We start from the raw sequence: 54922 nt of genomic DNA, 5'->3' as shown, positions 1-54922 counted from the left end.
TCTTCACGCGTCGTGTCCTCGGCCTCGATCTTGGCAAGGGCGAGCGTCACCGCCTCGCGGAACAGGCGCTTGGGAACGACGACGACGCCATCGGCATCGCCAAAAATGAAGTCGCCGGGCTCGACCCGCGCCCCAGCGACCTCGATCGGCTCGTCCTTGGCCATCATCTCGGCCCTGCCCTTGGTGTCGAGCGGGCCGATTCCGCCATGGAACAGCGGGAACTTGAGCTCCTTGATGCGCCGAATGTCACGGACCAGTCCATCGGTCAGGCAGCCCGCCGCGCCGCGCACCATCGAGGCCGTGGTCAAAAGCTCGCCCCAGGGCGCGATGCGGTCGGTCGGCCCGTCGCAGCCCAGCACGGCGACCTCGCCCGGCTGCAGACTGTCGATCAGGTCCATTTCCAGCGAGTAGGGGTTGTGGCCCTCCGGCAGGTGATAGCGCTTCATGTAGAGGCCGGTTCGGGCGAAACCGCACAGGATCGAGGCCTCGTCGAGAGGTCGCACGAAGGGCTTCAGGGCCTGGTTCGGAGAGCCAAGCTCGTCCAGCACATCCGAGAGCACGGCCGAATAGAGCTTGGTCCTCAACATCTCCAGATCAAGAGATCCTGCGCGTTCCGACATCCCGTTCCCTCCTGAGCCAGACGGCTTTCGATCGCGCCACTTCTCGGGCGCGTACCGTTCGCAGAGTGCGGCAAGGACCTGAGGCGGGTCCAGTCCCCGCCCGCGCATGCCGGGGGCAGGCCTGCCGCAGGTTCACGGACCGGGGCTCACCAGGGGATCGTCTCGCCCTGCCAGGTGCGGAAGCTGTTGGTTTCAGCCATGCCGGAGGCATCGATCGTGGCGATCAGGCCCGCCGCGCTCTCGGACGGCGCGATGTCGGCCCCCCCGCCGCCCATGTCGGTCCGCACCCAGCCGGGATGGAACAGCAACTGCGTGATGCCGCGCTCGCGCACAGCGTTCCCGAACAGCACCATGGTCATGTTCACGGCGGTCTTGGACGAACGATAGGCGATGTTGCCGGACGGGTTATTGCCGATCGAGCCCATGCGGCTGGAGATCGTCGCGATCTTGCGGCTCGCTCCCGCCTCGAGATTCGGCAGGAAGGCCTGAGCGATCCGCAAAGGCGCATAGACATTGACCTCGAAGACTTCGCGCCAGGCATCGAAGTCCATATCGAACGCGCTCTGCCGGTCGCGCGGACCGTAGATCCCGGCATTGTTCAGGAGCACGTCGATGGGCCGGCCCTCGAGCGAGGCCTTTGCCGCCGCGACGCTGTCATCGGAGGTGACGTCGAGTTCCACCAGGGTCAGTGCAGCGACATGTTCGGCCGCCAGTTCCGCCAAGGCTCCGCCCCAGGGATCGCGCGCGGCGGCGATGACATGGTCGCCCCTGCGTACCAGCTCCATCGTCAGCGCAAGCCCGATGCCGCGATTGGCGCCGGTGATCATCCAGGTCTGGGGCATGGTGGCAATCCTCTCAGCTCGGCCCCTGCGATGGGACCATGGCAGTCCCGCCCGCGGAAGGGTTCAGGCCGCGTGGCCGATATGATCTTAAGGCGCGCTGCTCCGACAGAGGGGCAGGGCTAAAATGATGGGAGAAACCAAGGAATGGATCGGCGCCAGTTTATCGGTTCGGCAGCGGCAGCAGCCACGGGCCTCGGCCTGTCTGTGTCCGCGTCGGCGCAGGACCTGCCCCCAGGGCCGATTCGCATGATCGTCGGCTTCGCCGCGGGCGGCTCGACGGATGCGATGGCGCGGCTGATCGGCGAGCGCCTCTCGCAGCGCCTGAACCGCAGCGTGATCATCGAGAACAATGCCGGTGCATCGGGCCGGCTCGCCGCCGAGCAGGTCAAGAAGGCCGCTCCGGACGGCTCCACCGTGCTCATCGGCAACATCGGGCTGGTCGTGCTCGCGCCGGTGACCTTCAAGAGCCTGAGCTATGACGTCTTTGCCGATTTCGAGCCGGTCGTTCGTGCCGCCGACTTCCAGCTTGCCGTTGCAGCATCCCAGCAGGCGGGAGCTGTCGACCTGGCGGGTTTCATCGACTGGCTGAAGAAGAATTCCGACAAGGCCAATCTCGCCGTGCCGCTCCAGGCAAGCCTGTCCCATCTGACCGGCCTGCGCTTCGTCGAGGCGGTCGGCGCCAAGGTCGAGATGGTCGTCTTCCGCGGCATGGCGCTGGCGATGCAGGACGTGCTCGCCGGCCGTCTGTCGGGAGCGGTCGCGACCGTCGCCGACTTCAGCGAGCAGCACCGCGCAGGCACGTTGAAAGTCATGGCCGTGTCGGGGGCAGGACGCTCACCAGCGCTCCCGGACGTGCCGACCTTCACGCAAGCCGGCATCAAGGGCTTCGAGAGCAATGGGTGGAACGGCTATCTACTGCCGAAGGGCACGCCCCAGGCGATCGTCGAGCTCTACAACCGCGAGATCTCCGCGATCGTCGCCTCGCCCGAGATCGCCCAGCGCTATGAGCAGCTCGGTTTCGTCGCGCCCGAACCCAATACCCCGGCGCAATTCGCCGCGACGATCAAGGCCGGCATGGACGCCTGGCGGCCGCTGGTCGCGGCCGCGGGGCTGCAGCAGTAAGGCAATTGCGGGGAGGCGTTCAGCCTTCCCGCTTCCCGTAGCCCCCGGCCGTCGGCGTGATCACCGTCACCGCCTCGCCGGCCTCCAGCCAGGTCTGGTCCGAGGGCTTGAGCTCCTCGACCTCGCCCGACAGCCGCCGCACCAGCGTCTTGCCCAACTGGCCGGGCTCGCCGCCCTTCACGCCGAAGGGCCGGACCTTGCGATGGGAGGCGAGGATCGCGCAGTCCATGCCGGTCCGGAAGCGGATGGTGCGGCTGGTGCCGTCGCCCGCGTTCCACTTTCCGCGCCCGCCGGAGCCGGCGCGAATGTGGAAATCCTCGAGCACGACCGGAAAGCGCGTCTCCAGGATTTCCGGGTCGGTCAGGCGCGAATTCGTCATGTGGACGTGGACGCCCGACGTGCCGTTGAAGCCCGGCCCCGCCGGCGAGCCCGAGCAGATCGTCTCGTAATACTGGTACTGCTCGTTGCCGAAGGTGAGGTTGTTCATCGTGCCCTGCGAGGCCGACATCGCCTCTAGCGCCCCGAACAGCGTGTTCGTCACGGCCTGCGACACCTCGACATTGCCGGCGACGACAGCCGCAGGATAGCGCGGCGCCAGCATCGAGCCCTCCGGCACGATAATCCTGATCGGCCGCAGGCAGCCGGCGTTCATCGGGATCGCGTCGTCCACCATCACGCGGAAGACGTAGAGCACGGCGGCGCGGGTCACCGGCGCCGGCGCGTTGAAATTGTCCGGGCGCTGCTCGGAGGTGCCGGTGAAGTCGACGGTAGCCTCGCGCTTCTCACGGTCGATGGTGATCTTGACCTTGATCGCGCAGCCCTGATCCATCGGATAGGTGAACTCGGCGTCGTGCAGCTTGGTCAGCAGACGCGCCACGCTCTCGGCCGCATTGTCCTGGACATGGCCCATATAGGCCTGCACCACCTCGAGCCCGAACGAAGCGATCATCTTGCTCAGCTCGGCGACGCCCTTGGCATTGGCCGCGATCTGCGCCTTCAGATCATTGACGTTCTGGACGACGTTGCGCACGGGCCAGCGCGCGCCGGTCAGGATCGCGACAAGCTCGTCCTCGCAGAAGCGGCCCTGATCGACGATCTTGAAATTGTCGATATAGACGCCCTCCTCCTCGATCACGGTCGCCAGCGGCGACATCGATCCCGGAGCGGTGCCGCCGACATCGGCATGGTGGCCGCGGCTGGCCACCCAGAACAGGATCTCCTGTTCCGCCTCGTCGAAGACCGGGGTGCAGACCGTGATGTCCGGCAGATGCGTGCCGCCATTGTAAGGTGCGTTCAGGCAGTAGACGTCGCCGGGCCGGATCACCGGATTGTTCCTGATGACGGTCTCGACCGACTTGTCCATCGAACCGAGATGCACCGGCATGTGCGGGGCATTGGCGACCAGCGCGCCGGTCTGGTCGAACACCGCGCAGGAGAAGTCGAGCCGCTCCTTGATGTTCACGGAATAGGCGGTGTTCTGCAGCGTCACGCCCATCTGCTCGGCGATCGACATGAACAGGTTGTTGAAGATCTCGAGCATCACCGGATCGGCCTTGGTGCCGATGGCCGCCTGCTGCACGAGCGCCTTGGTGCGCTCGAGGACGAGATGGTCTTTGGCCGTCAGCTTCGCCGACCAGCCCTCCTCGACCACGACGGTCTGGTTGGCCTCGATGATGATCGCAGGGCCGGCGACGCTCTGGCCGGGCTTCATCGCCTCGCGCCGCACGATCGCCGCCTCGTGCCACTGCCCCTTCGAGAAGACGCGCGTCGTCTCGGCTGCGACGGGCGCGCCCCCAGTCTCGGGCGCGGACGCCTCCTCGAACTTGGCGCCGCCGCCGACCGCCTCGACCTCGACGGCCTCGATCACCAGCGGCTTGGCTTCGTCCATGAAGCCGAAGCGCGCCTTGTGGGCGGTCTGGAAGGCCGACTTCATCGCCTCGGCCCCGCCTGCGGGGACAGCGATCGCGGTGTCCGTGCCGGCATAGCGGACATGGGCACGGGTCAGGATTTCGATATCGCCCTCCGGGACGCCCTGCCCGGAGACCTCCGCCCGGGTCTCGGCGGCAAGGCCTGCAGCCACGGCCTCGACAGCGGCCTGGGCCTTACGATCCAAGGCGACGTCAAGCGCCGCCGTCCGCGTCGAGCGGATCTCGGCGAGCCCCATACCATAGGCCGAAAGCAGGCCGGAGAACGGATGCAGCAGCACCGTCTTGATGCCGAGCGCATCGGCCACGAGGCAGGCATGCTGCCCGCCGGCGCCTCCGAAGGAGTTCAGCGCATAGCGCGTGATGTCGTAGCCGCGCTGGACCGAGATCTTCTTGATCGCCTCAGCCATATTGGCGACGGCGATCTGGATGAAGCCATCGGCGACCTCCTCCGCGCTGCGGCCGTCCCCGACCTCGGCAGCAAGCGTCGCGAATTTCGCCCTCACCGCTTCGACATCGAGAGGCTCGTCGCGCCTCTCACCGAAGATCGACGGGAAATAGGCCGGAATCAGCTTGCCGACCATGACGTTCGCGTCGGTCACCGCGAGCGGCCCACCGCGGCGATAAGCGGCCGGGCCGGGATTGGCACCGGCCGAGTCCGGACCGACCCGGAAGCGCGCGCCGTCATAGTGAAGGATCGAGCCGCCGCCTGCCGCAACCGTATGGATCAGCATCATCGGCGCGCGCATCCGCACGCCCGCGACCTCCGTCTCGAAGGCGCGCTCATACTCGCCGTCGAAATGGGCGACGTCGGTCGAGGTGCCACCCATGTCGAAGCCGATCACCCGGTCGAAGCCGGCCGAGCGGCCGGTTTCGGCGAGGCCGACGACGCCGCCGGCCGGGCCGGACAGGATCGCGTCCTTGCCCTGGAACAGCTCCGCTGCCGTCAGCCCGCCCGAGGACATCATGAACATCAGCCGCGCACCGGTGCGGGCGATGTCGAGCTCTTCCGAGACCTGCGCGACATAGCGGCCGAGGATCGGCGAGAGATAGGCGTCGACCACGGTGGTGTCGCCGCGCCCGACCAGCTTGATCAGCGGCGAGACCTCGTGGCTGACGGAAACCTGCGGGAAGCCGATTTCGCGGGCGATGCGCGCCGCCATTTGCTCATGGGCAGGATAGCGATAGGCATGCATGAAGGCGATGGCGACGGCACGGAAGCCGGCATCGAATTGGGCCTGCAGGGCTGAGCGGATCGCAGTCTCGTCGGGCGCCTGCTCGACCACACCGTCCGCAAGTACGCGCTCCTCGACCTCGACGACCGCGTCGTACAGCTGGTCAGGCTTGATGATTTCCTTGGCGAAGATGTCGGGGCGCGCCTGGTAGCCGATGCGCAGCGCATCGCGAAAACCCTTCGTCGTCACAAGCAGCGTGCGGTCGCCCTTGCGCTCGAGCAGCGCATTGGTCGCGACCGTCGTGCCCATCCGGACCTCGCCGACCGCCCCGGCAGGGATGAGCTCGCCTGCTTTCAACCCGAGATGGTCGCGAATGCCCTGCACGGCTGCATCGCGATAGGCCCCCGGATTCTCCGAGAGCAGTTTTCTGGCATGGAGTTTGCCAGATGGACCGCGACCGATCACATCGGTGAAGGTCCCGCCCCGGTCGATCCAGAAGCCCCAACGCGACGACGACATCCCCACATCCTTCTCGTTCAGGGTCAGCAAGAGCGTTGCTGACGTTTCATCGATAAATTGTCGATGTGTTGTTGACAAGCAGGATTCGGCGGGTACGATCGCAATTGTGACCGGAACATGGCTGAGGGGCCGGACTGTGTCGCGACGGAGGATGCAATGACAGGACGAACCCTGGCAACCGAAGGCGCGTGGCGCGCCATTCCACAGGGGCCGCGCCGATGATCCGCCGCGCCCTTGATGGCCTTTATCTCGCCGCCGGCTACATCGCGGGCCTATTCCTCGTTGTCATCTTCGCGTTGATGATGCTGCTTTCCGCAGGTCGCGAGATCAATCTCAACGTGCCCTCCGGGGACGATTTTGCCGGCTGGGCCTTCGCCGCCATGGCGTTTTTCGGCCTCGCGCACACCTTCAAGCGCGGCGAGATGATCCGTGTCGGGCTCCTGCTCGAACGGCTCGATGGTGCTCCGAAGAGATGGACAGAGCTCTTCACACTGACCGTCGCGGCAGGCTTCATCGGCTACTTCACCTGGCAGACTGGCAAGCTCGCCTATGACTCCTGGCAGTTCTTCGACATGTCGACCGGCGTGATCTCGGTTCCACTGTGGATTCCGCAGCTTTCACTCGTACTCGGCCTCGGCACGCTGCTGATCGCGATCGTCGACGAGTTCGTCATCGTCCTGAGAACGGGCAGGCCAACTTACGAACCCGAACCGCCCAAGACCGTCGAAGAACTGGTCGAACGCGTCGCCCAGGGTGGAGGCGTCTGAGATGAGTCTGCCTGTTCTATCCTTGGTTCTTCTCGGTTTTCTCGTCCTCGTGCTCGCCAGCGGCGTCTGGATCGCCGTCGGCCTCGGCCTGGTTGGGCTGCTCGCCATGTGGCTCGTCACCGACGTGCCGATCGGCCAGGTGCTCGCGACAACAGTCTGGAGCGCAGCCAGCGGCTGGACGCTGGCCGCGCTGCCACTCTTCATCTGGATGGGAGAGATCCTTTTCCGGACCCGCCTTTCCGAACAGATGTTCCAGGGCCTGTCGCCTTGGCTGCAATGGCTGCCCGGCCGGCTGATCCACACCAACATCATCGGCTGCGGCATCTTCGCCGCCGTGTCGGGCTCGTCCGCCGCGACCGTTGCGACAATTGGCAAGATCTCGCTGCCGGAGTTGGCAAAGCGCGGCTATGACGAAAAGCTGAGCCTCGGCACGCTTGCCGGCTCTGGCACGCTCGGCCTGCTGATTCCACCGTCGATACCGATGGTCGTCTACGCGGTCACCGCGAACGTCTCGGTGCTGCAGGTCTTCCTCGGCGGCTTCCTGCCCGGCGTGCTCGTGATGGCGCTCTACATGGGCTACGTCATAATCTGGTCGCTGCTCAACCCGGACAAGACGCCGCCGCGCGATCCTTCGATCCCCTTTATGGAGAAGCTGAAGCAGTCGGCCAAGCTGATGCCCTGCCTTGTGCTGATCGCTGCCGTATTCCTCTCGCTCATTCTCGGCTTCGCCACCGCGACCGAATGTGCCGCCTGGGGCGTCAGCGGTGCCTTGTTCCTGGCCTGGTGGACCGGCACGCTGAGTTGGCGCACGCTGTTCGAGAGCATCATGAGCGCCACCCGCCTGACCTGCATGATCATGCTGATCTTGGCGGGCGCAGCCTTCTGCACGGCGGCGATGGCCTATACCGGCATCCCCGCTGCGCTGGCCGAATGGGTAAAGGGACAGCAGCTCTCGACACACATGCTCGTGCTGGCGCTGACCTGCATGTACATCATCCTCGGCTGTCTGATCGACGGCATCTCGATGATCGTGCTGACGGCCGTGATCGTCCTGCCCATGGTCAAGGAGGCTGGCTTCGATCTGGTCTGGTTCGGCGTGTATCTGGTGATCCATGTCGAGATGGCGCAGATCACACCGCCGGTCGGCTTCAACCTTTTCGTGCTCCAGAACATGAGCAGGAAAGACACCTGGACGATTGCGAAAGCGGCGTTTCCGTTCTTCATTCTCTTGAACGTCGCCGTCGTCATCATCACCAGCTTTCCGCAGATCGTGCTCTTCCTGCCGAAGCTCGCTTTCCCGGACTGATATCTTCAACAATCAACAAAGAGGGAATGACACCATGATCAATCGTAGAAGCATCAACCGGAGCCTGGCCGGCGCCGCTTTCGCATTCGGCGTCAGCGCGCTCGCTTTCTCGGCTCCGGCCTTCGCGCAGACCAAGTGGAATCTGCCCGGCGCATATCCGGCCGATAACCCCCACAGCGAGAACCTCGTGCTCTTCGCCAAGGACGTCGAGGCGGCGACCGGCGGCAAGCTCGTCATCACCGTCCATCCCAACGCCTCGCTGTTCAAGGCGCCCGAGATCAAGCGCGCAGTCGCCTCCGGCCAGGCCCAGATGGGCGAGGTGCTGATGTCGATCCACGAAAACGAGGACCCGATCTTCGGTATCGACGTCGTTCCATTCCTTGCGACGTCGTTTGCCGACTCCCTGAAGCTCTACAAGGCATCCAAGGCCGCGGTGGAGAAGAAGCTCGACAGCCAGGGCATCAAGCTGCTGTTCATGGTCCCCTGGGCGCCGCAGGGCGTCTACGCCAAGAAGGACATCAACTCGGTCGAGGACATGAAGGGCCTGAAGTGGCGCTCCTACAATGTCGGCACGGCCCGCCTCGGCGAACTGCTCGGCATGCAGTCGGTCACGATCCAGGCGGCGGAACTGCCGCAGGCGCTGGCGACCGGCGTCGTCAACTCCTTCATGTCGTCCGGCGGCACGGGCTATGATTCCAAGGTCTGGGAGTCGCTGACCCACTTCTACGACACGCAGGCCTGGATCCCGAAGGACGCGACCTTCGTCAACAAGGCCGCCTTCAACGCCCTCGACAAGGCGACGCAGGATGCGATCCTGAAAGCCGCCGCCGTTGCCGAGGAGCGCGGCTGGAAGATGTGGCAGGAGAAGGCCGGCTGGTATCTCGACCAGCTCAAAGCCAAGGGCATGAAGGTCCAGGCCCCGAGCGCCGAACTCGCCGCCGGCTTCAAGAAGGCTGGCGACACGCTGACCTCGGACTGGCTGAAGAAGGCCGGCGCCGACGGCCAGGCGATCGTCGACGCCTACAAGAAGATGTGAGGTCTGGCGAGGCCCTCGGCCCGCTGACCTCCGCGGCCACCGTGCGATCGCCTTCGAGCGTCCGGCGGCCATCCAATCACCGGCCCCCTCCTCCTGAGAGGGGGCTCCCCGAGCCCCTTCTGACAAGCGACGGAATGCCCGATCCAGCACTGCCCACCGACGATCTCGGTCCCATCGTTTCCTCCGGCCATCTCGCCGCGGGAGCGATGCCGGCCCTCTCGGAGTTCGAGTTCGCGATGAACATGACGGTGCATGCCTTCCAGCGCTGGATGCTGCGCTGCATGACCGCCTCCGGCGTGCCCGATCTCTCGCCGCTCGACGTTCTGGTGCTGCACAACGTCAACCATCGCGGCAAGCCGAAGCGTCTCGCCGATATCTGCCTCGTCCTCAACATCGAGGACACGCATCTGGTAAACTACGCGCTCAAGAAGCTGGAGCGGCTCAAGCTCCTCAAATCCGGGCGCAAGGGCAAGGAAAAGACCGTCACGGTGACGCCCGCGGGCGAGGATGCCTGCCGGCGCTATGCCCAGATCCGGGAGCAGCTGCTGGTCAAGTCGGTGCTCGCCACGGGCCTCGACCCGAAGCGCCTGTCCGAGATCGCGGCGGCGATGCGCTCGCTCTCGGGCCAGTACGACCAGGCCGCGCGGGCCGCGGCGAGCCTGTGATGCCACGAGCCGGACGGCAAGGCGTGCGCTTCAGCTCGCAGCCACCCCCGCTTCGCTCTCAGGCCCGATCCTGACCACGGCGCGCGTTCCGCGGGGCTGCTGCGCATATTCGATGCTCGTCGCCAGGCTTTTCGCCATGGCGCCGATGATCTTTCCGCCGAGCCCCGTGCCCGTGGCCGGCCCCTGCCCCGACCAGCCCACGCCATCATCCGCGACGACGAGCACCGTCGCGCCTTCACCGTCCCGCGACAGTGAAACCTGGATCTCGCCTTCCCCGTCGGGATAGGCGTATTTGATCGCGTTGGTGACGAGTTCGGTGACGATCATCCCGATCGAGACCGCCTTGTCGGTCTTGGTCAGGATCGGCACCGCCTCGAAGCGGATCGTCGGCGTCTGCCCCGTCGCGGACATCGACCGCCCGAGTTCGCCGACGAGGGTTTCCAGATAGGCGGACATGTCGACCGTCCGGACGTCGTCGGAGGTGTAAAGGCTGCGGTGCAGGTTGCCGATCGCGGTGATGCGGGCCTGGGTTTCCGCCAACGCGGCGCGCGCACCGGCATCCTGAACGGCCGACGCCTGCATTCGCACCAGTGAACTCACCAGCGCGAGGCTGTTGCCGACACGGTGATTGACCTCCGCCAGCAGCACCATGGCGCGGTCGCGCGCCTCCCGCACCTCGCGTTCGGCCGCTTCCTTCGCCCGTCTCAACCGCGTCTGCTCGACCGAATGCTCCAGCCCAGACACCAGCAGGACCTCGAAATCCTCGCCGATCGTCTTGACGACATAGTCGACCGCGCCAGCCTTCAGTGCCTGTACGGCGATCGCGAGATCCTGTGACGCCGTGACGTAGACGACCGGCGGAGCACCTTCGGTCGCACGCAGCTGCGCCAGCATGTCGAGCCCGGAACTCGTGCCGAGATCATGGTCGAGAATGACCACGTCGACGCCCCCCTGTTCGATGCGGGAAAGACCGGAGGCCGCGTCGAGTACGTGCTCGACGGCATAGCCGCGCCGGCCGAGAATCTTCTGCACGAGACGGCCGAGCGCGGCGTCGTCGTCGATATAGAGGACGGTGATGGTGCGATGGGGCATCTGAAACGTCGAGTGCCGGCGTCAGGGCGTCTCGGGCACTTGCATGACCGAGAAGAACAGCCCGAGCTGGCGGATTGCATTGGCGAAGCCGTCATAATTGACCGGCTTGGTGATGTAGACATTGGCGCCGAGATCGTAGCAGCGCTGGATCTCGCGGCTGTCGTCGGTCGTGGTCAGCACCACGACTGGAGAACGCTTCGTATGCGCGTTCGCCTTGATCTTCTCGAGGATGTCGACGCCGCCCATGTCCGGCAGGTTGAGGTCGAGCAGGATCAGGAGATGGCGCCCGGAGCTGACCGCTCCCGAACCGTCGGCTCCGAACAGATAGGCCAGCGCGTCCGTGCCGTTGGTGAAGGGAATGATCTCGTTGTTCACGCCGGCGCGGCGGATGTTCTTCTCGATCAGCCGGGCATGGCCCTCGTCGTCCTCGATCATCACGATCAAGACGGGCTTGGCGTTGGTCATGACTGGTTGCTCCGCTTCACTGTCCTGAGATCGGCCGGCAGCAGGATCGTGAAGGTCGTCCCCACTCCGAATTCCGACTTCACGGTGATGTCCCCGCCGAGATTGCGCACCAGCGTGCGCACATGCGCCAGACCGATACCCTCGCCCGGTGTATTTTGCGTTCCCGAGCGGCGGAACAGTTCGAAGATTCGCTCATGGTCGCCGGCGGCGATGCCGCGGCCATTGTCCTCGATCTCGATCTTCACCCAGCCGGTCCGGCCGTTGCGCGTGCGCGCGATCACGTCGAGGGGCCGGTCCGGCGCGCGATACTTGATCGCGTTGTCGAGCAGATTGCCGAAGATCTGGTCGAGCGAAAGGCGGTCGCTGACGATGCTGTCGACCTTCGCATCGACGGTGATGCCTCCGCCGGTCTCGCTCGCCTGGTGATGCACCGCAGCCGCGGCCGCTTCGAGCTGCGCGCCGAGCTGGAGCCGTTCCGGCTTCAGGCTCCGGCTGCCCTCGCGTGAAATCTTCAGGATCGCGTTGATCAGCCCGTCCATCTTGCGCGTCGATGACCGGATGAACTCGAGCGCCTCCGGCACATCCGTCTTCAGGGCCTGCTCCGCATCGGCCTTCAGCTCGGCGGCCTGGGGGCCTTCGGCATCGAAATAGGCCCCGATCGGCTGGAATGTGGCTTCGAGCTCGCTGGTGAAGCCCATGATGTTGACCAGCGGCGCACGCAGGTCATGGGTCACGATATAGGCGAAGCGCTGGATTTCCTCGTTCGCCTTGACCAGCGCATCCGTGCGCTCGCGCACCCGCTCTTCGAGGCCGACGTTCAGCCCCTCCAGTTCGCGGCGGGCAGCCTGGATTTCTCCTGTATACCCGATGATTGTCCAGGCAGCCGCGCCAGCGAGGCCCAGAATGACGATAGCGCCGATGATCGTGACCCAGCGCAGCCGCGTCACCGTCGTTTCCTGCGCCGCGATCGCAGTCGCCAGCGCGGCCTCGGAGCGTTCGAGAATGCGTGTGAAGCCGGCACGCGCCGCGTCCATCAGAACTTTGCCATTGCCCTCGCGAACCATTGCGGCGGCACGGGGGAAGTCCCCGGTTTCAGTCATCGCGACATTGGCAGCGAGCTCCGCCAGTTTGGCGTCGAGGGTCGCCCGCAGCTGCGCGACCTGTGGCTCGACATCAGGCAGTTCGCGTACGGACGCCGCGACGCGCCTGAACCGGTCCTCGTAGTTGGCGAGCGCCTCCGTATAGGGGGCCAGATAGGCGCGATCGCCACGCGAGAGCAGAAAGCCGCGCTGGCCGGTTTCCGCATCCTGGATCAGCGACATCAGATCGGCCGAAGCGCTACGCACCGCGCGGGCGTCGACGACATCCTCGAAGTTGCGCTCGGTCGCCAGAGTCAGCCAGAGCGAACTGACGACGATCACGACGAGCGCGAAGATCCCCGCCGCCATCAGCAGCAGGTTCGTTCGGCGGAATAGCGCTTGGGAGATCGGCATGAACGGTCCGAAGGAAAGGAATCCCTCGATGACCGTTCCCGCGGCGGCCCGCAAGGTCAAATGACATTGCGGCTCTCACCATAAGATGAATGTGCGCGCGGCCGACGACGCCAAAGCGGCGCGCGAGGCTCCCGGAGCAAGGCCGGAGCGAGCGCATGATGCAACCGCGCTCCAGCAGCAGGAGCAGCGGCGCGGCCTCAGAAGCGTGCGGTCAGCCCGATGATCGGCCCATGCTGGATCATGTCGTAGCTGAAGCGCGCGCTCTGGTAATCGACGCCGATGGCGCGATAGCCCGCGGACACCGACCAGCGCGTGTCGATCTGATAGCCGATCGCCGCGAGCGCGTCCCAGTGGAAATCGGAGCCACCCGCGCCGCCCATCAGCCACCCTGTCGCGAACCAGCTCGGGCTCAGGTTCAGGTGCACCTTGAAACCGGCGGTCGCATCGACCCAGGTGGCGCTGTCGTCGCCCCTGAGATCAGGCAGCGGAAATGGCGCGAACAGCGCGACCCGGTTCGACATGTTGAAGAACTTGGCGCCAGCAATCAGGTCGAGATTGCCCCATCCGCCCTCGGCGACGCGATAGGTTCCGGCCGCGAGCCCGAACAGCGACGACGAGTCGAGCTTGACGGTCAAGAAGCCCGCCGGTCCGGTTTGCCGGGTCGAAAGCTTGACGTAGTTCAACTCGCCGAGAAAACCCCAGCTCCCCTTCCTGATCTCGACGACGCCCGCAGCGGCAAAGTTGAGCGAAGGAAGAATGTCACTAAACTTCAGATCGACATTGACCGGAGGAAGGCCGAACAGCGCTTGATCGCCGTTCAGACCCGCCATCCAGCCATATCCGGTGACGGCGATGCTCCAGTCGGACGGCGCAGCCTGCACCATCCTCGGCGGCGCAGCCATGTCGGCAGCAAGTGCCGGCGCCTGCCAGCACGCGACCGCAGACAATCCCAGCAGGCAAGCCTTGATATTCATCACCCCACCTCCCCCGAGAGAAAGCGCCCGACGGCATGCCTCCCGGCCATCGGTGACCGCAGACTCAGCTTTCACCAGAGAATGAACGTCCACGGCGATCGGTCAAGCCTGCCTGGTCACCGGCGGGATTACCCAGGACCCGTCGATGATCGATGGCTTCTTCTCGTCAGGCCAGTAGAGGCGCATCATCAGCAGGAACTTGCCCTTCGGCGCTGGCAGCCAGTTGGCTTCCTTGCCTGCTCCCGGGGATTCGTTCTGGATGTAGATCACCAGCGACCCGTCCTTCTCGAGAACGGGGTTCGTCCGCATGCTCATCGAGTAGCGGTTGATCTTGTTGTCGACGAAGAAATAGTTCTCGTCATACATGGTCAGCGACCAGAAGCCTTTCGCCGGCGGCTGCTGCCCAGGCGCGAAGCGCATCACGTATTTGTTCGCACCGTCATAGGAATGAAACGTCGAGGGCCTCAATGAGGTCGGATAGACGGCGTCCTGCGGCCTGTTGGCCCCGAGGCCGATAGCCGTCACCAGCGCCCGCTGGACATAGTTGGTGCCGTAGTTGCCGGCCTTGACCGTGTAGCCCCAGCCATTGACGTCCTTGATGTCGCCGTCGCTGAACTTGAAATGCAGCATGATGCGATCGACGGACAGTTTGGGCAGCCTCGTCTCCCAGCGGCTGTCGATGGCACTGGCATCGAAGGGCTTGCCCGGCACCAGCCCGATTTTGGCGAACTTCGCCAGAGCCGGCGCATCCTTCGGCGTGGGCGGGTTGCGCTTCAGCAGATCGGCCAGCAGCGTGAAGTATTGCGTGGCCGTCAACTCATTGACCTGATCGCGCACGGACTTCTTCATGTCGATCGACGCGTCGACCTTCCCGGCCGGCGGCGTCCAGGGCTTGCCCTGAGCGCTCAGCGGGTAGAGCTTGAACTTGTCCTGCAGCGCATGGACCGCCGCATAGTCCTGGGGCGTGCCGGTGCAGTAGATGCGCCCGAGCATCCAGACGATGCTCGTCTGCGACTTGAGCTGCTTCATGCCAGCTGGAACGGCGCCTTTCCAGCCCGGGCCGGTAATGAGATAGGTTTGCGCGTTGGTTCCGCTGGTCCGCTTGCCGGGAACCTCGAAGACCTCGGTCCAGCCATCCAGCATCGGAAGCAGGAAGTAGCGCCCCTGCATGTCCGGCGCCTCGATAACCCAGGGTTCATCGCCCACATCGAAGAACGCCGTGGTGTAGAGCGTGTCCGCATTGGGCGCGGTGACATCGCGGAATGATGCGTCGGGGTAGGAGCGAAGCTTGATCAGCTGCCCCATCGGCGCTCGCGTGCCCTGCGGGGCAGCGACATTGGTTATGACTCGGCGCGTCATCTCCATCGTGACGAGCGGATAGCCATAGACATAGGCGTCTGATGCGATCTTGAATGCTTCGACATTGTCGACGGCGTCGACGATCAACCCATCCCAACCAGATGCAGCAGTCGCGAGACCCGCGCCTGCTGCAAGGGAAAGCCCACCGAATGCTGCGCTGCGCCGTGTCAGATTCATCGCTTCCCCCTAGGTTATGAATGCCGTGACTTTAGGACAGACGCACGGCACGGTCTTCGGTTTGGAGGACAAAGTGACGATGAACGGCACAGCCCAACCGATGATGCAGCGGGCCGGCGTCTTGGCCGAACTGCCCGGCCTGCTTCGGGAACTCGGCAGCGACCCTGCTGCGATCTTCGATGGGAGCGGCCTCGATCCCGACAATCTGACGACCGAAACCCGGCTGCCGTTCCGCAATCTCGTCTCGATCCTGGATAGAGCGGCTCAGGCCACCGCCTGCCCTCATCTCGGCTTGCTGCTCGGCCAGCGCTTCACCCTGCAGCATCACGGCGTGATCGGGGCTCTGATGAGCCAGGCGCCGACGCTGCATCACGCCCTGCTCGACTTCGTCACCTGGCAGCCCGGCTATTCCAGCGGCGCGATCGTCTATCTCAACCGCATCGACGAGGATCTGGCTTTCGGCTATGGCGCGCTCGATCAGATCTCATCGGGAACGACCCAGCTCTATGATGCCGTGATCGCCGTCGGGATCGGGATGGTCCAGCAATTGACCGGCGGTCGCGTCGCGCCGGTCGAGGCGCATTTCTCCCGATCCCAGCCGGCCAATGCAGCGTCCCATGGCCGCCTGCTCAAGCTTCCGGTTCGCTTCAACCAGGCGCAAACCTGCCTGATCCTGGATGGCACATCGATAGGGACCAAGCTCACCAGCGCCGATCCGGGACTGCATCGACAAACGCTCGACAGCATTGAACGAGCGATGCAGGCGCGACTCGTCGAGACGGCCCAGCGCGTCCGCCACGCCTTGCGGCCCATGCTCTGTGCCGGCGACATCTCCATGGAAACGGCAGCCTCCAAACTCGGGCTTCACCCGCGGACGCTGCGGCGGCGGTTGAGTGAGGAGGGACGGACCTTCGAAGAGCTTCGTGACGAGATGCGCTTCACCGTCGCCCGCGAGCTGCTGGAAATGACGGACCTGCGGATCGGCGACATCAGCCAGGCGGTCGCCCTCGCCTCACCTGGCGTCTTCGCCGAGACCTTCTGCCGCTGGAGCGGGATGACCCCGACCCGGTGGCGCCAACGGGCGGCATCGCGAATGGTGGGCAGCGCCACCTAATGACGGCCCGCCCATCAAGGAGCGCAGCAGCCATGCGCCGGAGCCCTGCCCGGTCGCTTGACGGCGCCCACGGCCGAGCCCGAGACTCCGCGCTCCGCCAACCGGCAAAGCACCGGAGGTTCACGTAAGTGTTTCCCGATAACGGCGCCACAGATTCAATGGCGCGACACGCGATGCCCGGGACTTGCGCCATGATGTGAGAAGCAGTGGCGGATCGGCGCCCTCGTTCTCTTTGCCTACGAAATTGATGCGGGAGGAATACCATGAATATTCTTGCGCTCCTCATGGCGACATTGCTGGTCGCCATCGTCGGCCCCACGAGCGCCAAGGCACAGGCCATCCCGGCATCTGAAGCAAGAGCAATAGCCAGGGAAGCTTATATCTACGGCTTCCCTATGGTCGACAACTATCGGATCCAGTTTTCCTACTTCATCGACCGCAACAATCCCGAGTTCAAGGCGCCCTGGAACACGCTCCACAACACGGCGCGCGTCTATACGCCGGACGACAAGGCAATCCAGACTCCGAATTCGGATACGCCCTATTCGCAGCTCGGCGCTGATCTACGCACCGAACCGCTGGTGATCACCGTCCCCGCGGTCGAGAAAGGGCGCTACTACTCGCTCCAGTTCATCGACATGTACACCTACAACTTCGCCTATGTCGGCAGCCGGGCGACGGGCAATGGCGCGGGCAGCTATCTGCTTGCAGGTCCGGGCTGGAAGGGCAGCAAGCCGGCCGGGATCAAGGACGTCATCCGCTCCGAGACCGACTTCGCCTTCGTGCTCTACCGGACGCAGCTTTTCGACGCCGCCGACATCGACAAGGTCAAGGCGATCCAGGCCGGCTACAAGGTGCAGACGCTGTCGCAATTCCTCGGCCAGCCGGCGCCGAAGCCGGTTCCCGCGGTCGATGCCCGCAAGCCGCTTGGCGTCGAGGAGGCACGGCGCTCGCCGGAATTCTTCAGCCTGCTCAACTTCCTGCTGCAGTTCACGCCCAGCCATCCCTCCGAGAAAACCCTGATGGCGCGCTTTGCCAAGATCGGCATCGGGGCCGGCAAGCCGCTCGACGTCAACGCGTTGACGCCGGAGACGCGCAAGGCTCTGGAAGACGGCATCGCCGATGCCTGGAAGACCTTCGCGGAGTTCAAGAAAACCCAGCTCGACACCGGCAAGAAGACCAGCGCCGACGGTTTCGGCACGCGCGCCTATCTCAAGAACGACTATCTGCAGCGGATGTCGGCGGCCGTGCTCGGCATCTACGGCAACTCCAAGGAGGAGGCGCTCTACCCGGCCTATTTCGTCGATTCCACCGGGCAGAAGCTCGACGGGAGCAAGGCCTACGCCCTGCGTTTCGCGCCCGGACAGCTGCCGCCGGTCAACGCCTTCTGGTCGCTGACCATGTACGAGCTGCCGGCCAGCCTGCTCTACGCCAATGCGCTCAACCGCTACCTGATCAATTCGCCGATGCTGCCGAAGCTGAAGCGAGACGGCGATGGCGGCATCACGCTCGACGTCCAGAATGAATCGCCCGGCCCCGACAAGGAGGCCAACTGGCTGCCGGCGCCGAAGGGCCCGTTCTTTATGGCGATGAGGCTCTACTGGCCCAGGCAGGCTGCGCTGACCGGCAAATGGAAGGCGCCGCCATTGCAGCAGGCGCACGCGCAAGCTGCAGCTGCAGCGACTGCATCGGCCACGCCCCTGCCCGTCACCGCTGACAACTTCATTCGCGCGGAATCAGATCTCTACATGGGCAACATCGCCAAGGACGGCGGGTTCGGTAAATTCACGCATCGGCGCGAGCCAGCCTCCATCGACCATCAGCTCGTCATCCGCCTGAACCGCGACACGCTCTATTCGAGCGCCCTGTTCGACCTCGATGCCGGCCCGGTCACCATCACGCTCCCGGATGCCGGCAAGCGCTTCATGTCGATGCAGGTGATCAACCAGGATCATTATGTGCCGAACGTCTTCTATGGACCGGGACCGCGCACCCTGACGAAGGCGAATGTCGGCACCCGTTACGTCGCAGTCGCCGTCCGAACGCTCGTCGACCCGGCCAATCCCAAGGATCTGCAGCAGGCGCACGGCCTGCAGGACGCAATAGCGGTTCGCCAGGGCAGCACCGGCACGCTCGCGCTGCCGAACTGGGACCAGGCCAGCCAGAAGAAGGTCCGTGATGCGCTGCTTGCGCTCGGCTCGACCATCCCGGACTTCAAGAAGGCCTTCGGCGCCAAGGGCGAAGTCGATCCGATCCGCCATCTGATCGGCACCGCCACCGGCTGGGGCGGCAATCCCGACAAGGACGCCGTGTATCTCAACGTGACGCCAAGCGGGAACGACGGGAGCAGCGTCTACAAGTTGCGGGTGAAGGACGTGCCCGTCGACGGCTTCTGGTCCGTCAGCCTGTACAACGCCGAGGGCTATTATCAGAAGAACCCCTACGACGCCTACACGCTCAACGACCTCACTGCGAAGCGCGATCCCGACGGTGCGATCACCATCCAGTTCGGCGGCTGCGACGGCAAGGTCGCGAACTGCCTGCCGACCATGCCGGGCTGGAACTACACCGTCAGGCTCTATCGGCCCAAACCTGCCATCCTGAACGGCACCTGGAGTTTCCCGCAGCCGCAACCCGCGAGCTGAGGCCGCGAGGTCTCTCAGCAGGAGGGGCCGGCTTGCGCCTGCCCCTCCTTGCCAAGCGCGCGTCTCAGAGGGGCGCGTCGCGCTGGCGATCCTCGTACTCGGCCTTCAGCGCATCGTGGATGGACCAGAAGCCACGCGGCTTCGCTCCGGTGAGCTGGTCCTCCAGCAGGCCGAGATGCAGGTGCCAGCCGCTCGAGACATTGGCCATGCGCGACTTCGTCGCCAGCCTGCGGTGGGTCAGCACGAGGCGGACCTTGTCGCCGGCCTGCGCCAACTCGATCTCGACGTCGGAATCGGGATCGCCCATGCCCTGCCAGTTGAAGGCCAGCCGATGCGGCGGCTCCCATAGCGTGACGGTGCCGCTCATCAGGGCTCCTTCGTCGTTCATCTTGCGATGGCTCTCCGGCGGCGGCTCATCGGTGATCTGCGAATGCTTGAAGAACAGCTCGATCCGGCCACCGCTGCGCGGCTCGGTCTCGCCGCCGCAGAACCATGTCGCGCGCTTCTCGCCTTCGGTGAGATAGGCCCAGACCCGCTCGATCGGCCCTGGCAGCAGCCGCTCGAAGCGCACCGCGCCGCTCTCCAGCACTTCGCCATATTCCTTGCTCGTTGCAGCCTGCATCACGCCTCCTCGCCCGGATCGGGCTTCGATAACGCGGCTTCCAGAGCCGCAAGACGATCGGGCCAGAAGGCGCGCACGCGCCTGACCCACTGGTCGAAGCTGTCGATGCCGTCGGGATCGAGCGCATAGATCCGCCTTTGCCCGGCGACCGTGACCCGTACCAGCCCGGCCTCGCGCAGCGTCTTCAGATGCTGCGAGATCGCCGGCGCCGACACGGTGAACCGCTCCCCGATCTCGCCGGCCGAAAGCGCACCCTGCGCCAGCATTTCGACGATGCGGCGGCGGGTCGGGTCGGCGAGAGCAGTGAAGGCGTCCATGAGCCAACATTTCACCATATGCTTAATTAAGTCAATCGTGAATTATTGTGCGGCGCTTTGCGCCTGCCCCCTGCGCGGCCGGCGCGCTTGATCGGGACCGGAGTCTCGGCCATTGGCAACCTCCCTGCCTTCGTCCTGCCCTCAACGGTTCCCGCGACGCATGCCCTCCCGAAACACGACCCTGGCCGGCATCAGCATGATGCTGCTCGGCATCCTGATGTTCTCCCTCAACGACGTGATGGGGAAATGGCTGGTGGCGACCTATACGGTCGGCCAGGTCCTGGTGCTGCGCAGCACCGCCGCGCTCGCCATTCTGCTGCCCTTCGTGTTCAAGCAGGGCGTGATGCGCACGCTGCGGCCCGAGCGTCCGGGCCTGCAGGTGCTGCGCGTGGCGCTCGGCTCCGGCGAGGTCGCGCTGTTTTACGCAGCGGTGTCCTATCTTCCGCTCGCCGACACCATGACGATCTGGCTCGCGGCGCCGGTCTGGTCGGCGGTGCTGGCGGCGCTCCTGCTGGGCGAGCGCGTCGATGCCGGGCGCTGGATCGCCATCGCGGCGGGTTTCGCTGGCGTCGCGATCGCGCTCAATCCGACCGGGGCGAGCCTGTCGATGCCGGCCCTGCTGGCGCTCCTCGGCAGCATCCTCTTCGCCGGGATGATGATCGCCGGCCGCCAGTTGCGCGGCACGCCGGACGTCACCCTCGTCGCCTGGCAGACCCTGGGCGCGCTGCTGATGGGGCTCGTGCTGCTGCCCTTCGGCTGGGTGACGCCGTCATGGGCGGACACCGCCCTGCTGGGCCTGCTCGGCATCGTCGCGATGGTCGCCCATCTCTGCGTGACCCGGTCGCTCAAGCTGGCGGAAGCCTCGGTCGTGGTGCCCTACCAGTACACGCTGATTGTCTGGGCCCTGGTCTTCGGCTGGCTCGTCTTCGGCGACTGGCCGACGCCGGCGATGCTGGCGGGCTCCGCATTGATCGTGGCGGCCGGCCTTGCCCTTCTCGTCCTCGAACGCCGGGCGGCGCCCGTGAAACCCGTGCTTGATCTGCCCTGACGGGCTACGCGACACTCTCCGCATCGCAGGCGAAGGATACCCCGATGGCTCTGATCACCTATCTCACCACCGTCAAGTTCGGCTTCGGCGAGATCGCCGGCATCGAGGCGGACCTTGCCGGCCTCGGCATCTCTAAGCCGCTGATCATCGCCGACAAGGGCATCGTCGCCGCCGGGCTCGTCGGCAAGGTTCAGGCGCTCGGCGCCGTCCTCGCGGGAGCCCCGGTCTTCGACGGCACCCCGACGAACCCGACCGAGGAGGCCGTCGAGGCTGCACTTGCGCTCTATCGTCAGCACGGCTGCAACGGACTTGTCGCGATCGGCGGCGGCTCGCCGATCGACCTCGCCAAGGGCGTGGCGCTGCTCGCCACGCATCCGGGCCCGCTCCAGACCTATGCAGCGATCCTCGGCGGTATTCCGAAGGTGACCGCCGCCGTGGCGCCTGTAATCGCCGTGCCGACGACGTCGGGCACCGGCAGCGAGGTGGGCCGCGCCGCACTGATCACGCTGAAGGACGGCCGCAAGCTCGGCTTTATCGGGCAGCATCTGATTCCGCGCCTCGCCATCTGCGACCCCGAATTGACGCTCGGCCTGCCCGGCTGGCTGACCGCGGCGACCGGCATGGACGCGATCACCCATTGCATCGAGACCTATCTCAGCCCGCGCGACAACCCGCCCGCCGAGGCAATCGCGCTCGATGGCCTGAAGCGCGCCGCAGCTTTCATCGAGCGCGCGGTCAAGGACGGCTCCGACCGCGAGGCCCGCAAGGAGATGATGATGGCGGCCCTCCAGGGCGGCCTGACCTTCCAGAAGGGGCTGGGCGCCGTGCATGCGCTCTCCCATCCTCTCGGCGGGCTGAAGGAGGTTTCGCTCCATCACGGCACGCTGAACGCCGTGCTGCTGCCGGCCGTTCTGCGCTTCAACGCCTCGCATGCACCGGAGAAATACGCCGAGATCCGTCGCGTGCTCGGCCTCGCCGCCGATGCCGATCTCGCGGAATGGCTGGCCGGGCTGACGGCGCGGCTCGGTCTACCGGCCACGCTCTCCGCGATGGACGTGCCGCGCGGCGTCGTCCCGGCGATCGCGGAAGCGGCGACGAAGGACCATTCCAGCGCGACCAATCCGCGCCCCGCTACGGCCGCCGATTATACGGCGATGCTGGAAGCCTCGTTCTGATCGGGCCTGCCGTCATGGTTGGGCTTGACCCGGCTATCTCGCCAGCCTGAGCTCTCTGCCAATGGGTTTCCGGGTCGCCGCTACGCGGCGCTCAAGCATGACGCGGCGCGGCTCTTAGTACAGCCGCGTCCGGTAGCCTTCCTCCATGTTCGCCTCAGCCTCGGCGACGCCGATGGCCTTGGTCTGCTCGGCAACGATCCGGCCGAGCGACGGGAAGCTGCCGCGCTCGACCTGCACGGTCGGATCCCACAACTTCGAGCGGATCAGCGCCTTGCCGCAATGGAAGAAGGCCTCGTCGACCTCGACCAGCAGGCCGAGCGTCGGCGTCCGCTCCTGCACGGTCATGGGCCCGAGCAGGTCCGCGTCGCGTGTCAGCCGCGCCCGGCCATTCACCCGCAGCGTCTCGGCGATGCCCGGCACCATGAAGATTAGGCCGACGCCGGGCGCAGCGAGGATGTTGGCGTAGCTGTCGACGCGGTTGTTCCCTCGCCGGTCGGGAATCAGCAGCCTGCGCTCGTCCAGCACCTGCACGAAGCCAGGCGCGTCGCCGCGCGGGCTGGCATCGGCCTGCCCGTCCGCGTCGGCGGTGGCCAGCACCAGAAAGGGCGAGAGCGCGATGAAGTCCCGGCAGAAACCGTCGAGCCGGTCCAGAACCTTGCGCTCGGCCAGCGGATTGACGGCCCCGATATGGGCCCGCAAGCCCGCCTGATCGTCGATTCCCGTTGCAGGATCATCAATTTGCGTGGCCATGGCACTCTCCCCGAAAACGGCGGCGAGTTTCTGCGATCCCGCCGCCGTGCGCCAGCCCAACCGTCATGCAGAAAGCACATCGCCGGGTCGAAATGTCACAACGCTCGTCGATCGGTGCCAAGCCCGCCCATCCGGCTTGACCCTCGATCACTCCGTCGCCATCGTGCGTTATCTTGACCGCCCCTCTGCACGAGGCCCTGCCCATGCGCCGCGCATTGCTGCGAACCGCCCTCGCCTCTCTCGCCGTCCTGACAGCCGCCATCTCGGCCGAGGCCTCCGGACGCCGCCAGGTGCATCCGGCCGACATGGCCGAGAACCGCATCATCCCGATGTATGGCAACCTGCCGGCCTGCGAGGATCCGGCCGTGCTGGGCCAGATCACGAACGGCTTCAATTCGCGCGAAGCGACGTTCTGGGGGCCGCTCCAGGCGATCAGCTATGACAGGATCCGGCCGATCGGCTTCCGGCCTTGGGGCGATGATTTCATTCCGCGCCGCTTCTGCACCGCCAAGGTCTCGCTGAACGACGGCACCTGGCACCGCGTCGATTACTCGGTGCGCGAAAATCTCGGCCTCTTCGGCTGGACCTGGAACGTCAACTGGTGCGTCAGCGGGCTCGACCGCCATCGCGCCTATGCGCCCGACTGCCAGATGGCTCGCCCTGGTCCCGAGAAGTAGCTGCGACCCGTGAGGATTGCCCGTCTTTGCCTGGGCTTGCTGGCTTGGCTCGCCCTGTCCGCCGGCTCAGCCGAGGCCCAGAACTACCGCCAGCGCAGCGCCGAGCCGGGCGATTTCGATTTCTATGTCCTGGCCCTGTCCTGGTCTCCGGGCTTTTGCGAACTCGACGGCGATCGCGACCGCAACCGCGAGCAATGCGCTGAGGGAGTTGGCCTGCGCTTCGTCGTCCACGGTCTTTGGCCGCAGAACGAGCGCGGCTATCCAAGCGAATGCGGCCCGGCCGGGCGCACGCCCTCGCGTATCGCGCTCGATCAGGCCAAGGGCCTGTTCCCGACCGAAGGCCTCGCGCGCTACGAATGGCGCAAGCATGGCACCTGCTCGGGCTCGAGTCCGACCGACTATTTCGCCGATGTCAGGCGCGCCCGCGACAAGATCGTGATTCCCCCGGCCCTCGCGAAAGCAGAGCGCAACCAGAGCTGGACGGCGATCGATCTCGAACGAGCCTTCGTCGCCGCCAATCCAGGCCTGCGCACCGACATGATGTCAGTAGCCTGCAAGCGCGGCGTGCTTCAGGAGGTCCGAATCTGCCTTAGCAAGGACCTGCGCGATTTCCGGATGTGCCAGGAGGTCGATCGCTCCGGCTGCCGCGCGCGCGACATCACCGTCGTCGCGCCGCGCTGACAGGCGGCCCGAACCCGCGTAAGAGCGCGGGATGAACTATCGTCACGGCTTCCACGCCGGCAATTTCGCCGATGTCCTCAAGCACGTCGTGCTGACGCGCATCCTGACCCATCTCAACGGCAAGGCGACGCCCTATCGCGTCGTGGACACCCATGCCGGCGCGGGCCGCTACGATCTCGGCTCGGAAGAAGCGCTGCGGACGCATGAGTGGAAGGACGGCGTCGCGCGGCTCGACCGTTCACCGCTCGGCCCCGCTGTCGAGGCGCTGATCAAGCCGTGGCGCGATGCGGTCTCCGGCGCGCGTGCGCTTTATGGCCCGGACGCCTATCCCGGCTCCCCCTGGCTCTGTCGACAGGCGATGCGTCCCGATGACCGGCTGATCGCGGCGGAACTGCATCCGCAGACCCACATGAAGCTCGTCCAGGTCATCAGTCGCGACGACCGCTGCAAGGCGCTGGCGATCGACGGCTGGAACGCGCTGCGCGGCAATGTCCCACCCAAGGAACGGCGCGGACTGGTGCTGATCGATCCACCCTTCGAGGAGAAGGACGAATTCGAGACGCTGGCAGCGGAATTCATCGCCGCCCACCACAAATGGCCGACCGGCATCTATGCGCTCTGGTATCCGCTCAAGGATCGGCGCGCGATCGAGCGCCTGCTCGACAGCGTCACCCTGGCCGGCATCGGGCGCCTGCTGCGACTCGAGATCGACGTCGACCGACCGGAAGCCGCAGGTGGCCTCAGCGCCACCGGCATGCTGGTCGTCAACCCGCCCTGGACGCTCGCAGGCGAGGCGGAAATCCTGCTGCCGGCCCTGACGGAACGCCTCGCCCAAGGACCGCGCCCGCGCTATCTATGCGAGCCGATCCGTCCGGACGGCTGATCCGCCCGCTCTCGACCCAGAGTCTCATTCATGCTTGTCCTGCGCTCCTCTCCCGCCTCCCCGTTCGGCCGCAAGGTCAAGATCGCTGCGTCCGTACTCGGCCTCCTGGACCGGATCGAGATCGTCGCCGCCGATACCAATGATCCGGCCGATCCGCTCCGGCAGCAGAACCCGCTCGGAAAGATCCCGACCCTGGTACTCGAAGACGGTACGACCCTGTTCGATTCGCGCGTCATCGTCGAATACCTCGACCATCTCGCCGGCGGTGGCATCTTCCCGACCGGAACCGAGCGCTTCGCGCAGTTGCGGCTTCAGGCGCTGGCCGACGGGCTCGGCGACGCCGCCTTGCTGCAGGTCTACGAAACCCGCTTCCGCCCGGAAGAGGGTCGCAACGCTGCCTGGGTCGCGAACCAGGCCGGAAAGGTCTCCCGCGCGCTTGCCGCGCTCGAAGCCGCCCCGCCCGCCTTCCCGGACAAGCCACGCATCGGCGAAATCGCGCTTGCCTGCGCGCTCGGTTATCTCGACTTGCGCTTCGCCGGCGCCTGGCGAGCCGAGCACCCGCGCCTCGTGGCCTGGCTGGAAGCTTTCGCCGTCAAGGTCCCGGCCTTCGAGGCGACCCGCTTCAAGGGCTGATCCGCCCCGACACCTGCCGCCTTGTAAGAAAACGCGCTCGTTCCGGGGTCTTCGAGCCATCGCGCCCCCGGAGCCGGCCGGTCGCGGCCAGCAGCGTCTCGCCGTACCGGGCGCGAGACCATGATCCAAACGACAAAAAACCCGGTGGCCGAAGCCACCGGGTTCATAAGGTCCCCGGGAGGGGAGGCAGACTAGAACTTGTAGTTCACGCCGGCGCGGACGACCGAGAAATCGGTGCCGGTCTTGACGCCCGAGTTGAACACGGTCTTCTCGCCGAGATCGACGTAGAGGTACTCGACCTTGGCGGTCCAGTTGTTGGTGAAGGCGTACTCGAGGCCGGCGCCGACAGCGTAGCCGCCGGTGTGGGTCTTGTCGGTCGAGCCGAGGCCGCCGATCGAGGTCTTCACGTTGCCGTAGGCCCAACCACCGGTGACGTAGGGCAGGAACCGGTCGAAGGCGAGACCGACGCGAGCACGAACGGTGCCGAAGTACTCGGTGCGGACACGATCGCCGAAAGCGTTCGAGCCGGTGTTCAGGTCAGCGCCCTGGATGTCCGTCTCGAGGCCGAGAACGAACTGGCCCATCTGGTAGTTGTAGCCGAGCTGGCCGCCACCGACGAAGCCGTCGAGATCGCCGATGCTGACGGTGCGGTTGTTGAACACCGTGCCGGCGTTCACGTTGCCCCAGGCGTAGCCGGCGTTGGCGCCGACGTAGAAGCCGGTCCAGGTGAAGACGGGAACGTAGACCGGCGCAACGACCGGACCCTTGCGGGACGGCAGGTCAGCAGCGGAGGCGGCGCCGGCGGCGACGATGCCGAGCGCTGCGACGCTCGAAAGCAGAAACTTCTTCATTGGTAACTCCTAGGGTCGTCGCTTTGCCGGTTGGCCCGGCGGGTGAATTCGATGTGACCGTTATAAGACCAGAGCGCGGCTTTGTCTGTTGCAGCGGAAGCACATCTGCTCTGCGAACCGCGGCAGAAATGAGGCACGAATAGGATGACTGAGGCAAATGCGTAAAAACGCATTAATGATTGTTACAGCATGGCGAATGGTAAATCGAATACTAATGGAATTGCCATCCCCCTCTTCAGCCCAATTCAATAACGCGCCGTATCGCGCAAGGTTCCCATTCCCGCCACATTTTCCGCGGGGCTGCTTGCAGCCCCTACCGACGCATGCTTAAGCCTGACCGATCAGACAGCAGACGAGACCCAAGGGTGCCGCTCCTTTCGATTTTCATCATCGCGCGCGACGAGGCGGACCGTATCGCTCGGACGATCCAGGCGGTTCGCGCGCTCAGCGATGACATTGTGGTGATCGATTCCGGCTCGACTGACGGGACGCAGGCGATCGCCGAGGCTCTCGGCGCCCGCGTCATCTTTAATCCCTGGCCGGGCTACGGGCAGCAGAAGCGCTTCGCCGAAGATCAGTGCCGGCATGATTGGCTGTTGAATCTCGATGCCGACGAGGTCGTGCCGGAAGACCTTGCAGCCGAGATTGTGAACCTGTTCGCCCATGGCGAGCCCGACGCGGACGCCTATGAGCTGCGCATCGCCGAAATCTTCCCGGGCGAGCCCGCCCCGCATCGCTTCGCCTATGTGCTCGCGCCGGTGCGCCTCTATCGCAAGAGCAAGGGACGCTACTCGCCATCGCCGGTGCATGACCGCGTCGATCTGGCGGCGGGCGCACGTGTCGCCCGCCTCAAGGGCACGGTGCACCATTTTTCCGTGCGCTCGCTCGGCGAGCAAATGGCCAAGCTCAACGGCTACAGCGACGCCCAGGCCGACGATCTCGACAAGCGCGGCATCTCGCTCTCGGTCTTCCGCCTCGTCGCCGAGTTCCCGGCGAACTTCATCAAGGCCTATATCGGCCGTCGCCACGCCCTGCGCGGCGTCTACGGTTTCATGACCGCGATGAACTACGCCTTCTATCGCTATCTCAGGGTCGCCAAGCACTGGGAAAGGCGGCTGCAGCGCCGCGCGCCCGAAGACGGCCCGACGCTCCCGCCCGCCGGAGAATCGCGCGATGGCTGAGGTCGCCCTGGTGACCGGCGGGGCGCGGCGCATCGGGCGCGCCATCGTCGAGCGGCTGGCGGAAGCCGGCTACGCCGTCGCGATCCATAGCGGCAGCGCCAGAGCCGAGGCAGAGGCGCTGTCCGGCGAGATCGAGCGCCGCGGCAGCCGCGCGGCGGTGGTGGTCGCCGATCTTGCCGACCCAGCCGCTGTCGATGCGCTGATGCCGGCCGCCGAGGCTGCGCTCGGTCCGGTCACGCTTCTCGTCAACAACGCCTCCAGCTTCCTCGTCGACGACATCACCGCGATCGACGTTCCGACCTGGAACCGGCAGTTCTCGATCAACCTGCGGGCGCCCTCGGTCCTGGCCGGGGCGCTGGCGAACCGGCTTCCGGACGGTCGCAACGGCGCGGTCGTCAACATCATCGACCAGCGGGTCTGGAAGCTGACGCCGCAATATTACTCCTACACCCTGACCAAGGCCGCGCTACTGACGGCCACCAAGACCATGGCGCAAGCGCTGGCGCCGCGCATCCGCGTCAACGCCGTCGGCCCTGGCCCGACACTGCCGAATCCGCATGACGGCGCCGAGGCGATGGAACAGGAAGCCGCCGCGATCCTGCTGCAGCGCAGAATCGATGCGCGCGAAATCGCCGAGGCTGTGCTCTATCTCGCTCAGGCGCGCTCGGTCACCGGTCAGATGATCGCCGTCGACGGCGGCCAGCACCTCGGCTGGCGCACCCCCGACATCATCGACTGAGCGAGCCCTGTCAGGCCCCGGAATCGGGGCGATAGGGCGCGCGACCGCTGGCAAGCGCGCTGTCGAGCAGCTCCAGCCGATCCTGTCCCCAGAACACCTCGCCATCGAGCACATAGCTCGGTGCGCCGAACACCCCGGCCTCGACCGCGGCAGCGATCGTGCCCTCATAAAGCCGTTGCACGGCCTCGCTTTCGGCGGCGACTGCAAGCGCCTGCGCATCGAAGCCGGTGGCACGGGCCACGGCGGCGATCGCCTCGGGTCGTGTCATGTCGTCGTCCCGTGCCCAGACGCCCGCCATGACTTCGCCCATGAACAGGCCGGGGTCGCCACCGCCTTGGACGATCGCGATGAGGAAACGATCGGCGAGGGAGGGATCGAACGGGAAATGCTTCGGCTGGAGCACCAGCGGCTGCTTGCGACGTTCACGCCAGCGCTGCAGGTCCATCAGGCGATAGCGCTGGCGCACGGGATGGCGCTTGGGCAGCGGCAGCCCGCCGGTCTCGTCGAAGACGGCGCGCAGCGGCACCGGTCGATAGACAATTCGGCAGCCATGGCGTTTCGCGATCTCGAGGAAGGTGGCGTGGCCGAGATAGGTCCAGGGCGAATGCAGCGAGAAATAGTAGTCGATGGAACGGGACATGCTCGGGCAGCTCGGCAGTTGGAGGGACTGGGATCTCGCGTGGCAATACGCTGTCAGCCGGGGCTTCGCGCGGCAAGCACCGGGATGAAGGCGCGCATCCAATCGTGATGGTCAGAAGGGAGTGACAAGACCGCACTTCGATTGGCGGGGGCCGCAGCCATTTGCCGGGGCCCCCGTTTCATCGCTGCGACGCGGACCTCGGAAGCCGTGAGCGATCGCGCCGGCTCCCGTCCGCGTCGATGACGGCCTCAGGCAGCGGCCTTGTTCTTGAGCGCCCCGATGATGGCGGTCAGGATCGCGCCGCCGGCACCGCCGCCGATCAGGTTAGTCAGAATGCCGCCGACGCTGAGATTGCCGCCCTGCGCGGCAGCGCTGATCGCCGGCAATACGATCGGGATGAGCTGGCCGAGCACGCCGCCGCCGACGAGGCCGGAGATCGTGTTGCCTAGCGTTCCCAGATCGAAGGTTGGAGAGGCTTTTCCTGCAGCGTTACCGCCGATCGCACCGGCAACGAGATTCATCAAAATCTGTTCCATGCTACCCCCGAAAGCCACGTGATGTGGCCGCGGGACGATGACTCCGCCGCCGAGTCGATGCAACTCCCGCTGGAAACGCGACGGGAAGCCGCTATCTGCAGGTCAGGCCAGGGCGATCGCCGAGATCAGCCGGCCGTAGTCCGGCTCCGAGCGGTGGGTCGCGCGGCGATAGCTGAAGAAGCGCTGCTCGTCGGCATAGGTGCACAGCGAGAGATCGACGAAGCGGCCGATGCCCGCCTCCTGGGCTCGCAGGCCGATGAAGGCTGGCAGATCGAACATCGCGTGGGCCGGCCGCTCGGACGCGCTGAAGAAGCGGGCATAGGTCGCATTCTCGGTCTTGAAGCGCTCGGTGAATTCCGGCCCGACCTCATAGGCCTTGGCGCTGATCGTCGGCCCGAGCACGGCGATGATTCGCTCGCGCCGTGCACCGAGCTTTTCCATCGCCGTCACGGTTGCGGCGACGACGCCGCCGAACGCGCCCTTCCAGCCGGCATGGGCCGCGCCGATGACCCCGGCCTCGCCGTCGGCAAAGAGGATCGGCCCGCAATCGGCACTGGAGACGCCGAGAGCGACGCCATGCGCGACGCTGACCATGGCATCCGCCTTCGGCCTGTCGCCCGACCACGGCCCGGTGACGACCTCCACATCGGCCGAGTGCACCTGATAGAGACTCACGAGATGGGTCGGCGCGACATTGAAATGCGCCGCCATGCGCCTGCGGTTCTCCGCGATCGATTCGGCCGGATCGGCCGAGCCCAGACCGCCGTTCAGCGAGGCATAGATGCCCGTCGAGACGCCGCCCTCGCGCGTGAAGAAGGCGTGGCGGATGCCGGATTCGGCAGCGAGGTCGGGAGAGGTGATGAACATCATGTCGTCCGTTCGGGCGGCGGGAGCGATATCAGCCCTGCTCTGGCAGTCGATGAAGGTCAAATCCGGGCAGCGCCGGCAGGGCCGGATGGCTTAGCGCCAGAACCTTGAACAAATCGCCCATGCCGGTCTCGTCGCATTCCGTCAGGCGATCGAAGGCGGCGCCGATCGCTTGCGCCTGCACCGGCGTCGCCTTGCGCGAAAGTGCCTGTGCCCGCTCGGCCAGTCCCAGCGCCAGCAGAAAATCGCGCTGCGTCGCAGGGCCGTGGGCCGCGGCTCCGGAGCGCAGCCCCGCCTGCGCCATCCGTGCGAAATCGACATGGACGGTGAGGTCCGCCTCGCCGGGTTCCGCCAGCGGATCGACGAACTGATGTCGGCGCATCGCCTGCAGCGTATCGCCGAAGCCCGAATGCAGCGAGCCGTAGTCGATGAACAGCGCCGCTCCCCCGGTCCGCGCGACATGATCGGCGACCTCCGAGACAATGCTGATCGCAGCAGCCGGCTGCTCCAGGACCACACCCTCCTGTCCCGCCGCCGGCAAGGATGCCTGATCGGGGAATGCCTCACCGGCCAGTCCGAACACCAACTCGCCCGCCGCATCGAGCCCGACCAGTCGCTCACGCCAGCCGTCCCGCGTCATCACGAACTGGTCGAGCGGCAGCGCATCCAGCAATTCGTTGGCGATCACGATCACGGGCCCGTCCAGCGCCGGCCCGACCCGATCGTGCCAGTGCGCCTCGGCCCTGCCGGCAAGCGTCGCCCTCTGGATGTCGCGCAGCACCGGGCTGGTTTCGACCAGATGTATCGACGCTGCCTCGTGGAAACCGGGGACGATCCGCGTCGCGCGCAGCATGTCGGCCATCAGCGTGCCGCGCCCGGGCCCGATCTCGACCAGCGCGAACCGTGGCGGAGCCCCCATCGCCTGCCAGAGGTGCGCGGCCCAGAGCCCGAGCATCTCCCCGAACATCTGGCTGATTTCCGGCGCAGTGGTGAAATCGCCTGCCGCGCCGAACGGATCACGCGTCATGTAGTAGCCGTGGCGCGGATGGCCCAGGCAGAGCGCCATGTAGCGCGAGACCGGCATCGGCCCCTCATCGGCGATCAGGCGGGCGAGCTCCGCCTTCAGGCCGCTCACGCCGCAGCCCGCCTGGCCCGCAACGCCAGCGCCAGCCCGGCTGCGAAGAGCGGCAGCGACAGCACCATCCCCATCGTGACCCCGCCGGACAGCGCATCGACCGAACGGCCGAACAGGAAGCCGAGCTGCGGGTCAGGCTCGCGGAAGAACTCGCAGACGATGCGCGCGACGGCATAGCCCATGCCGAACACGCCTGCGACGAGCCCCGGGCGTTTCAGACCGCCGGCCCGCACCAGCAACGCCAACAGGATGAAAAGCAGGAGCCCTTCGCCGAAAGCCTCGTAGAGCTGGCTCGGATGGCGTGGCAGCGGCCCGGCACCGGGAAAGACCATGGCCCAGGGCACATCTGGCGCCGGCCGCCCCCACAGCTCGGCATTGATGAAATTGGCGATGCGGCCGAGGAAAAGCCCGATCGGCACGACGGCGGCGGCGAGGTCGAACACCGAGAGCGCCGGATAGCCGCGCCGCCTGGCGAACAGCCACAGGCCTGTAGCCGCACCGATCAGCCCACCATGGAATGACATGCCACCCTGCCAGATCGCGAGGATGTCCTGCGGCCGCTCGAGATAGCGCGGCAGATCGTAGAACAGCACGAAGCCGAGCCGCCCGCCGAGCACGACGCCAAGCGCAACGAAGAGCAGCATGTCGTCGAGTTCCTCGGCCTTCGGCCGGGCGCGGCCGGCCCACAGCCCTTCGGCGGACACCAGCCGGCGCGCATACCACCAGCCTCCGAGGAGGCCGACGACATAGGCGAGCCCATACCATTTGACCGAAAGCGGCCCGAGCTGCAGAGCGACCGGGTCGATCATCGGGAAGGCGATGGCGAGTGGGGGCATGCGCGTAGCGTCCGGTGGCGGGCGGAAGGTGATGACCGCGCGCCCTTCGGCGGGTCAAGCGAAAAGGGCGATGGCAGTGCCGGCGCCCAACACATCATGGAAAGGCACCAGCCGCGTCGCTGTCAGGCTTCGCCACCGCCCACGGTCTCGACGAGGAGTAGCAGGTCCCGCAGCAACCCGGCGAGGGCCTCCTGCTTCTCGGATGAAAAGCCTTCCAGGAAGCGCATCTCATTGGCCATGTCGGCGCGAAAGGCGGCTTCGGTCCGACCTGCGCCCTCCTCCGTCAGCAGCACATGGAAGCTGCGCCCGTCTTCCGGCGACTTCTCGCGCCGGATCAGCCCGGCCTTTTCCAGCCGAACGAGCCGGTGCGTCAGCCCGCCTGAGCTGATCATCAGCGAGCGATAGAGCTCGGTCGGCGTCAGGCGATACGGCGCGCCGCTGCGGAGAAGCGTGCTGAGCACATCGAATTCGCCGCGGTCGATTCCGAAACCGGCGAAACAGGCCTCGATGCTCGGTCGCACCAAATTGGCGAGTCGATAGGCCCGGCCGAGCACGGCCATCGGCGTCGTGTCGAGATCGGGCAATTCACGGCTCCATTGCCCCCGCAGGCGCTCCACATGATCGCTGGCCATCGCTCCGCTCCCTCATCGCCCGGTCGAGCACCTAGCAAATATCTTGACATGAAGATAGTTTGTCGGCAGATATCTTCCCGCAAAGATAAATCTGGCTTTTGGCGCAGAAGGGAACTCGTCATGATGAACATCGTTGACAGCGCTACCCTGCGGAGCGGCACCAGCGGCACCGTCCGCTTCGATGGGCTCGATCACGGATCGCAGGTCTCGTTCTTCCTCGTGAACAACGCGCCCGGCGAGGGCCCGGGCCTCCATGTCCACCCCTATCCAGAGACTTGGGTGGTGCGATCCGGCGAAGCCGAGTTCACCGTCGGCCACCAGAGCGTGCGCGCCGGCGCTGGCGCCATCCTCATCGGCCCGGCCGGTATCCCGCACAAATTCGTCAATCTCGGCCCGGGTCGACTCGAACTCGTCTGCATCCACGCGAACGACACGATCGTGCAGGATTTCGTCCCGGAGCCGGCCGTATCCTGATCCGTCGCGCAATCACATGGCGTTCGAGTCGGTTTCAAGCCGGTTGCGCCAACCTGATCGGTGAAACCGTCTCCAAACGATCGCTGGGGGAGGCGTGCGCCGGACGGAGCCTGCTCTGGCCGCTGCGGCCAAATCGAGCCGCCGCACATGCGACCAGCCCCCGAGCGGGCCGCCGGACCGCCCGGCGGCGCGGCCCAGCGCCTCCTTACAGTTTCACGATCAGCTTGCCGAAGTTTCCGCCTTCGAGCAGCCCGATGAAGGCCTCGGGCGCGCTGGCAAGCCCATCGACGATGTCCTCCTTGTACTTCACCGCTCCCGCCGCGATCCAGGCCGCCATCTCACGCTCGAAGGCCGGGCGCTGCTCGGCGACGAATTCGCGCTGAATAAAGCCACGGATCGTCAGGCTCTTGGTCAGGATCTGCCGCATCAGCACAGGCAGGCGATCAGGCCCTTCGAAATCGCCGCTGCTGTTGTACTGGGCGATGAGGCCGCAGACCGGGATGCGCGCGAAGGGGTTGAGCAGCGGGAACACAGCATCCCAGACCTTGCCGCCGACATTCTCGAAATAGACGTCGATGCCTTTCGGGCAGGCCGCCGCCAGCTGCGCGGCGAAGTCGGGCGCCCGATGGTCGATCACGGCATCGAAGCCGAAGACCTCGCGGACATAGGCGCACTTCTCCGCCCCGCCGGCGATGCCGACCGCCCTCGCCCCCTTGATCCGCGCGATCTGGCCGACCGCCGAACCGACAGGCCCGCTTGCCGCAGCGACAACGACCGTCTCGCCAGGCTTCGGCTGGCCGATGGTGAGAAGACCGGAATAAGCAGTGAAGCCGGGCATCCCGAGCACGCCGAGCGCCGTGGTGATCGGTGCCGCGGCCGGGTCGAGCTTGCGCAGGCCGTCGCCCTTGGCCAGCGCGTGCGACTGCCAGCCCGAATGCGAGAGCACGATGTCGCCGGCCTTGAAGCCCGGATGCCGGCTTTCGATCACCTCCGCGACCGTACCGCCCTCCATCGCATGCCCGATCTCGACCGGAGCGGAATAGGACTTTGCCGCGCTCATCCGCCCGCGCATGTAGGGGTCGAGCGAGAGATAGAGAACTCTCAGCAGAACCTGGCCATCCGAGGGCGTCGGAATCGGCGCCTGCTCCAGCCGGAAATTCGCGGGCGTCGGCCGCCCTTCGGGGCGCGAGGCCAGGACGATCTGCTGCTTCTCGGACGGAACCATGATCTTCGACCTCTCCTGCATCGACCGTTGGCGCGTCGCATCGACACTGCTGACATGACGAAACGCCTCGCGCATCCTACATGCGTGCCATGAATCGCGAACGCCAGCCCGATCTGCCAGATACAGAGACCGAGGTCGAAGCGGAGGCCGAGGAGAGCCTGCCCGCTCCCGTGCTCGATCTCGGTGAGGCTGCGCCCGGCGCGCTGAAGCACGGCATCGAGGTCATCGCCGGCTTCGCGAAGCACCTGCCGAACAAGCCGGGCGTCTACCGGATGTTCGATCGCGCCGGCGAGGTGCTCTATGTCGGCAAGGCCAAGAGCCTGAAGAACCGCGTTACGGCCTATGCCCGCGGCATGGCGCATACCAACGCCGTCGCGCGAATGATCGCCGAGACCGCGAACATGGAATTCGTCACCACGGGGACGGAGACCGAGGCGCTGCTGCTCGAATCCAACCTGATCAAGCAGCTCAGGCCGCGCTACAACGTGCTGCTGCGCGACGACAAGTCGTTCCCCTACATCCTCCTGACCGGCGACCATGAGGCGCCGCAGATCGCCAAGCATCGCGGCTCGCGCCACCGCAAGGGCGACTATTTCGGCCCCTTCGCCTCTGTCTGGGCGGTAGAACGCACTATCGACGCGTTGCAGAAGGCCTTCCTGCTGCGCTCCTGCACGGATTCCTTCTACGAGAACCGGACGCGCCCCTGCCTGCTCTTCCAGATCAAGCGCTGCGCCGGCCCCTGCACCGGCGAAATCTCAATTCCGGACTACCAGGCGCTCGCCGGCCAAGCGCGCGACTTCCTCTCCGGGCGCTCGTCCAGCGTGAAGCAGCTGCTCTCCGCCCGAATGCAGGACGCGGCGGAGAACCTCGAATTCGAGAAGGCGGCGCGCTACCGCGACCGGCTCGCGGCGCTGTCGGCGGTGCAGGCGGGGCAGGACATCAACACGCAAGGCGTCGAGGAAGCGGACGTCTTCGCCGTCGACGAGCAGGCCGGGCAGTTCTGCGTCGAGATCTTCTTCTTCCGCAACAAGCAGAACTGGGGCAACCGCGCGCTCTTTCCCCGCGCCGACCGCAGCCTCACCCCGGCCGAGGTGCTGGCCTCGGTCGTCACCCAGTTCTACGACGACAAGCCGCCGCCGCGCCTCGTGCTGCTTTCGCACCCGGTCGAGGAGATCGAACTGATCGCGCAGGCGTTGTCGGCGCGCGCCGGCCGCAAGGTCGAGGTCGCGAACCCGAAGCGCGGCGAACGAGTCGATCTCGTCGAGCACGCACGCAAGAACGCCCGCGAGGCGCTTTCCCGCAAGCTCGCCGACAATGCCGGCCAGAGTTCGCTGCTGGCAGCGCTCGGCGCCGCCTTCGGCATGGAGAAGCCGCCGCGCCGGGTCGAGGTCTACGACAACTCGCACATCATGGGCACCAATGCGGTGGGCGGCATGGTCGTCGCGGGCCGCGACGGCTTCATGAAGAGCCATTACCGCACCTTCAACATCTCATCCGACACCATCGCCGGGGACGATTTCGGCATGATGCGCGAGGTGCTGCAGCGCCGCTTCGCGCGACTGGCGAAGGACACAGCGGAGAAGGAAACAGCAGAAACACCCTCCGTCGGCGCAAGCGATCCAGAGGCCGCGGCTGCGTCGGCCAGTCAGCCCGATGAAGACGCCTTCCCCTCGCGCCCCGATCTCGTCATCGTCGATGGTGGCAAGGGCCAGTTCGAGGCTGCCCGCCAGATCATGGCCGGGCTGGGCGCCGGCGACATCCCGCTCGTCGCCATCGCCAAGGGCGCCGACCGCAACGCCATGCGCGAGACCTTCCACATGGCCGGCCGAGAGCCGTTCAAGCTGCCGCCACGCGATCCCGCCCTCTACTTCATCCAGCGCCTGCGCGACGAAGCGCACCGCTTCGCCATCGGCACGCATCGGGCCCGGCGCAAGAAGGACACGATGAAGAACCCGCTCGACGAGATCCCAGGCATCGGCCCCTCGCGAAAGCGCGCGCTGCTGCTGCATTTCGGCACGGTCAAGGCGATCCAGCGCGCCAAGCTCGACGACCTCATGCGCACGCCCGGCGTCAATGCCGCCACGGCTAAGGCGGTACATGATTATTTCCATGATGCCTAAGATGGCCGGCGCCGACATCAGCAAACGATAGCCGCGCCGGCTCGAATGCCCTCGCGGCTTTGCGCCGCGCATGACTGTGATCTCGGCTTTGCGTGTTGACGCTGTCACCGGCCGGCTGCTTTGGTGATTCCCGTGACGATTCTTCCGGATGCCATCAGACGGCGCGGGCCCTGGTCCCTGCCGAACTTGCTCACCTACGGCCGGATCCTGGCGATTCCGGCGCTGGTGGCTATTTTGTTCTGGCCGCGCGACGACTGGATGCGCTGGCTCGCGCTCGGCATCTACACGCTCGCCGCCGTCACGGACTATCTCGATGGCTACATCGCCAGGGCCTGGAGCCAGCAATCGGCGATTGGCCGCATGCTCGATCCGATCGCCGACAAGCTCCTGGTCTGCGCCCTGCTGCTGATGCTCGTGGCCGACGGCACGATCCATGGCTGGACGCTCTGGGCCGCGATCGTGATCCTCTGCCGCGAGATCCTGGTGTCCGGGCTCCGTGAATTCCTCGCCGACCTCAAGGTCAGTGTTCCCGTCAGCAAAGTCGCGAAGTGGAAGACCACGGCGCAGCTCCTGGCGCTGGGCTTCCTTGTCGCCGGTCCCGCGGGCGACAAGGTGCTGCCCTACAACACCCAGATCGGCATCGGGATGTTGTGGGTCGCGGCCGCCCTGACCATGTATACGGGCTGGGACTACTTCAACGCCGGCATCCGCCACCTCGTCGAGGAGGATACGCGCGAACCATGACGCAGGCCCTCGCGACATCGGCGCCCGCTGCCACGACCCGGATGGTCAGGCTGGTCTATTTCGCCTGGGTACGAGAGCGTGTCGGGCTCGCCGAGGAGCGGGTCGCATTGCCCGATGGCGCTCAGACGGTGCTCGACCTCGTGCGCTGGCTGAAAGGCCGCGACGAAGGCTACGCGGCTGCCTTCGCCGACGAGACGCTTGTACGCGCGGCCATCAATCAGAGCCATGTCAAACCGGGCGCGAGCCTCGAGGGCGCGAGCGAGATCGCCTTCTTCCCGCCCATGACGGGCGGCTGAGCCCCCAATGACGCCCGTGGTGCGCATCCAGCGCGAGGATTTCGACCTCGCCGCCGAACTCGCCACGCTCTCGGCGAGCCGGCACGACATCGGCGCAGTGGTCAGCTTCACCGGGCTCTGCCGCGACGAGGGGGGCAGGCTGACCGCGCTCGAACTCGAGCACTATCCCGGCATGGCCGAAGCCGAGATCGCCCGCGTCGCTGACGAAGCTGTCGCGCGCTGGCCGCTTCTCGGGCTCATCGCGATCCATCGCTACGGTCTCGTCAGGCCGGGCGAGCAGATCGTGCTGGTGATCGCGGCTTCGTCCCACCGCAGCGCCGCTTTCGAAGCGGCCGACTTCATGATGGATTATCTCAAGACCCGCGCGCCGTTCTGGAAGCGCGAGCACCTTGCCGACGGCACAATCGGCGGCTGGGTCGAGGCCAGGCCGGAGGACGACGCTGCGGCGCAGCGCTGGAGCTGAAGGCTGGCTAGGCGGACTGCTCCTGTCGTTTGCCCTGTCTGCGCCGGCACAGGCCCAGATCGGCGAGATGAAGACCTTCCGCGACTGGATCGCCGGCTGCGACAACACCAAGGTCTGCACGGCACTGTCCCTGCCGAACGAGGCTGATGACGAGGTCGCCTTCCTGCGGCTCGACCGCCCCGCCGGCCCGACCGGCGCCCCGACCCTCGCGCTGAAGCTGCGATCGTCGAAGCTCCCGAAGCAGTTTTCGGTCGATCTGGCGCTCGACGGCGCTCCCTTCCCGGCTGCCGGGCGTCGCCTGCAGGCCAGCAGCATGGATGGCGAGACCGCAGAGCTCGAGATCGCGCCGACCGAAGCCGAAGCTCTGATCGCGGCCGCGCGCAAGGCCACGATGCTGACGGCAAAGATCGAGCAGCGACAGTTCAAGCTTTCGCTCGCCGGCTCGGTCGCGGCCATGCTCTGGATCGACGAGAAGCAGGGGCGGCTGAACACGCCGACCGCCCTGATCCGCAAGGGCACGGCTGGCACCGTACCGCCGGCGCCGACGCTGCCCGTCATCGTCAGCAAACCGGCCAGCGGCAAGCCTCTCGCCAAGGACCAGGCGGCGGCACTCGTCAAAGCCATGCGCACGGAACTGAACCGGCGCGAGCCGGATTCCTGCGAGGAGATGTCGGAGGGCACCGACGGCGCCTTTGCGCTGGACGACTCGACCCGGCTCGTCGTCGTCGCCTGCTCGCGCGGCGCCTATAACGTCTCCACCCAGTTCTGGCTCGTGCCCGGTCGCGACGTCGCCAAAGCGAGACCTGCCGAGTTCGAGAGCAACCGCGGCGGCTCTGGCAATGAACTTGTGAACGCCGACTTCGACCCGAAATCCGGAAGGGTGATGTTCTACGCCAAGGGCCGTGGCATCGGCGATTGCGGAACGTCCGGATCCTATGGCTGGAACGGCAGGCGCTTCGCGGTGCTCCAGATCAGCGCGATGGACATCTGCCGCCTGATCCCCGGCGACGACTGGATCACGCTGTTCCGGAGCGAGGAAAAGTAGCGGCCATCATTCTCGGGCGGTGCGAAGCGCCGACCCGAGAATATCTTTTCAGGAGATGCTCGGGCCCTCGCCCGAGCATCACGAAGCTGTTCAGGCGGCCTTCGACTTCGGCCGGACCGCGTCGGAGTAATCCTCCATGATCACCTTGCCCATATTGCCGGTGATGAAGGAATAGGGACCGATCTCGGAGACCAGCGTCACCTCGGCGGCCGAGCCGGTGATGAAGCACTCGCTGAAGCCTTCCAGCTCCTCCGGGCGGATGCGGCGCTCGATCACCTCGAAGCCGCGCTTCTTGCACAGCTCGATCACCGACTGGCGCGTGATCCCGTTCAGGAAGCGGTCGGCCTGCGGGGTGTGGATCACGCCGTCCTTGATGAAGAAGATGTTGGCGCCGGTGCATTCGGCGACATTGCCTTCCCAGTCGAGCATCATCGCATCGGCATAGCCGGCGCGCTCCGCCTTGTGCTTCGACAGCGAGCAGATCATGTAGAGACCCGCCGCCTTGGCGTGAACAGGCGCGCAGGCCGGGTCAGGCCGGCGATAACTCGCGACGTCGAGGCGCACGCCCTTCAGCTTCTGCGCCATGTCGAACATGCTCGGCCACTCCCAGACCGCGATAGCGGTATGGATCGTGTTGTTGATGCCGGACACCGCCATCATCTCAGAGCCACGCCATGCGACCGGGCGGACATAGGCGTCCTTCAGCCCGTTCTCCTTCAGGCAGAGGTACTTGGCCTCGTCTAGCTCGGCGATCGAATAGGGGATCGTGAAATCCATGATCTCGGCAGACTTCTGGAAGCGCTGCGAGTGCTCGGTGCACTTGTAGATCACGCCGTCATAGGAGCGCTCGCCCTCGAACACGCAGGAACCGTAATGGAGCCCATGGGTCAGTACGTGAATCTTCGCGTCCTTCCACGGCACGAGCTTGCCGTCGAACCAGATGACGCCGTCGCGCTGGTCGAAAGGAATGACTGACATGGGAGTGCTCCTCTTGGCACGTCCGGCCTGGTTAATCCGTTGCACCTCGAACACCGTCACCATGGCGGCAGAGGCGAAAGGCCGGAATGATACTGCGCTGCAACATCGTCTTGCGACATATTCCGTCGTTCAGCGCGCTTGACCGGTAATCTTCCGTCTGAGATATGTCAACATCACTGACATAAATTTCAGGACGGATGCGATGCCCCCGACGCAGCCCCGAGCGAACGATGCGGCCGCGCCCACCTCGCCGGACACTGCGGTCCCCTATGATCTGATCGAACTCTTGTTCTTCGCCTATCGCGATTTCGTCGGCGACCCCGACCGCATCCTCGCCGAATACGGTTTCGGTCGCGCTCATCACCGCGTCCTGCATTTCGTGCTGCGCCGGCCGGGACTGACCATAGCCGAACTGCTCGATATCCTGAAGATCACCAAGCAGAGCCTGAACCGCGTCCTGAAGGAACTGGTACAGACCGGCTTCGTCGAGCAGCGCACCGGTGTTCAGGACAAGCGCCAGCGGCATCTGCATGCCACGCCGTCCGGCCAGGACCTTGCCCTGCGCCTGGTCCAGTTGCAGGCCAAGCGCATCAACGCCGCACTCGGCGATCTCGCGCCGGAGGCGGCGGAGACGGTGGCGCGCTATCTCGCGGGGTTGATCGATCCGGCCGAACGCCACAAGGTGCGGAACCTCCTCGCTGCGCCGCAGTAGGGAGCCAGCGCAAGACAACCACCGCGCGCGATGATGCCTGCCTGGGAACACGAGGGCACAGCCCCGCGAGGACGAAAGACACATGGCCGCACAGCCGGCACGCAAGCCGCTCCCCGACGAAGCACCCCACATCCTGGTGGTCGATGACGATCGCCGCCTGCGCGACCTGCTGGCGCGCTTCCTCGGCGACAACGGCTACCGCGTGACGACCGCCGCCAATGCGGCCGAGGCGGATCTGCGACTCGAGCGGCTCGTTTTCGACGCCATGGTGCTCGACATCATGATGCCCGGCGAAAACGGCTTCGACTTCGCGCGCCGGCTCCGCGCCGGCTCCACCGTGCCGATTCTGATGCTTACCGCCCGCGCCGACGGCAAGGACCGCATCAACGGACTCGAGATCGGCGTCGATGACTATCTCGCCAAGCCCTTCGAGCCGCGGGAGCTGCTGCTGCGGCTCGGCAACATCCTGAAGCGGACCATCGTGGTCGACACCACGCAATCCGGCCCACGGCCCGATTTCGTCCGTTTCGGTCCGTTTCTCTACGGGCTTTCGCGCGGAGAGCTGCGCAAGGGCGAGGAAGCGATCCGCCTCACCGAACGCGAGCGCGAGATCCTCACGGCCCTCGCGGAGCGCGCCGGCGAAGTGGTGCCGCGCGAGGAGCTGGCGGCACAGGGCAGCGCTGCCAATGACCGCACGGTCGACGTCCAGATGAACCGCCTGCGCCGCAAGATCGAACGCGACCCGGCCGATCCGCTCTATCTCCAGACCGTTCGCGGCGTCGGCTACCGCCTTCTCACGGATCGGACGTGACACCGATTCAACCCGGCAGGCGTCGCAGGGGCCTGACGCAGGCGCTCGGCGCAGGCTTGGGGCGTATCGCTTCGGCCGTCGCGCGCTGGAAGACCAATCTCAACAACCGGCTCAAGCCCGTGCTACGGCTGGCGGGCCGGCCGCTGCATATCATCGCCCGTTATATGCCCAAGGGCCTGTACCCGCGCGCGCTGGTGATCGTCATCGCCCCCGTCGTGCTGCTGCAGTCCGTCATCGCCTATGTCTTCATGGAACGGCACTGGCAGACCGTGACGCAGCGCCTGTCCTCGGCTGTCTCGGCCGACATCGCGGCGATGATCGACGTCTATGAGAGCTATCCGCAGGACGCCGATGCTAGCGTGCTGGCCCGGATCGCGGCGACCAGGCTCGGCATGGATCTCGACATCATCCCTGATACCGACCTGCCCCCGCCAGGTCCCCGGCCCTTTTTCTCGCTGCTCGACACCGCGCTGTCAGCCGAGCTCGCCCAGCAGGTCGCACGGCCCTTCTGGCTGGACACCGTTGGCCGTTCCAGCCTGATCGAAATCAGGATCAAGCTCGGCAAGAACGTCATGCGCATCCTGACGCGGCGCAACTCTGCCTATGCCAGCAACAGCCACATCTTCCTGATCTGGATGATCGGGACCTCTCTGATCCTGCTGACGATCGCAGTGCTGTTCCTGCGCAACCAGATCCGGCCGATCCTGAAGCTCGCCGACGCGGCGGAAGCCTTCGGCAAGGGCCGCGACGCCGAGTTCCGTCCCCGAGGTGCCCGCGAGGTCCGCCGCGCGGGCAATGCCTTCATCGAGATGAAGCGCCGCGTCGAGCGCGCCGTCGGCGAACGCACGACCATGCTGAACGGCGTCAGCCATGACCTGCGCACGATCCTGACCCGCTTCAAGCTCTCGCTCGCCCTGCTCGAGCGCTCCTCGGAAATCGAGGCCCTGGAAAAAGACGTCGACGAGATGAGCCGCATGCTCGAGGACTATCTCGCCTTCGCCCGCGGCGATGCCGGCGAAGCCCCCGTCGAGACCGACATCCGCGCGCTCATGGAGGAGATGAAATCCGACGCCGAGCGGCAGGGCCATCAGACCGAGCTGACGGTCGTCGGCGACCCGCTGGTGGTGATCAGGCCCGATGCCTTCCGCAGGTTGATGACCAATCTCGTGTCCAACGCCGCCCGCTTCGGCGACCGCATCGCCATCCGGGCGACGCATGATGCACGCTATCTGATCGTCATGGTCGACGATGACGGTCCGGGCATCGCGCCCGAGCAACGCGAAGACGTCTTCCGTCCCTTCTTCCGCCTCGACGAAGCCCGCAACGTCGATTCCGGCGGTACGGGCCTGGGCCTTGCCATCGCCCGCGATATCGCTCGCGCCCATGGCGGCGACATCATCCTGTCGGATTCACCGCTTGGCGGGCTGAGGGCGACGGTCCGGCTGCCGGTCTGACAATCATTCGGGGTGGATGGGAGCCAGCCTCGGCAGGCGCTCGACCGCATGATCGAGAAAGGCCCGCACCTTCGGCGCAAGGTGCCGCCCGCCCGGCACGACGAGCTGGACCGGCAGCGGCGGGGGCTCATGGTCCGGAAGCAGTCGCTGCAAGGCGCCCGACGCCAGGTCTTCCGCCACCTGATAGGACAACGGGCGGGCTAGCCCCCTCCCCGCCCGGGCGGCGATCAGCACAGCCTCGATCTCGTTGACGATGAAGCGCGGCGTCACGACGACGCGCGCCTCACTGCCGGGCCCGCCGAAGCGCCAGATCAGGCCTTGATTGGCGGCGACACTCGCGATCGTGTCGTGCCCCGCGATCTCGGCCGGCGTCGCCGGCTTGCCTCGCCGAAGCAGATAGTCCGGCGACGCGACGAGCAACCGCCGGATCTCGCCGACCTTGCGCGAGACGAGGCGCGAACTCGCCAGCGAACCAATCCGGACAGCCAGGTGCAGATCCTCGTCGATCAGGTCGAGATTGCGATCCGCCAGGACGAGTTCGACCTGGACCTCGGGGTGGCGATCCAGAAACTCCGCGACCAGAGGGGTGACATGGCGGCGGCCGAAGGCCAGCGGCGCGGTGATCCGAAGCAGGCCGCGCACCGGGGCAGCCGCCGCATCCCCCAGCGAGGCCTCGTAGTCCGCGAGCAGGCGTCGCGCCGTGATAGCGAGTTCGCGGCCCGCGTCGCTCGGTGCGAGGCGGCGCGTGCTGCGGGCGATCAGCCGCGCGCCGGTCCGCTCTTCCAGCGATGCAAGAGCCCGCGTCACCGCCGGTCGCGAGCGATTGAGCCGCCGTGCCGCGCCGGCAAGGCTGCCCGCGTCCACGATCGCGACGAAGATGGCAAGCTCATCGAGCCGATCCATCGATCATTCCACCAACTGAAATTCTGAGTTCATAGCTTAACCAATTATGCGCGCCTGGTGAAACGGCCATCTTGTGGCTCCCTGCCTAAGGTCGAGACGCCATGACCCACAACACCCTCATCCTCCACGGCACCCCGCTCTCGGGCCACGCCCATCGCGTCGAGCTTCTGCTGCGTGCACTGAGTCTTCCCTACCGGCTGGAACCTGCGCCCGCCGATATCCGTCGCGGCGATGCCTTCCGCCGGCTCAACCCGTTCCAGCAGATCCCGGTGCTCGAGGACGGCGCGACCGTGCTGTCCGACAGCAACGCGATCATGGTCTATCTAGTGAAGCGCTACGCCCCCGACAGCGACTGGCTGCCGGATGACCCCATAGCTGCAGCAGCTGTGCAGCGTTGGCTATCGGTCGCTGCTGGCGAGGTCATGCATGGACCGGCGACGGCCCGCCTCATCCACCAGTTCGGCATCAGCGACGATATCGGCCGGGCCGAACGCGTCGCGCAGCGCGTCCTAGCCTGGATGGACGAGCACCTCGGCGGGCGCGCCTTCCTCGCTGCCGAGCATCCGACGCTCGCCGACCTCGCCTGCTACTCCTATGTCGCCCACGCCCCCGAGGGCGGCATCCCGCTCTCGCCCTATCCGGCCGTGCGCGCCTGGCTTGGGCGCGTCGAGGCCCTGCCCTTTTTCAGCCCGATGCCCGCTTCGCCCCTGCCTGCGCAGAGGACAGCCCATGGCTGAAACCCCGTTCCATGAAGGCGAGCGCGCGGCACAGGCGCTAGCTGGTCTCGCTTCGCACGGCGCCGGCATCAGGACGTTCATGCCGGACCAGCATCGCAACTTCTTCGCCACACTGCCCTGGCTGTTTGCCGGGGTGCGCGATGCGGGAGGCTGGCCGCTGGCCACGGTCCTGACCGGCCAGCCCGGCTTTGCGACCAGTCCGGCGCCGACGGTGCTCTCGGTTCTGTCCCTGCCTGCGGCGGACGATCCCGCTGGCCCAGGATTGCTGCCGGGAGCGCCTATCGGCCTGCTCGGGATCGAGTTCGAGACCCGGCGTCGCAACCGCGCCAATGGGCTGGTCGCAAAGCGCGATGGCGGAGGCTTCGCTGTGTCCGTCGCCCAGAGCTTCGGCAATTGCGCGAAATACATCCAGGTCCGCCATCGCCTCGGCGACAACCCCGACGCGCCATGCGCGATCGAAACCATCGCGGGCCTCGACGACGACGCTCGCACGATGATCGCGCAAGCCGATACGTTCTTCATCGCCAGCGCCGCGCCCTCCGGCCTCGCCGATGGCGGGGTGGACCTATCACATCGCGGCGGCATGCGGGGCTTCGTGCGGCTCGAAGGCGACACGCTGACGGTGCCGGACTTCGCCGGAAACCGCTACTTCAACACCCTCGGGAATCTGCTGCTGGAGCCCCGCGCCGCGTTGCTGTTCGTCGATTTCGCAAAGGGTACGACGCTTCAACTGCAGGGGACCACCGAGATCGTCTGGGGCGGAGTCGAACTCGCGGACCTCGAGGGAGCCGAACGGCTCTGGCGCTTCCGGGTCACGCGCGGCTGGCGCCGCCACAGCGCCTTGCCGCTGCGATGGTCGAAGCCCGAATTCGCCCTGACAACGCTGGAAACGGGATCCCGGAAGGCCGCGTAGGGCAGCTGCCGGCCAACTGAACGCGATGTTTGTTCGCCCTATGGTCATGCAACCATAGGAAGCAGACAGCCTCGGAGCTGATCCCGAAGAGCGTCGCGAAATATGAGGAGATCGTGGCCGAGCATGTGGCGGCCTTCGGCGCCGCCTTCACGCCACCCACGACTCCGATGTTGCCGCTGTCCTCGCTCTGACCGGTCGCGGCCTAGAACAGCCGCCCGCCCTTCGGCACGTCGAGCCCCGGGCTGATCAGCACGACCTCGCCATCGGCATCGGGCACGCCGAGCGTCAGCACCTCGGACATGAACTTGCCGATCTGCCGCGGCGGAAAGTTCACCACGGCCAGAACCTGCCGACCCGGAAGATCCTCCGGCTTGTAGTGCCGGGTGATCTGCGCGGAGGATCGCTTCAGCCCGATCGTGCCGCCGAAATCGATCGTCAGCTTGAGCGCCGGCTTGCGGGCCTCCGGATAGGGAGCCGCCTCGACGATGGTGCCGACACGGATGTCGACCTTGAGGAAATCGTCGAAGCTGATCGTCGCGGCGGGCTCGGCGGCGTTGGATGAAGTGCTCAAAACTCTTCCCAGTCCTTGTCATGGGCGCTGACGTCGATCTTGCGGGCGGTCGCCGCGCCGCCGGAGTAGGCCGCCGGCTGCGCGGCCCGCGGTGCGACAGCACGCGGCGCGGGCGCCGGCGCGACTGCGGCATGCATCGTCCGCGCCATGGCCTTCAGCCCGGCGATGTCGCCGCCAAGCTGGAAGCGCGCGACCAGCGCGGCCAAGCGATCCGCCTCCTGCGACAGCGAATGGGCGGCAGCCGTCGACTGTTCCGCCATGGCGGCGTTCTGCTGGGTCGCCTGGTCCATCTCGCCGACGGCGGTGTTGACCTCCTGAAGGCCCGACGCCTGCTCCTGGGCAGCGCCGGCGATCTCGGCGACCAGCGCCGTCGCCCGTGTGATCTCCTCGGCCATGCGCTGCAGCGCGCCGCCGGTCTGGCCGACGAGCGTGACGCCCTTCTCGACCTCGACATGGGACGCCGTGATCAGCGCCTTGATCTCCTTGGCGGCCTCGGCCGAGCGCTGGGCGAGCGCACGCACCTCGGAGGCGACCACCGCGAAGCCCTTGCCGGCATCGCCGGCGCGAGCCGCCTCGACGCTGGCATTGAGCGCCAGGAGATTCGTCTGGAAGGCGATCTCGTCGATGACTCCCACGATCTGGGAGATCTCGTCGGCAGACTTCTCGATCCCGCCCATGGCGAGCACGGCATCGCGCACGATCGAGGTCGACTGCTCGGCCTCGGACTTGACCTGCGTTGTCGCCTGGCTGGCGAGCCGGGCACTCTCCGCCGTCTGGCGCACCGTTGCGGTCAGTTCGTCGAGCGCCGTCGCGGTTTCCTCGACCGAGGCCGCCTGCTGCTCGGTCCGGCCCGCAAGGTCGTCCGCCGCCTGGCTGATCTCGACCGAGCCTGCCTTCATGCTCTCGGTGTTGGTCGCAATCTGCCGCATGGTCTCCTGCAGCTTGGCGATCGCGGTGTTAAAGTCGTCCTTGAGCTTCGCGTAGTCGGAACCGAAGCTGTCGGTGATGCGGTAGGTGAGATCGCCCTCCGCGAGACGCTCGAGGCCCGAGCCGAGCGCATGGACCACGCCCTCCTGGACCCGTGCGTGCTCGGCGCGCTCCGCCTCGCTGCGCCGGCGCTGGCCGTCGGCGGCATCGCGATGGCCGGCCGCTTCCTGCTCCATGCGCGCCTTGTCGGCTTCCATCGCCTCCTTGGCCAGAGCCGCATCGCGGAACACGACGAGCGCACGCGCCATGGAGCCGATATCGTCCGCACGGTCCTGATGCCTGATCTCGGTCTTCAGATCACCTGCCGCGAGCCCGTTCATCGTACCGGCGAGCGAGCCCAGCATGGCCGAGGCGCGGCGGCTCAGGAAGAAGACGAGCCCGAACATGACGAGTCCGAGCGGCACCAGCACCGTGGCAACCCCGCCGATCATGCGCAGGAAGGCAGCATCGACATCATGGACATGCAGGCCCGAGCCGATCGTCCACTGCCATTTCGGAATGGATGTGACATAGGAAATCTTCAGCGACGGATCCTTGTCGCCCGGCTTGACCCATCCATAGTCGACGAACCCTGCGCCAGGTCCCTTGGCGAGCTTGATCATGTCCTGAACGAAGAACTTGCCCGTCGCATCCTTCAGCGGCGTCATGTCCGTCGTTTCGATCTTCTTGTTGGCATGCGACACGCTGATGCCATTGTAGTCGATGACGAAGTAGTAGTTGCCGTTGTCGAAGCGCGCATTGGCAATGGCGTCGATCGCCATCTTCTTGGCGTCGGCTTCCTTCAGCTCGCCCTTCTCCGCCCGCGCGAGAAAGCTATTGACCGTCGACGTCGCGGCCTCAACCGCATTCTTCATTTCCGCCCGCTTGAGCTCGATCATGTCGTCGCGCGCAGCGTAAAGCGTCAGCCCGACGCTCCCGACCGAGATGACAATCGCGAGAGCGGCGATCAAAGCGAATGAACGGCTGATCGACAGGGTGGCGAGCTTCTTCGTCAACGACATGCGTAACCCCTGAGGGATGGAGATTCCTCAGAGTCGCGTCAATTGGCTAAGAGTCGCTTAACGATAACACATTTCAGCCATGATTGCCTTGATCGAGATCAAATCGCAGGTGCGAAATCCTCGTTGTCGCCACCATGCCGGTCCGCTCCGCCGCGTTCGCGCCGGCGCACATGCGGGCGCCGGCCGGAGTGGAGCGCCCGCGCCAGACAGCGCAGCGGCGCTGTCAGCCTGTGCACGTCCTCGACCCGCGACATGACCCACCCGGCCAACTTCAGTTCACGGTCGAGCTGCGCCATCGTGCGCGACAGTTCGGGCTCGTCGTCATCGAACCAGGCCTGGGAAACGCGGGCCATCAGTAGCACCGCGCCCTGGACCCGAACCGAGCCGAGGGCATCCTCCGTATGAATGCCGGCGGACGCCAGCATGTAGCGCCAGGAATTGACCGCGCCACGATTGAGCGCCGCCATCGCCAACGGATCGCGGCGGATCACCGGCGTGATCTTGCGCAGCGCGCTCTTATAGGGCGCCAGCGCATCGAGGCGGCGCATCACCAGGTCGAACATCCGCTCGCGCACCGGCTCGCCGGCGAGATCGTCGGAAGTCTCCGCCATCACCGCCTCGTCGACGAGGCGGGTCAGCCCGCCCAGCATGGCGAGCTTCGACGGGAACAGGTCCCGCAGCTTGGCGAGCGAGATCCCGGCCTCGGCGGCGATGTCCGGGAGCTCGATCTCGTCCCAGGGACGCGTCTCAGCCAGGCGCATCAACGTCTCGACGACCTGCTTGCGCGGATTGGCGGTCGGCGGTGCAACTGGCTCGGGGCTTGAAGCTACGGGTTTGCGGGCCATGGGACTTCTCCTTCACGACGCAGTCGCAAAGAAGCTAGGCTTCGATCGCGGCCTATGAAAGGCCCTTCAGCCCGAAAGCTCGCCGGCGCGACGTTTGGCGGCAGCGACCGTCTTGATCATCAGTGGCTTCAACCCGTCTTCCGCCATCAGCACCTCGAGCCCCGCCGCCGTCGTCCCGGCTGGCGAGGTCACGTTCTGGCGCAAGGTCGCCGGCGACAGTGGCGACTGGTGGAGCATCTCGCCGGCGCCCTCGATCGTCGCCCGCGCCAGCCGCTCGGCGATGTCATCGGGCAGCCCCGCAATCTTGCCGGCCGCGGCCAGGCACTCGACCAGATGGAAGACATAGGCCGGTCCCGAGCCCGAGACCGCCGTGACGGCATCGATCAGGCCCTCGCTCTCGAGCCATTCGACCGTGCCGATGCTGCCGAGCAATGCATCGGCCATCGCACGCTGCGCAGAGGTGACGCCAGGCCCTGCCGCTGCCGCGGTCGCGCCGCGCTGCACCGAAGCCGGCAGGTTCGGCATGGCCCGGATCACGGCGTTGGCGTTGGGCAGGCGCGCGGACAGGTCACCAAGGGTCTTGCCCGCCAGAATCGAGATCAGCAGCGTATGCGGCCGGATCAATGCCTGCACCGCCGGAGCCGCCGTATCGAGCATCTGCGGCTTGGTCGCCAGCACCAGCACTTCGACGGAAGCGAGCGAGTGCGGGTCGGGGTTGATCGCCATCCCTTTCTCGGCCGCCAGCGCCGCCATCTCGTCCGAAGGCTTGGGATCGATCAGGCTGATGCCGGCCGGATTCATGCCGATACGCAGCCAGCCCTCCAGCATGGCTCCGCCCATCTTGCCCGCGCCGATAAGGACGAGCGATTGCGGCAGGGGGTTCGACATGGCGGATTCTCGCGGCAAGGTGAAGGGCGTCGTTCTCGGGCTTGCCCCGAGAATCTCGTGACCAGAGAATTTCCGGTTGGAGATGGCCGGGTCAAGCCCGACCATGACGCGCGGGACGATGCCCGGGTCAAGCCCGGGCATGATGAAACCGAACGAACTCAGGCCTCGCCGACCGTCTCCAGCATCGCGCCTTCGAGGCCTTCCTTGGCGGTCTTCCCAGCCCAGACGACGAACTGGAAGGCCTGGAAATAGCGCTCGCAGGCCTCGATCGCGGCCTTGATCAGCGCAGCCGCCTGCTCGTCGGTCGGCTCCGCGCCCCCCGACAGAAGCAGCGCATGGCGGTACATCACCACGCTTTCCGAGCTCCACAGGTCGAAATGGCCGAGCCAGAGCTGCTCGTTGACGAGGCTGACAAGCTGCAGAACCTCGGCACGGCGCCGCTCAGGCACCTTCAGGTCGAAGGCGCAGGCGACATGGATCGCCTCCACCTCGGCGAGCCAGGTGATGGCGACGTGATAGTCCGACCAGCCACCGGTGACGGAGACCGAGAGCTCATCGTCGCTGTCGCGGTCGAAAGTCCAGTTGTTGAGGGCGGCCAGCCGTTCGATCAGGTCGAGGGGGTTTGAAGGCCGCTCAAGCTCGGCGTCCAGTTCGAGATCCATCATGCCCTTGGGTCCAACTGCCGAAAGCCGCGGAAGCGCGGTCCGGCTCGTTCGAGAACGGGAACACGGCGACGGGAAACTGGGGAAACGCAACTCCACAGGCGCGAAGCCCGCCGAATGACGGATCACGCGCTCCGCCGATCCGCCTCTAAGAGGTTGGACCGACGAATCAATTTCTCCACCGACGTTAGCGCAGGGCGTATGACACTCCCAACACGATGTGACGCTCGGCGGATTCGGGGCCTGGGCTCAATCCCCGGCGCCCCCTTTCCACAGCATAGGCCTGTGGATACTTGCGCCGGCCTCGCAGGCGCAATTGCGAGCCGCGCCCGGTCGGTAGCGCTCCCCGCTCAGAGCTACAGCCAGATCACACCTTCGGCTGCGCCGCCTCGAGCGCCGCCAGGCGAGCTGCGAGCTTGTCGTTCTCCTCGCGCGCCAGCAGCGCCATCTCGCGCACCGCCTCGAACTCCTCGCGCGTGACCACATCGAGATCGCGCAGCAGGCGCTCGATCTGGGTCTTCACGACGGTCTCGACTTCGCGGCGAACGCCCTGCGCCGCGCCGGCGGCATCGGTGGCAAGGCGGGCGATATCATCGAGAATGCGGCTGCTGGTCGTGACCATGAGGCTCTCCGGAACAGGCCTCTCTGGCCCTCATGCCGGATATATGGGCGAGGATGGCTGAAGCCGCAATCGCAGCGCGCGATCTGGCCTTGGCGGCGCGCGAGCCGGCCGATCTGGACCTCGCGATCGGTTCCGCCTAGAAAGACTGGCACAGGGAATACCAGAGAACTCCAACCCGTACGCTCAAAGACAAGCGGGAGGCGTCATGATCGAACGTTTCAGCGGCCTCGTCCTGGGGCCGGCCGTCGCGCTTGCGCTCGCCGGTTGCCAGGAGACCACGACGGCCGCGCGCCCGCGCGTCGATGCGCCGGGCGTGCCAGTCTCGGTGCAGAGCATTTCAGGGGCGCCCGATGCCGTGACGACCCGCTTCGCCGGGTTGCTGGGCGAGGCCGCGGCCGAGCGGCGCATGGAGATCGTGCCTGGCGACAAGCCGGCCCGCTTCCGCGTGCGCGGCTATCTCACGGCCCAGCCGACTGAAGATGGCCAGACCTCGCTCGCCTTCGTCTGGGACGTCTATGACGAGACCAAGAAGCGGGCCCAGCGCGTCCAGGGCGAGAGCCTGGGCCGGCGCGGCGGCACCTCGGACCCATGGTCGGGCGTCGACCAGACCATCGTCGCCAAGGCTGCCGCCGATTCGATGGACGCGATCGCGAGCTTCCTGGTGACCACGCCGGCCGTCGACACCGTCCTGCCCGGCGACAAGTCCAAGCCTGCCGGCAAGCAGGCGGCCGAGAGCGCCAAGGACGCCAGGACCGCGGCCAAGACGGCCTCGGCACCGGCCGGCAAGAAGCTCTGAGTCGAAGCTGCGCGCGTCCTGGCTCGCCGGGAGAGTTCGACGACGCCCGGCCTGCGTCACGCGCACAGGGGCACGGCGTGCCCCGCGAGGTTTTGCTGGCCGTTTTTGCAGTGCAACAGTCGACTCGTCGTCACACCACTGTTAAGAGCCCTGCGAACTGAGCCAGCTTAGAGCGGCTCTCGCCCAGCCAAGATCAAAAGGGTGCTCGCCGGCATGCCTTCATCATTCAAAGTCGTCGCCGGCAACTCCAATCGGCCGCTCGCGGAAGCGATCTGCGCCCATCTCGGCATTCCCCTCGCCAAGGCCTCCGTCCGGCGCTTCGCCGACATGGAGGTTTTCTGCGAGATCCAGGAGAATGTGCGCGGCCAGGATGTCTTCGTCATCCAGTCGACTTCGTTCCCGACCAACGACCACCTGATGGAGCTCTTGATCATCACCGATGCGCTGCGCCGCTCCTCGGCGCGCCGTATCACGGCGGTGATCCCCTATTTCGGCTATGCGAGGCAGGACCGGCGCGCCTCGGGCCGCACGCCGATCTCGGCCAAGCTCGTCGCCAACCTGATCACCCATGCCGGCGTCGACCGCGTCCTGACGCTCGACCTGCATGCCGGCCAGATCCAGGGCTTCTTCGACATCCCGACCGACAACCTATTCGGTGCGCCGCTGATGTCGCGCGATATCAAGGAGCGGCTCGACTACAAGAACGCCATGGTCGTCTCGCCGGACGTCGGCGGCGTGGTTCGCGCCCGTGCCCTCGCCAAGCGCATCGACGCTCCCCTCGCCATCGTCGACAAGCGCCGCGACCGGCCGGGCGAATCCGAGGTCATGAACATCATCGGCTCGGTCGAGGGCCGTTCCTGCATCCTGCTCGACGATATCGTCGATTCCGGCGGTACGCTGGTCAATGCGGCCGAGGCGCTGCTCGACCAGGGCGCGCGCGAAGTCTACGCCTACATCACCCATGGCGTTCTCTCGGGCGGGGCCGTGGCACGCATCGCCAACTCCAAGCTCAAGGAACTGGTGATCACCGATTCGATCATGCCGACCGAGGCGGTGAAGGTGGCGCGCAATATCCGCGTCATCTCGATCGCGCAGCTGATGGGCGAGGCGATCGAGCGTACAGCCAGCGAATCGAGCGTCTCCAGCCTGTTCGACTGAGCCGCGGGAACGCGCTCGCCATGACCTCCCGCGCCCTCGTCCTGTTCTCCGGCGGCCAGGATTCGACCGTAGCCCTTGCCTGGGCGCTGGACCGGTTCGATGCGGTCGAGACTGTCGGCTTCGATTACGGGCAGCGCCATCGCGTCGAGCTTGCCTGCCGCCAGACCATCCGCGACAAGCTGCCGGGCCTCGCGCCGGCCTATGCGCAGCGGTTGGGCGCCGACCATATGCTCGACCTCGCGGCTCTCGGCGCGATCTCGGAGACGGCACTGACCCGCGACAGCGAAATCGCATTCGCCGAGACCGGCCTGCCGACCACCTTCGTTCCCGGCCGGAACCTGATCTTCTTGACCTTCGCCGCCGCGCTCGCCTACCGGCGCAGCATCAGGCACATCGTCCTCGGCGTCTGCGAGACCGATTACTCCGGCTACCCCGACTGCCGCGACGACACGATCAAGGCAATGCAGGTCGCGCTGGGCCTCGGCCTCGACCGGCGGCTCGTGTTGCACACACCGCTGATGTGGCGCGACAAGGCCCAGACCTTCGCGCTGGCCAAGGCGCTGGGCGGCGAAGCCCTGCTCGATCTGGTGGTCGAGGACAGCCATAGCTGCTACCTCGGCGACCGTTCCACGCACCACGCTTGGGGCTATGGTTGCGGCCACTGCCCGGCCTGCGAACTGCGCGCGAATGGCTACGCCGCCTACCTGACCTCCCCCGACGACAGCGGACCATCCCATGACTCGTGACCGTCAGCGCCAGATCGAAGGGTTCATCGCCCTGGCCCTCTTCACCTTGACCATTCCGACAGCGAACTGGCTGATCGGCAATGTCGGCACGGTCTGCGTTCCGGAAGGCCCCTGCCTTGTCCCGGTCGCGCCGGGCATCAAGGCGCCCAGCGGCGTGCTGATGATCGGGCTCGCGCTGGTCCTGCGCGACGTCGTGCAGCGCCGGCTCGGAGCGCTGGCCGGCCTGGGCGCCATCGCCATCGGCGCGCTGATCTCGGCCTTCGTCGCCCCGC

Annotated in this window: 57 protein-coding genes and 1 pseudogene (2 of these 58 only partly in view); 31 read left to right on the top strand and 27 right to left on the bottom strand. The window is 66.2% G+C overall.

Features of this window, described 5'->3' with window-relative positions:
- Both VGN82_RS22980 and VGN82_RS22975 read right to left on the bottom strand, forming a co-directional pair.
- On the bottom strand, positions 1-587 hold the 5' portion of the coding sequence (locus VGN82_RS22980; RefSeq protein ID WP_327529400.1) for an RraA family protein. Its footprint begins 55 nt before the window's first position; only the first 587 of its 642 coding nucleotides appear in the window; its start codon is at positions 585-587; its stop codon lies off the left edge, out of view.
- A 179-nt stretch (positions 588-766) separates the two neighbouring features.
- Entirely contained in the window at positions 767-1462 is a 696-nt protein-coding gene (locus VGN82_RS22975) for an SDR family oxidoreductase (RefSeq protein WP_327529399.1), read from the bottom strand.
- A gap of 144 nt (positions 1463-1606) precedes the next feature.
- On the opposite strand from VGN82_RS22975, the gene VGN82_RS22970 reads away from it, so the two are divergent.
- Positions 1607-2584, top strand: a complete 978-nt coding sequence (locus tag VGN82_RS22970; protein ID WP_327529398.1) for a Bug family tripartite tricarboxylate transporter substrate binding protein — start codon at positions 1607-1609, stop codon at positions 2582-2584.
- Between the two features lie 19 nt (positions 2585-2603).
- On the opposite strand, the gene VGN82_RS22965 is transcribed toward VGN82_RS22970, so the two are convergent.
- Positions 2604-6203 (bottom strand): hydantoinase B/oxoprolinase family protein, encoded by a 3600-nt coding sequence (locus VGN82_RS22965; RefSeq protein ID WP_327529397.1) that lies wholly within the window; start codon positions 6201-6203, stop codon positions 2604-2606.
- A gap of 218 nt (positions 6204-6421) precedes the next feature.
- Here VGN82_RS22965 and VGN82_RS22960 point away from each other — a divergent pair, with 218 nt between their 5' ends.
- The 4 genes from VGN82_RS22960 to VGN82_RS22945 all read left to right on the top strand — a co-directional run bounded on the left by VGN82_RS22960 (position 6422) and on the right by VGN82_RS22945 (position 9977).
- The gene (locus tag VGN82_RS22960; RefSeq protein ID WP_327529396.1) at positions 6422-6970 is read left to right on the top strand and encodes a TRAP transporter small permease; all 549 of its coding nucleotides are present in this window, start codon (positions 6422-6424) and stop codon (positions 6968-6970) included.
- Position 6971: 1 nt separating this feature from the next.
- A complete protein-coding gene (locus VGN82_RS22955) occupies positions 6972-8276 on the top strand; it encodes a TRAP transporter large permease (protein WP_327529395.1) in 1305 nt (434 codons plus the stop codon).
- Between the two features lie 34 nt (positions 8277-8310).
- Complete coding sequence (locus VGN82_RS22950) at positions 8311-9312, top strand: TRAP transporter substrate-binding protein (protein ID WP_327529394.1); 1002 nt, start codon at positions 8311-8313, stop codon at positions 9310-9312.
- Positions 9313-9446: 134 nt separating this feature from the next.
- Positions 9447-9977 (top strand): winged helix DNA-binding protein, encoded by a 531-nt coding sequence (locus tag VGN82_RS22945; protein WP_327529393.1) that lies wholly within the window; start codon positions 9447-9449, stop codon positions 9975-9977.
- A gap of 30 nt (positions 9978-10007) precedes the next feature.
- Here the strand turns inward: VGN82_RS22945 and VGN82_RS22940 are convergent, their stop codons facing one another.
- The 5 genes from VGN82_RS22940 to VGN82_RS22920 form a co-directional block, all read right to left on the bottom strand.
- The gene (locus VGN82_RS22940; RefSeq protein ID WP_327529392.1) at positions 10008-11069 is read right to left on the bottom strand and encodes a sensor histidine kinase; all 1062 of its coding nucleotides are present in this window, start codon (positions 11067-11069) and stop codon (positions 10008-10010) included.
- Positions 11070-11090: 21 nt separating this feature from the next.
- Positions 11091-11534, bottom strand: a complete 444-nt coding sequence (locus VGN82_RS22935; RefSeq protein ID WP_327529391.1) for a response regulator — start codon at positions 11532-11534, stop codon at positions 11091-11093.
- The gene (locus tag VGN82_RS22930) at positions 11531-13027 is read right to left on the bottom strand and encodes a sensor histidine kinase (protein WP_327529390.1); all 1497 of its coding nucleotides are present in this window, start codon (positions 13025-13027) and stop codon (positions 11531-11533) included. Before VGN82_RS22930 ends, VGN82_RS22935 begins: the two co-directional genes overlap by 4 nt.
- 197 nt (positions 13028-13224) lie before the next feature.
- Positions 13225-14094: a hypothetical protein gene (locus VGN82_RS22925; RefSeq protein ID WP_327529389.1), complete on the bottom strand. Its 870-nt coding sequence runs from the start codon at positions 14092-14094 to the stop codon at positions 13225-13227.
- 9 nt (positions 14095-14103) lie between these two features.
- A complete protein-coding gene (locus tag VGN82_RS22920; RefSeq protein WP_327529388.1) occupies positions 14104-15537 on the bottom strand; it encodes a DUF1254 domain-containing protein in 1434 nt (477 codons plus the stop codon).
- 79 nt (positions 15538-15616) lie between these two features.
- On the opposite strand from VGN82_RS22920, the gene VGN82_RS22915 reads away from it, so the two are divergent.
- The 3 genes and pseudogenes from VGN82_RS22915 to VGN82_RS22905 all read left to right on the top strand — a co-directional run bounded on the left by VGN82_RS22915 (position 15617) and on the right by VGN82_RS22905 (position 19296).
- Positions 15617-16651 carry an AraC family transcriptional regulator gene (locus VGN82_RS22915; RefSeq protein ID WP_327529387.1) on the top strand — a complete coding sequence of 345 codons (1035 nt, stop codon included), beginning with the start codon at positions 15617-15619 and terminating at the stop codon, positions 16649-16651.
- Positions 16652-16898: 247 nt separating this feature from the next.
- Positions 16899-18309, top strand: a pseudogene (locus tag VGN82_RS22910) (DUF1254 domain-containing protein); the annotation flags it as partial.
- A 90-nt stretch (positions 18310-18399) separates the two neighbouring features.
- Positions 18400-19296: a DUF1254 domain-containing protein gene (locus VGN82_RS22905; RefSeq protein ID WP_327529934.1), complete on the top strand. Its 897-nt coding sequence runs from the start codon at positions 18400-18402 to the stop codon at positions 19294-19296.
- Between the two features lie 64 nt (positions 19297-19360).
- Here VGN82_RS22905 and VGN82_RS22900 read toward each other — a convergent pair whose 3' ends face one another.
- Positions 19361-19918 (bottom strand): SRPBCC family protein, encoded by a 558-nt coding sequence (locus tag VGN82_RS22900; RefSeq protein ID WP_327529386.1) that lies wholly within the window; start codon positions 19916-19918, stop codon positions 19361-19363.
- Positions 19918-20235, bottom strand: a complete 318-nt coding sequence (locus VGN82_RS22895) for an ArsR/SmtB family transcription factor (protein WP_327529385.1) — start codon at positions 20233-20235, stop codon at positions 19918-19920. The genes VGN82_RS22900 and VGN82_RS22895 overlap by 1 nt, the downstream gene beginning before the upstream one ends.
- 160 nt (positions 20236-20395) lie before the next feature.
- On the opposite strand from VGN82_RS22895, the gene VGN82_RS22890 reads away from it, so the two are divergent.
- Together VGN82_RS22890 and VGN82_RS22885 are read left to right on the top strand one after the other, a co-directional pair.
- A complete protein-coding gene (locus tag VGN82_RS22890) occupies positions 20396-21283 on the top strand; it encodes a DMT family transporter (protein ID WP_327529384.1) in 888 nt (295 codons plus the stop codon).
- A 44-nt stretch (positions 21284-21327) separates the two neighbouring features.
- A complete protein-coding gene (locus tag VGN82_RS22885; protein ID WP_327529383.1) occupies positions 21328-22458 on the top strand; it encodes an iron-containing alcohol dehydrogenase in 1131 nt (376 codons plus the stop codon).
- 114 nt (positions 22459-22572) lie between these two features.
- Here the strand turns inward: VGN82_RS22885 and VGN82_RS22880 are convergent, their stop codons facing one another.
- Positions 22573-23208, bottom strand: coding sequence for a pyridoxamine 5'-phosphate oxidase family protein (locus VGN82_RS22880; RefSeq protein ID WP_327529382.1), 636 nt, complete (start codon positions 23206-23208; stop codon positions 22573-22575).
- Between the two features lie 203 nt (positions 23209-23411).
- Between VGN82_RS22880 and VGN82_RS22875 the strand changes: the two genes are divergently transcribed.
- The 4 genes from VGN82_RS22875 to VGN82_RS22860 are packed head-to-tail and all read left to right on the top strand — an operon-like array spanning position 23412 to position 26082.
- Positions 23412-23885, top strand: coding sequence for a hypothetical protein (locus VGN82_RS22875; protein WP_327529381.1), 474 nt, complete (start codon positions 23412-23414; stop codon positions 23883-23885).
- 9 nt (positions 23886-23894) lie between these two features.
- Complete coding sequence (locus tag VGN82_RS22870) at positions 23895-24566, top strand: ribonuclease T2 family protein (RefSeq protein ID WP_327529380.1); 672 nt, start codon at positions 23895-23897, stop codon at positions 24564-24566.
- Positions 24567-24597: 31 nt separating this feature from the next.
- A complete protein-coding gene (locus VGN82_RS22865; protein WP_327529379.1) occupies positions 24598-25449 on the top strand; it encodes a 23S rRNA (adenine(2030)-N(6))-methyltransferase RlmJ in 852 nt (283 codons plus the stop codon).
- A gap of 30 nt (positions 25450-25479) precedes the next feature.
- A complete protein-coding gene (locus VGN82_RS22860) occupies positions 25480-26082 on the top strand; it encodes a glutathione S-transferase (RefSeq protein ID WP_327529378.1) in 603 nt (200 codons plus the stop codon).
- 191 nt (positions 26083-26273) lie between these two features.
- Here VGN82_RS22860 and VGN82_RS22855 read toward each other — a convergent pair whose 3' ends face one another.
- Complete coding sequence (locus VGN82_RS22855) at positions 26274-26933, bottom strand: outer membrane protein (protein WP_327529377.1); 660 nt, start codon at positions 26931-26933, stop codon at positions 26274-26276.
- Positions 26934-27256: 323 nt separating this feature from the next.
- Here VGN82_RS22855 and VGN82_RS22850 point away from each other — a divergent pair, with 323 nt between their 5' ends.
- Complete coding sequence (locus tag VGN82_RS22850; protein WP_327529376.1) at positions 27257-28114, top strand: glycosyltransferase family 2 protein; 858 nt, start codon at positions 27257-27259, stop codon at positions 28112-28114.
- Positions 28107-28853: an SDR family oxidoreductase gene (locus tag VGN82_RS22845; protein ID WP_327529375.1), complete on the top strand. Its 747-nt coding sequence runs from the start codon at positions 28107-28109 to the stop codon at positions 28851-28853. Before VGN82_RS22850 ends, VGN82_RS22845 begins: the two co-directional genes overlap by 8 nt.
- Before the next feature lie 10 nt (positions 28854-28863).
- On the opposite strand, the gene VGN82_RS22840 is transcribed toward VGN82_RS22845, so the two are convergent.
- The 6 genes from VGN82_RS22840 to VGN82_RS22815 form a co-directional block, all read right to left on the bottom strand.
- Complete coding sequence (locus VGN82_RS22840) at positions 28864-29493, bottom strand: 2-hydroxychromene-2-carboxylate isomerase (protein WP_327529374.1); 630 nt, start codon at positions 29491-29493, stop codon at positions 28864-28866.
- Positions 29494-29741: 248 nt separating this feature from the next.
- Entirely contained in the window at positions 29742-30029 is a 288-nt protein-coding gene (locus VGN82_RS22835; protein WP_414644372.1) for a hypothetical protein, read from the bottom strand.
- A gap of 102 nt (positions 30030-30131) precedes the next feature.
- A complete protein-coding gene (gene pgeF / locus VGN82_RS22830; protein WP_327529372.1) occupies positions 30132-30896 on the bottom strand; it encodes a peptidoglycan editing factor PgeF in 765 nt (254 codons plus the stop codon).
- Between the two features lie 31 nt (positions 30897-30927).
- Positions 30928-32031: a class I SAM-dependent methyltransferase gene (locus tag VGN82_RS22825; RefSeq protein ID WP_327529371.1), complete on the bottom strand. Its 1104-nt coding sequence runs from the start codon at positions 32029-32031 to the stop codon at positions 30928-30930.
- Complete coding sequence (gene lgt / locus VGN82_RS22820; protein ID WP_327529370.1) at positions 32028-32867, bottom strand: prolipoprotein diacylglyceryl transferase; 840 nt, start codon at positions 32865-32867, stop codon at positions 32028-32030. Before lgt ends, VGN82_RS22825 begins: the two co-directional genes overlap by 4 nt.
- A gap of 122 nt (positions 32868-32989) precedes the next feature.
- Positions 32990-33499 (bottom strand): MarR family winged helix-turn-helix transcriptional regulator, encoded by a 510-nt coding sequence (locus VGN82_RS22815; protein WP_327529369.1) that lies wholly within the window; start codon positions 33497-33499, stop codon positions 32990-32992.
- 120 nt (positions 33500-33619) lie between these two features.
- On the opposite strand from VGN82_RS22815, the gene VGN82_RS22810 reads away from it, so the two are divergent.
- Complete coding sequence (locus VGN82_RS22810) at positions 33620-33973, top strand: cupin domain-containing protein (protein ID WP_327529368.1); 354 nt, start codon at positions 33620-33622, stop codon at positions 33971-33973.
- Positions 33974-34178: 205 nt separating this feature from the next.
- Here VGN82_RS22810 and VGN82_RS22805 read toward each other — a convergent pair whose 3' ends face one another.
- Positions 34179-35198 carry an NADP-dependent oxidoreductase gene (locus tag VGN82_RS22805; RefSeq protein ID WP_327529367.1) on the bottom strand — a complete coding sequence of 340 codons (1020 nt, stop codon included), beginning with the start codon at positions 35196-35198 and terminating at the stop codon, positions 34179-34181.
- Positions 35199-35278: 80 nt separating this feature from the next.
- Here VGN82_RS22805 and uvrC point away from each other — a divergent pair, with 80 nt between their 5' ends.
- The 5 genes from uvrC (at position 35279) to VGN82_RS22780 (ending at position 39866) form a co-directional block, all read left to right on the top strand.
- A complete protein-coding gene (uvrC, locus tag VGN82_RS22800; protein WP_327529366.1) occupies positions 35279-37318 on the top strand; it encodes an excinuclease ABC subunit UvrC in 2040 nt (679 codons plus the stop codon).
- A 132-nt stretch (positions 37319-37450) separates the two neighbouring features.
- Complete coding sequence (gene pgsA / locus VGN82_RS22795; RefSeq protein ID WP_327529365.1) at positions 37451-38062, top strand: CDP-diacylglycerol--glycerol-3-phosphate 3-phosphatidyltransferase; 612 nt, start codon at positions 37451-37453, stop codon at positions 38060-38062.
- Entirely contained in the window at positions 38059-38358 is a 300-nt protein-coding gene (moaD, locus tag VGN82_RS22790) for a molybdopterin converting factor subunit 1 (protein ID WP_327529364.1), read from the top strand. The genes pgsA and moaD overlap by 4 nt, the downstream gene beginning before the upstream one ends.
- A 7-nt stretch (positions 38359-38365) precedes the next feature.
- Positions 38366-38821, top strand: coding sequence for a molybdenum cofactor biosynthesis protein MoaE (locus VGN82_RS22785; RefSeq protein ID WP_327529363.1), 456 nt, complete (start codon positions 38366-38368; stop codon positions 38819-38821).
- A gap of 67 nt (positions 38822-38888) precedes the next feature.
- On the top strand, positions 38889-39866 hold the full coding sequence (locus tag VGN82_RS22780; protein ID WP_327529362.1) for a DUF1176 domain-containing protein: 978 nt from the start codon (positions 38889-38891) through the stop codon (positions 39864-39866).
- A 90-nt stretch (positions 39867-39956) separates the two neighbouring features.
- On the opposite strand, the gene VGN82_RS22775 is transcribed toward VGN82_RS22780, so the two are convergent.
- Entirely contained in the window at positions 39957-40844 is an 888-nt protein-coding gene (locus VGN82_RS22775) for a branched-chain amino acid aminotransferase (protein ID WP_327529361.1), read from the bottom strand.
- Positions 40845-41046: 202 nt separating this feature from the next.
- Here VGN82_RS22775 and VGN82_RS22770 point away from each other — a divergent pair, with 202 nt between their 5' ends.
- From VGN82_RS22770 to VGN82_RS22760, 3 genes are all read left to right on the top strand, one after another.
- A complete protein-coding gene (locus VGN82_RS22770) occupies positions 41047-41556 on the top strand; it encodes a MarR family winged helix-turn-helix transcriptional regulator (RefSeq protein ID WP_327529360.1) in 510 nt (169 codons plus the stop codon).
- Between the two features lie 82 nt (positions 41557-41638).
- On the top strand, positions 41639-42367 hold the full coding sequence (locus VGN82_RS22765; protein ID WP_327529359.1) for a response regulator transcription factor: 729 nt from the start codon (positions 41639-41641) through the stop codon (positions 42365-42367).
- Positions 42368-42486: 119 nt separating this feature from the next.
- On the top strand, positions 42487-43821 hold the full coding sequence (locus VGN82_RS22760; RefSeq protein ID WP_327529933.1) for an ATP-binding protein: 1335 nt from the start codon (positions 42487-42489) through the stop codon (positions 43819-43821).
- 3 nt (positions 43822-43824) lie between these two features.
- Here VGN82_RS22760 and VGN82_RS22755 read toward each other — a convergent pair whose 3' ends face one another.
- Positions 43825-44724, bottom strand: coding sequence for a LysR family transcriptional regulator (locus VGN82_RS22755; RefSeq protein WP_327529358.1), 900 nt, complete (start codon positions 44722-44724; stop codon positions 43825-43827).
- 101 nt (positions 44725-44825) lie between these two features.
- Between VGN82_RS22755 and VGN82_RS22750 the strand changes: the two genes are divergently transcribed.
- Both VGN82_RS22750 and VGN82_RS22745 read left to right on the top strand, forming a co-directional pair.
- The gene (locus VGN82_RS22750; protein ID WP_327529357.1) at positions 44826-45461 is read left to right on the top strand and encodes a glutathione S-transferase; all 636 of its coding nucleotides are present in this window, start codon (positions 44826-44828) and stop codon (positions 45459-45461) included.
- Complete coding sequence (locus VGN82_RS22745) at positions 45454-46374, top strand: pyridoxamine 5'-phosphate oxidase family protein (protein WP_327529356.1); 921 nt, start codon at positions 45454-45456, stop codon at positions 46372-46374. Before VGN82_RS22750 ends, VGN82_RS22745 begins: the two co-directional genes overlap by 8 nt.
- A 202-nt stretch (positions 46375-46576) precedes the next feature.
- Here the strand turns inward: VGN82_RS22745 and VGN82_RS22740 are convergent, their stop codons facing one another.
- The 6 genes from VGN82_RS22740 to VGN82_RS22715 form a co-directional block, all read right to left on the bottom strand.
- Positions 46577-46945, bottom strand: coding sequence for a tRNA-binding protein (locus VGN82_RS22740; RefSeq protein WP_327529355.1), 369 nt, complete (start codon positions 46943-46945; stop codon positions 46577-46579).
- Positions 46942-48933 carry a methyl-accepting chemotaxis protein gene (locus tag VGN82_RS22735; RefSeq protein WP_327529354.1) on the bottom strand — a complete coding sequence of 664 codons (1992 nt, stop codon included), beginning with the start codon at positions 48931-48933 and terminating at the stop codon, positions 46942-46944. Before VGN82_RS22735 ends, VGN82_RS22740 begins: the two co-directional genes overlap by 4 nt.
- 98 nt (positions 48934-49031) lie before the next feature.
- A complete protein-coding gene (locus tag VGN82_RS22730) occupies positions 49032-49778 on the bottom strand; it encodes a TetR/AcrR family transcriptional regulator (RefSeq protein ID WP_327529353.1) in 747 nt (248 codons plus the stop codon).
- A 66-nt stretch (positions 49779-49844) separates the two neighbouring features.
- Positions 49845-50666 (bottom strand): pyrroline-5-carboxylate reductase, encoded by an 822-nt coding sequence (gene proC, locus VGN82_RS22725; protein ID WP_327529352.1) that lies wholly within the window; start codon positions 50664-50666, stop codon positions 49845-49847.
- 158 nt (positions 50667-50824) lie between these two features.
- Positions 50825-51331, bottom strand: coding sequence for a type III secretion system chaperone family protein (locus VGN82_RS22720; protein ID WP_327529351.1), 507 nt, complete (start codon positions 51329-51331; stop codon positions 50825-50827).
- Positions 51332-51695: 364 nt separating this feature from the next.
- Complete coding sequence (locus VGN82_RS22715) at positions 51696-51950, bottom strand: accessory factor UbiK family protein (RefSeq protein WP_327529350.1); 255 nt, start codon at positions 51948-51950, stop codon at positions 51696-51698.
- Between the two features lie 205 nt (positions 51951-52155).
- Here VGN82_RS22715 and VGN82_RS22710 point away from each other — a divergent pair, with 205 nt between their 5' ends.
- The 4 genes from VGN82_RS22710 to VGN82_RS22695 all read left to right on the top strand — a co-directional run.
- Positions 52156-52746 carry a hypothetical protein gene (locus VGN82_RS22710; protein ID WP_327529349.1) on the top strand — a complete coding sequence of 197 codons (591 nt, stop codon included), beginning with the start codon at positions 52156-52158 and terminating at the stop codon, positions 52744-52746.
- A 213-nt stretch (positions 52747-52959) separates the two neighbouring features.
- Positions 52960-53904, top strand: coding sequence for a ribose-phosphate pyrophosphokinase (locus VGN82_RS22705; RefSeq protein WP_327529348.1), 945 nt, complete (start codon positions 52960-52962; stop codon positions 53902-53904).
- Between the two features lie 20 nt (positions 53905-53924).
- Positions 53925-54650 (top strand): 7-cyano-7-deazaguanine synthase QueC, encoded by a 726-nt coding sequence (gene queC, locus VGN82_RS22700; protein ID WP_327529347.1) that lies wholly within the window; start codon positions 53925-53927, stop codon positions 54648-54650.
- A protein-coding gene (locus VGN82_RS22695; RefSeq protein WP_327529346.1) for a VUT family protein crosses the window boundary here: on the top strand, positions 54640-54922 show its 5' portion. The gene runs 281 nt beyond the window's last position; only the first 283 of its 564 coding nucleotides appear in the window; the start codon lies at positions 54640-54642; its stop codon lies beyond the right edge, outside the window. Before queC ends, VGN82_RS22695 begins: the two co-directional genes overlap by 11 nt.

The organism is Allobosea sp. (assembly GCF_035999205.1).
Classification (GTDB): domain Bacteria; phylum Pseudomonadota; class Alphaproteobacteria; order Rhizobiales; family Beijerinckiaceae; genus Allobosea.
The sequence above is the reverse complement of the archived record's forward strand: the minus strand, read 5'-3'. Positions and strand labels throughout refer to the sequence as shown.

What these genes read in the sequence shown, in the direction of transcription:
- VGN82_RS22975 (WP_327529399.1), bottom strand. Translation starts at nt 1,462, where the DNA reads ATGCCCCAGACCTGGATGATCACCGGCGCCAATCGCGGCATCGGGCTT.
- VGN82_RS22970 (WP_327529398.1), top strand. Translation starts at nt 1,607, where the DNA reads ATGGATCGGCGCCAGTTTATCGGTTCGGCAGCGGCAGCAGCCACGGGC.
- VGN82_RS22965 (WP_327529397.1), bottom strand. Translation starts at nt 6,203, where the DNA reads ATGTCGTCGTCGCGTTGGGGCTTCTGGATCGACCGGGGCGGGACCTTC.
- VGN82_RS22960 (WP_327529396.1), top strand. Translation starts at nt 6,422, where the DNA reads ATGATCCGCCGCGCCCTTGATGGCCTTTATCTCGCCGCCGGCTACATC.
- VGN82_RS22955 (WP_327529395.1), top strand. Translation starts at nt 6,972, where the DNA reads ATGAGTCTGCCTGTTCTATCCTTGGTTCTTCTCGGTTTTCTCGTCCTC.
- VGN82_RS22950 (WP_327529394.1), top strand. Translation starts at nt 8,311, where the DNA reads ATGATCAATCGTAGAAGCATCAACCGGAGCCTGGCCGGCGCCGCTTTC.
- VGN82_RS22945 (WP_327529393.1), top strand. Translation starts at nt 9,447, where the DNA reads ATGCCCGATCCAGCACTGCCCACCGACGATCTCGGTCCCATCGTTTCC.
- VGN82_RS22940 (WP_327529392.1), bottom strand. Translation starts at nt 11,069, where the DNA reads ATGCCCCATCGCACCATCACCGTCCTCTATATCGACGACGACGCCGCG.
- VGN82_RS22935 (WP_327529391.1), bottom strand. Translation starts at nt 11,534, where the DNA reads ATGACCAACGCCAAGCCCGTCTTGATCGTGATGATCGAGGACGACGAG.
- VGN82_RS22930 (WP_327529390.1), bottom strand. Translation starts at nt 13,027, where the DNA reads ATGCCGATCTCCCAAGCGCTATTCCGCCGAACGAACCTGCTGCTGATG.
- VGN82_RS22920 (WP_327529388.1), bottom strand. Translation starts at nt 15,537, where the DNA reads ATGAATCTGACACGGCGCAGCGCAGCATTCGGTGGGCTTTCCCTTGCA.
- VGN82_RS22915 (WP_327529387.1), top strand. Translation starts at nt 15,617, where the DNA reads ATGAACGGCACAGCCCAACCGATGATGCAGCGGGCCGGCGTCTTGGCC.
- VGN82_RS22905 (WP_327529934.1), top strand. Translation starts at nt 18,400, where the DNA reads ATGGGCAACATCGCCAAGGACGGCGGGTTCGGTAAATTCACGCATCGG.
- VGN82_RS22900 (WP_327529386.1), bottom strand. Translation starts at nt 19,918, where the DNA reads ATGCAGGCTGCAACGAGCAAGGAATATGGCGAAGTGCTGGAGAGCGGC.
- VGN82_RS22895 (WP_327529385.1), bottom strand. Translation starts at nt 20,235, where the DNA reads ATGGACGCCTTCACTGCTCTCGCCGACCCGACCCGCCGCCGCATCGTC.
- VGN82_RS22890 (WP_327529384.1), top strand. Translation starts at nt 20,396, where the DNA reads ATGCCCTCCCGAAACACGACCCTGGCCGGCATCAGCATGATGCTGCTC.
- VGN82_RS22885 (WP_327529383.1), top strand. Translation starts at nt 21,328, where the DNA reads ATGGCTCTGATCACCTATCTCACCACCGTCAAGTTCGGCTTCGGCGAG.
- VGN82_RS22880 (WP_327529382.1), bottom strand. Translation starts at nt 23,208, where the DNA reads ATGGCCACGCAAATTGATGATCCTGCAACGGGAATCGACGATCAGGCG.
- VGN82_RS22875 (WP_327529381.1), top strand. Translation starts at nt 23,412, where the DNA reads ATGCGCCGCGCATTGCTGCGAACCGCCCTCGCCTCTCTCGCCGTCCTG.
- VGN82_RS22865 (WP_327529379.1), top strand. Translation starts at nt 24,598, where the DNA reads ATGAACTATCGTCACGGCTTCCACGCCGGCAATTTCGCCGATGTCCTC.
- VGN82_RS22860 (WP_327529378.1), top strand. Translation starts at nt 25,480, where the DNA reads ATGCTTGTCCTGCGCTCCTCTCCCGCCTCCCCGTTCGGCCGCAAGGTC.
- VGN82_RS22855 (WP_327529377.1), bottom strand. Translation starts at nt 26,933, where the DNA reads ATGAAGAAGTTTCTGCTTTCGAGCGTCGCAGCGCTCGGCATCGTCGCC.
- VGN82_RS22850 (WP_327529376.1), top strand. Translation starts at nt 27,257, where the DNA reads ATGCTTAAGCCTGACCGATCAGACAGCAGACGAGACCCAAGGGTGCCG.
- VGN82_RS22845 (WP_327529375.1), top strand. Translation starts at nt 28,107, where the DNA reads ATGGCTGAGGTCGCCCTGGTGACCGGCGGGGCGCGGCGCATCGGGCGC.
- VGN82_RS22840 (WP_327529374.1), bottom strand. Translation starts at nt 29,493, where the DNA reads ATGTCCCGTTCCATCGACTACTATTTCTCGCTGCATTCGCCCTGGACC.
- VGN82_RS22835 (WP_414644372.1), bottom strand. Translation starts at nt 30,029, where the DNA reads ATGGAACAGATTTTGATGAATCTCGTTGCCGGTGCGATCGGCGGTAAC.
- pgeF (WP_327529372.1), bottom strand. Translation starts at nt 30,896, where the DNA reads ATGTTCATCACCTCTCCCGACCTCGCTGCCGAATCCGGCATCCGCCAC.
- lgt (WP_327529370.1), bottom strand. Translation starts at nt 32,867, where the DNA reads ATGCCCCCACTCGCCATCGCCTTCCCGATGATCGACCCGGTCGCTCTG.
- VGN82_RS22815 (WP_327529369.1), bottom strand. Translation starts at nt 33,499, where the DNA reads ATGGCCAGCGATCATGTGGAGCGCCTGCGGGGGCAATGGAGCCGTGAA.
- VGN82_RS22810 (WP_327529368.1), top strand. Translation starts at nt 33,620, where the DNA reads ATGATGAACATCGTTGACAGCGCTACCCTGCGGAGCGGCACCAGCGGC.
- VGN82_RS22805 (WP_327529367.1), bottom strand. Translation starts at nt 35,198, where the DNA reads ATGGTTCCGTCCGAGAAGCAGCAGATCGTCCTGGCCTCGCGCCCCGAA.
- uvrC (WP_327529366.1), top strand. Translation starts at nt 35,279, where the DNA reads ATGCGTGCCATGAATCGCGAACGCCAGCCCGATCTGCCAGATACAGAG.
- moaD (WP_327529364.1), top strand. Translation starts at nt 38,059, where the DNA reads ATGACGCAGGCCCTCGCGACATCGGCGCCCGCTGCCACGACCCGGATG.
- VGN82_RS22785 (WP_327529363.1), top strand. Translation starts at nt 38,366, where the DNA reads ATGACGCCCGTGGTGCGCATCCAGCGCGAGGATTTCGACCTCGCCGCC.
- VGN82_RS22780 (WP_327529362.1), top strand. Translation starts at nt 38,889, where the DNA reads ATGAAGACCTTCCGCGACTGGATCGCCGGCTGCGACAACACCAAGGTC.
- VGN82_RS22775 (WP_327529361.1), bottom strand. Translation starts at nt 40,844, where the DNA reads ATGTCAGTCATTCCTTTCGACCAGCGCGACGGCGTCATCTGGTTCGAC.
- VGN82_RS22770 (WP_327529360.1), top strand. Translation starts at nt 41,047, where the DNA reads ATGCCCCCGACGCAGCCCCGAGCGAACGATGCGGCCGCGCCCACCTCG.
- VGN82_RS22765 (WP_327529359.1), top strand. Translation starts at nt 41,639, where the DNA reads ATGGCCGCACAGCCGGCACGCAAGCCGCTCCCCGACGAAGCACCCCAC.
- VGN82_RS22755 (WP_327529358.1), bottom strand. Translation starts at nt 44,724, where the DNA reads ATGGATCGGCTCGATGAGCTTGCCATCTTCGTCGCGATCGTGGACGCG.
- VGN82_RS22750 (WP_327529357.1), top strand. Translation starts at nt 44,826, where the DNA reads ATGACCCACAACACCCTCATCCTCCACGGCACCCCGCTCTCGGGCCAC.
- VGN82_RS22745 (WP_327529356.1), top strand. Translation starts at nt 45,454, where the DNA reads ATGGCTGAAACCCCGTTCCATGAAGGCGAGCGCGCGGCACAGGCGCTA.
- VGN82_RS22735 (WP_327529354.1), bottom strand. Translation starts at nt 48,933, where the DNA reads ATGTCGTTGACGAAGAAGCTCGCCACCCTGTCGATCAGCCGTTCATTC.
- VGN82_RS22730 (WP_327529353.1), bottom strand. Translation starts at nt 49,778, where the DNA reads ATGGCCCGCAAACCCGTAGCTTCAAGCCCCGAGCCAGTTGCACCGCCG.
- proC (WP_327529352.1), bottom strand. Translation starts at nt 50,666, where the DNA reads ATGTCGAACCCCCTGCCGCAATCGCTCGTCCTTATCGGCGCGGGCAAG.
- VGN82_RS22720 (WP_327529351.1), bottom strand. Translation starts at nt 51,331, where the DNA reads ATGATGGATCTCGAACTGGACGCCGAGCTTGAGCGGCCTTCAAACCCC.
- VGN82_RS22715 (WP_327529350.1), bottom strand. Translation starts at nt 51,950, where the DNA reads ATGGTCACGACCAGCAGCCGCATTCTCGATGATATCGCCCGCCTTGCC.
- VGN82_RS22710 (WP_327529349.1), top strand. Translation starts at nt 52,156, where the DNA reads ATGATCGAACGTTTCAGCGGCCTCGTCCTGGGGCCGGCCGTCGCGCTT.
- VGN82_RS22705 (WP_327529348.1), top strand. Translation starts at nt 52,960, where the DNA reads ATGCCTTCATCATTCAAAGTCGTCGCCGGCAACTCCAATCGGCCGCTC.
- queC (WP_327529347.1), top strand. Translation starts at nt 53,925, where the DNA reads ATGACCTCCCGCGCCCTCGTCCTGTTCTCCGGCGGCCAGGATTCGACC.